Origin of the sequence: Cupriavidus sp. YR651 (assembly GCF_900101625.1) — a bacterium.
Taxonomy (GTDB): domain Bacteria; phylum Pseudomonadota; class Gammaproteobacteria; order Burkholderiales; family Burkholderiaceae; genus Cupriavidus.
In genome coordinates, this window is record NZ_FMYZ01000019.1 from 1 (window position 1) to 57,671 (window position 57,671).

48 protein-coding genes and 1 pseudogene (1 of these 49 running past the window's edge) are annotated in these 57,671 nt (G+C 66.5%); 21 read left to right on the forward strand and 28 right to left on the reverse strand.

From position 1 onward, the window contains the following. The first annotated feature begins 126 nt into the window (after window positions 1-126). Window positions 127-684 (forward strand): copper resistance protein CopQ, encoded by a 558-nt coding sequence (locus tag BLR29_RS28945; protein WP_092142602.1) that lies wholly within the window; start codon window positions 127-129, stop codon window positions 682-684. Window positions 685-896: 212 nt separating this feature from the next. Here the strand turns inward: BLR29_RS28945 and BLR29_RS28950 are convergent, their stop codons facing one another. Further along, the gene (locus BLR29_RS28950; protein ID WP_092142606.1) at window positions 897-5,885 is read right to left on the reverse strand and encodes a response regulator; all 4,989 of its coding nucleotides are present in this window, start codon (window positions 5,883-5,885) and stop codon (window positions 897-899) included. A 188-nt stretch (window positions 5,886-6,073) separates the two neighbouring features. On the opposite strand from BLR29_RS28950, the gene BLR29_RS28955 reads away from it, so the two are divergent. Then, the gene (locus BLR29_RS28955) at window positions 6,074-6,535 is read left to right on the forward strand and encodes an ion channel (protein ID WP_092142608.1); all 462 of its coding nucleotides are present in this window, start codon (window positions 6,074-6,076) and stop codon (window positions 6,533-6,535) included. A 418-nt stretch (window positions 6,536-6,953) separates the two neighbouring features. Further along, complete coding sequence (locus BLR29_RS28960) at window positions 6,954-7,817, forward strand: MipA/OmpV family protein (RefSeq protein ID WP_092142777.1); 864 nt, start codon at window positions 6,954-6,956, stop codon at window positions 7,815-7,817. Here the strand turns inward: BLR29_RS28960 and BLR29_RS28965 are convergent. Both BLR29_RS28965 and BLR29_RS28970 read right to left on the reverse strand, forming a co-directional pair. Beyond that, entirely contained in the window at window positions 7,814-8,488 is a 675-nt protein-coding gene (locus tag BLR29_RS28965; protein ID WP_092142779.1) for an alpha/beta hydrolase, read from the reverse strand. The two genes, BLR29_RS28960 and BLR29_RS28965, sit on opposite strands and share 4 nt — an antisense overlap. 103 nt (window positions 8,489-8,591) lie before the next feature. After that, window positions 8,592-8,903, reverse strand: a complete 312-nt coding sequence (locus BLR29_RS28970; RefSeq protein WP_092142611.1) for a hypothetical protein — start codon at window positions 8,901-8,903, stop codon at window positions 8,592-8,594. 199 nt (window positions 8,904-9,102) lie between these two features. Here BLR29_RS28970 and BLR29_RS28975 point away from each other — a divergent pair, with 199 nt between their 5' ends. The 4 genes from BLR29_RS28975 to BLR29_RS28990 all read left to right on the forward strand — a co-directional run bounded on the left by BLR29_RS28975 (window position 9,103) and on the right by BLR29_RS28990 (window position 14,018). After that, the gene (locus BLR29_RS28975; RefSeq protein WP_092142614.1) at window positions 9,103-9,324 is read left to right on the forward strand and encodes a DUF2188 domain-containing protein; all 222 of its coding nucleotides are present in this window, start codon (window positions 9,103-9,105) and stop codon (window positions 9,322-9,324) included. A gap of 328 nt (window positions 9,325-9,652) precedes the next feature. Beyond that, on the forward strand, window positions 9,653-11,809 hold the full coding sequence (locus BLR29_RS28980) for a phosphocholine-specific phospholipase C (RefSeq protein WP_092142617.1): 2,157 nt from the start codon (window positions 9,653-9,655) through the stop codon (window positions 11,807-11,809). 98 nt (window positions 11,810-11,907) lie between these two features. Continuing rightward, window positions 11,908-12,792: a DUF3626 domain-containing protein gene (locus BLR29_RS28985; protein WP_092142781.1), complete on the forward strand. Its 885-nt coding sequence runs from the start codon at window positions 11,908-11,910 to the stop codon at window positions 12,790-12,792. Window positions 12,793-12,845: 53 nt separating this feature from the next. Further along, window positions 12,846-14,018: a GGDEF domain-containing protein gene (locus BLR29_RS28990; RefSeq protein WP_255371496.1), complete on the forward strand. Its 1,173-nt coding sequence runs from the start codon at window positions 12,846-12,848 to the stop codon at window positions 14,016-14,018. A gap of 39 nt (window positions 14,019-14,057) precedes the next feature. Here BLR29_RS28990 and BLR29_RS28995 read toward each other — a convergent pair whose 3' ends face one another. The 6 genes from BLR29_RS28995 to nosZ all read right to left on the reverse strand — a co-directional run bounded on the left by BLR29_RS28995 (window position 14,058) and on the right by nosZ (window position 22,274). Beyond that, on the reverse strand, window positions 14,058-14,585 hold the full coding sequence (locus tag BLR29_RS28995; protein ID WP_092142620.1) for a nitrous oxide reductase accessory protein NosL: 528 nt from the start codon (window positions 14,583-14,585) through the stop codon (window positions 14,058-14,060). Next, window positions 14,579-15,406 carry an ABC transporter permease gene (locus BLR29_RS29000; protein WP_092142623.1) on the reverse strand — a complete coding sequence of 276 codons (828 nt, stop codon included), beginning with the start codon at window positions 15,404-15,406 and terminating at the stop codon, window positions 14,579-14,581. The genes BLR29_RS28995 and BLR29_RS29000 overlap by 7 nt, the downstream gene beginning before the upstream one ends. Beyond that, complete coding sequence (locus BLR29_RS29005) at window positions 15,403-16,332, reverse strand: ABC transporter ATP-binding protein (protein WP_092142626.1); 930 nt, start codon at window positions 16,330-16,332, stop codon at window positions 15,403-15,405. The genes BLR29_RS29000 and BLR29_RS29005 overlap by 4 nt, the downstream gene beginning before the upstream one ends. Then, a complete protein-coding gene (locus BLR29_RS29010; RefSeq protein ID WP_092142629.1) occupies window positions 16,307-17,668 on the reverse strand; it encodes a nitrous oxide reductase family maturation protein NosD in 1,362 nt (453 codons plus the stop codon). Before BLR29_RS29010 ends, BLR29_RS29005 begins: the two co-directional genes overlap by 26 nt. After that, window positions 17,665-20,226 (reverse strand): NosR/NirI family protein, encoded by a 2,562-nt coding sequence (locus BLR29_RS29015; protein WP_255371499.1) that lies wholly within the window; start codon window positions 20,224-20,226, stop codon window positions 17,665-17,667. Before BLR29_RS29015 ends, BLR29_RS29010 begins: the two co-directional genes overlap by 4 nt. A gap of 119 nt (window positions 20,227-20,345) precedes the next feature. After that, a complete protein-coding gene (nosZ, locus tag BLR29_RS29020; protein WP_092142635.1) occupies window positions 20,346-22,274 on the reverse strand; it encodes a TAT-dependent nitrous-oxide reductase in 1,929 nt (642 codons plus the stop codon). Window positions 22,275-22,571: 297 nt separating this feature from the next. On the opposite strand from nosZ, the gene BLR29_RS29025 reads away from it, so the two are divergent. Beyond that, a complete protein-coding gene (locus BLR29_RS29025) occupies window positions 22,572-23,603 on the forward strand; it encodes an FAD:protein FMN transferase (protein ID WP_092142638.1) in 1,032 nt (343 codons plus the stop codon). Window positions 23,604-23,656: 53 nt separating this feature from the next. On the opposite strand, the gene BLR29_RS29030 is transcribed toward BLR29_RS29025, so the two are convergent. Further along, window positions 23,657-23,860 (reverse strand): hypothetical protein, encoded by a 204-nt coding sequence (locus BLR29_RS29030; RefSeq protein ID WP_092142642.1) that lies wholly within the window; start codon window positions 23,858-23,860, stop codon window positions 23,657-23,659. Between the two features lie 442 nt (window positions 23,861-24,302). On the opposite strand from BLR29_RS29030, the gene BLR29_RS29035 reads away from it, so the two are divergent. Then, complete coding sequence (locus BLR29_RS29035; RefSeq protein ID WP_092142645.1) at window positions 24,303-25,751, forward strand: catalase; 1,449 nt, start codon at window positions 24,303-24,305, stop codon at window positions 25,749-25,751. A gap of 136 nt (window positions 25,752-25,887) precedes the next feature. Then, window positions 25,888-26,460, forward strand: coding sequence for an ankyrin repeat domain-containing protein (locus tag BLR29_RS29040; protein WP_092142648.1), 573 nt, complete (start codon window positions 25,888-25,890; stop codon window positions 26,458-26,460). 10 nt (window positions 26,461-26,470) lie between these two features. Here the strand turns inward: BLR29_RS29040 and BLR29_RS29045 are convergent, their stop codons facing one another. Both BLR29_RS29045 and BLR29_RS29050 read right to left on the reverse strand, forming a co-directional pair. Further along, window positions 26,471-27,229, reverse strand: a complete 759-nt coding sequence (locus BLR29_RS29045) for an SDR family oxidoreductase (protein WP_092142651.1) — start codon at window positions 27,227-27,229, stop codon at window positions 26,471-26,473. 17 nt (window positions 27,230-27,246) lie between these two features. Beyond that, a complete protein-coding gene (locus BLR29_RS29050; protein ID WP_092142654.1) occupies window positions 27,247-29,088 on the reverse strand; it encodes a DUF4153 domain-containing protein in 1,842 nt (613 codons plus the stop codon). A 219-nt stretch (window positions 29,089-29,307) separates the two neighbouring features. Here BLR29_RS29050 and BLR29_RS29055 point away from each other — a divergent pair, with 219 nt between their 5' ends. Both BLR29_RS29055 and BLR29_RS29060 read left to right on the forward strand, forming a co-directional pair. Next, window positions 29,308-30,774: an MFS transporter gene (locus BLR29_RS29055; RefSeq protein WP_092142657.1), complete on the forward strand. Its 1,467-nt coding sequence runs from the start codon at window positions 29,308-29,310 to the stop codon at window positions 30,772-30,774. Between the two features lie 154 nt (window positions 30,775-30,928). Further along, window positions 30,929-32,488 carry a methyl-accepting chemotaxis protein gene (locus BLR29_RS29060; RefSeq protein ID WP_092142660.1) on the forward strand — a complete coding sequence of 520 codons (1,560 nt, stop codon included), beginning with the start codon at window positions 30,929-30,931 and terminating at the stop codon, window positions 32,486-32,488. 27 nt (window positions 32,489-32,515) lie between these two features. Here BLR29_RS29060 and ilvA read toward each other — a convergent pair. Both ilvA and BLR29_RS29070 read right to left on the reverse strand, forming a co-directional pair. Then, window positions 32,516-33,628 (reverse strand): annotated as a pseudogene (gene ilvA / locus BLR29_RS29065) (threonine ammonia-lyase, biosynthetic); the annotation flags it as partial. A 94-nt stretch (window positions 33,629-33,722) separates the two neighbouring features. Further along, on the reverse strand, window positions 33,723-34,172 hold the full coding sequence (locus BLR29_RS29070) for a hypothetical protein (protein WP_092142666.1): 450 nt from the start codon (window positions 34,170-34,172) through the stop codon (window positions 33,723-33,725). Between BLR29_RS29070 and BLR29_RS29075 the strand changes: the two genes are divergently transcribed. Continuing rightward, on the forward strand, window positions 34,171-35,940 hold the full coding sequence (locus tag BLR29_RS29075) for a putative bifunctional diguanylate cyclase/phosphodiesterase (RefSeq protein WP_092142669.1): 1,770 nt from the start codon (window positions 34,171-34,173) through the stop codon (window positions 35,938-35,940). The two genes, BLR29_RS29070 and BLR29_RS29075, sit on opposite strands and share 2 nt — an antisense overlap. Beyond that, the gene (locus BLR29_RS29080; RefSeq protein WP_092142672.1) at window positions 35,940-37,370 is read left to right on the forward strand and encodes an HDOD domain-containing protein; all 1,431 of its coding nucleotides are present in this window, start codon (window positions 35,940-35,942) and stop codon (window positions 37,368-37,370) included. Before BLR29_RS29075 ends, BLR29_RS29080 begins: the two co-directional genes overlap by 1 nt. Window positions 37,371-37,431: 61 nt before the next feature. On the opposite strand, the gene BLR29_RS29085 is transcribed toward BLR29_RS29080, so the two are convergent. From BLR29_RS29085 to mdcA, 8 genes are all read right to left on the reverse strand, one after another. Then, a complete protein-coding gene (locus BLR29_RS29085; RefSeq protein WP_092142675.1) occupies window positions 37,432-38,133 on the reverse strand; it encodes a glutathione S-transferase C-terminal domain-containing protein in 702 nt (233 codons plus the stop codon). Window positions 38,134-38,235: 102 nt separating this feature from the next. Then, a complete protein-coding gene (gene mdcH, locus BLR29_RS29090) occupies window positions 38,236-39,165 on the reverse strand; it encodes a malonate decarboxylase subunit epsilon (RefSeq protein WP_092142678.1) in 930 nt (309 codons plus the stop codon). After that, a complete protein-coding gene (locus tag BLR29_RS29095) occupies window positions 39,162-39,815 on the reverse strand; it encodes a malonate decarboxylase holo-ACP synthase (protein WP_255371497.1) in 654 nt (217 codons plus the stop codon). Before BLR29_RS29095 ends, mdcH begins: the two co-directional genes overlap by 4 nt. 63 nt (window positions 39,816-39,878) lie before the next feature. Further along, on the reverse strand, window positions 39,879-40,697 hold the full coding sequence (gene mdcE / locus BLR29_RS29100) for a biotin-independent malonate decarboxylase subunit gamma (RefSeq protein WP_092142681.1): 819 nt from the start codon (window positions 40,695-40,697) through the stop codon (window positions 39,879-39,881). Then, window positions 40,694-41,554 carry a biotin-independent malonate decarboxylase subunit beta gene (locus BLR29_RS29105; RefSeq protein WP_092142684.1) on the reverse strand — a complete coding sequence of 287 codons (861 nt, stop codon included), beginning with the start codon at window positions 41,552-41,554 and terminating at the stop codon, window positions 40,694-40,696. Before BLR29_RS29105 ends, mdcE begins: the two co-directional genes overlap by 4 nt. Next, window positions 41,551-41,874, reverse strand: coding sequence for a malonate decarboxylase subunit delta (locus BLR29_RS29110; RefSeq protein WP_092142687.1), 324 nt, complete (start codon window positions 41,872-41,874; stop codon window positions 41,551-41,553). Before BLR29_RS29110 ends, BLR29_RS29105 begins: the two co-directional genes overlap by 4 nt. Further along, a complete protein-coding gene (locus BLR29_RS29115) occupies window positions 41,874-42,815 on the reverse strand; it encodes a triphosphoribosyl-dephospho-CoA synthase (RefSeq protein WP_176861091.1) in 942 nt (313 codons plus the stop codon). The genes BLR29_RS29110 and BLR29_RS29115 overlap by 1 nt, the downstream gene beginning before the upstream one ends. Beyond that, the gene (gene mdcA, locus BLR29_RS29120; RefSeq protein WP_092142693.1) at window positions 42,815-44,467 is read right to left on the reverse strand and encodes a malonate decarboxylase subunit alpha; all 1,653 of its coding nucleotides are present in this window, start codon (window positions 44,465-44,467) and stop codon (window positions 42,815-42,817) included. The genes BLR29_RS29115 and mdcA overlap by 1 nt, the downstream gene beginning before the upstream one ends. A 322-nt stretch (window positions 44,468-44,789) precedes the next feature. Here mdcA and madL point away from each other — a divergent pair, with 322 nt between their 5' ends. Further along, window positions 44,790-45,224, forward strand: a complete 435-nt coding sequence (gene madL, locus BLR29_RS29125; protein ID WP_092142696.1) for a malonate transporter subunit MadL — start codon at window positions 44,790-44,792, stop codon at window positions 45,222-45,224. A gap of 14 nt (window positions 45,225-45,238) precedes the next feature. Then, window positions 45,239-46,018, forward strand: coding sequence for a malonate transporter subunit MadM (madM, locus tag BLR29_RS29130; RefSeq protein WP_369804734.1), 780 nt, complete (start codon window positions 45,239-45,241; stop codon window positions 46,016-46,018). Here the strand turns inward: madM and BLR29_RS29135 are convergent. From BLR29_RS29135 to BLR29_RS29145, 3 genes are all read right to left on the reverse strand, one after another. Further along, on the reverse strand, window positions 46,011-46,937 hold the full coding sequence (locus tag BLR29_RS29135; protein ID WP_092142699.1) for a LysR family transcriptional regulator: 927 nt from the start codon (window positions 46,935-46,937) through the stop codon (window positions 46,011-46,013). The genes madM and BLR29_RS29135 overlap by 8 nt on opposite strands. 100 nt (window positions 46,938-47,037) lie before the next feature. Beyond that, entirely contained in the window at window positions 47,038-47,517 is a 480-nt protein-coding gene (locus BLR29_RS29140; RefSeq protein ID WP_092142702.1) for a hypothetical protein, read from the reverse strand. Between the two features lie 233 nt (window positions 47,518-47,750). Then, window positions 47,751-48,413, reverse strand: coding sequence for a carbonic anhydrase (locus tag BLR29_RS29145; protein WP_092142792.1), 663 nt, complete (start codon window positions 48,411-48,413; stop codon window positions 47,751-47,753). Between the two features lie 121 nt (window positions 48,414-48,534). Here BLR29_RS29145 and cynR point away from each other — a divergent pair, with 121 nt between their 5' ends. After that, window positions 48,535-49,497 (forward strand): transcriptional regulator CynR, encoded by a 963-nt coding sequence (cynR, locus tag BLR29_RS29150; RefSeq protein ID WP_092142705.1) that lies wholly within the window; start codon window positions 48,535-48,537, stop codon window positions 49,495-49,497. Window positions 49,498-49,566: 69 nt separating this feature from the next. On the opposite strand, the gene BLR29_RS29155 is transcribed toward cynR, so the two are convergent. After that, window positions 49,567-50,886, reverse strand: coding sequence for an MFS transporter (locus tag BLR29_RS29155; RefSeq protein WP_092142708.1), 1,320 nt, complete (start codon window positions 50,884-50,886; stop codon window positions 49,567-49,569). A 148-nt stretch (window positions 50,887-51,034) separates the two neighbouring features. On the opposite strand from BLR29_RS29155, the gene cyoA reads away from it, so the two are divergent. From cyoA to cyoD, 4 genes are all read left to right on the forward strand, one after another. Continuing rightward, a complete protein-coding gene (gene cyoA, locus BLR29_RS29160) occupies window positions 51,035-52,084 on the forward strand; it encodes a ubiquinol oxidase subunit II (protein ID WP_092142712.1) in 1,050 nt (349 codons plus the stop codon). Between the two features lie 69 nt (window positions 52,085-52,153). Next, window positions 52,154-54,157 (forward strand): cytochrome o ubiquinol oxidase subunit I, encoded by a 2,004-nt coding sequence (gene cyoB, locus BLR29_RS29165; protein WP_092142715.1) that lies wholly within the window; start codon window positions 52,154-52,156, stop codon window positions 54,155-54,157. After that, entirely contained in the window at window positions 54,150-54,806 is a 657-nt protein-coding gene (gene cyoC / locus BLR29_RS29170; RefSeq protein WP_092142719.1) for a cytochrome o ubiquinol oxidase subunit III, read from the forward strand. Before cyoB ends, cyoC begins: the two co-directional genes overlap by 8 nt. Further along, on the forward strand, window positions 54,803-55,234 hold the full coding sequence (cyoD, locus tag BLR29_RS29175; RefSeq protein WP_092142722.1) for a cytochrome o ubiquinol oxidase subunit IV: 432 nt from the start codon (window positions 54,803-54,805) through the stop codon (window positions 55,232-55,234). Before cyoC ends, cyoD begins: the two co-directional genes overlap by 4 nt. A gap of 30 nt (window positions 55,235-55,264) precedes the next feature. On the opposite strand, the gene BLR29_RS29180 is transcribed toward cyoD, so the two are convergent. Then, window positions 55,265-56,806, reverse strand: coding sequence for a methyl-accepting chemotaxis protein (locus tag BLR29_RS29180; RefSeq protein WP_092142725.1), 1,542 nt, complete (start codon window positions 56,804-56,806; stop codon window positions 55,265-55,267). Window positions 56,807-57,106: 300 nt separating this feature from the next. After that, window positions 57,107-57,671: the final stretch of an MFS transporter gene (locus tag BLR29_RS29185; protein WP_092142795.1), read on the reverse strand. 662 nt of this gene lie beyond the right edge of the window; the window shows 565 of its 1,227 coding nt (coding positions 663-1,227); its start codon lies beyond the right edge, outside the window; it ends in the stop codon at window positions 57,107-57,109.

The window sequence follows — 57,671 nt, forward strand, 5'->3', positions numbered from 1 at the left end:
GCTCTCTACCTAGCAGTAGATAGCAGCAGCGGAAGACGAAAACAAAGACCCCTGAAAACGCAGCAAACACCGGCCGTGCGATCCACACACAACGAGATCGCCCGACCCACCGCAAGGAGCACCATCATGAACGCCAAGACCATCCTGACCGCCGCCGCCCTCGCCGCCGCCTTCGTGACCGGCGCCGCACAAGCCGCAACCGGCGAAGCCTACGGCTACACCTACCGTGTGACCGATGCCCGCAGCACCTTCACCGATGGCGCCCGCGTGAACGACGCCCGCAGCACCTTCACCGACGGTGCCCGCGTGAACGACCAACGTAGCCCCTTCACCGACGGTGCCCGTGTCGGCAAGACCGACCCCTACACCGATGGTGCCCGCATCGTCGCCGGCCTGGATCGCACCGGTGTATCGGCCACCCCGGCCCGCACCGCTGACCCGTACCTGGATGGCGCCCGCCAAGGCAAGTTCGACCCGTTCACCGACGGTGCCCGCGTCGGCAAGACCGACCCGTACACCGATGGCGCCCGCACCGTTGCCGGCCTGGATCGCGTAGGCGTATCGGCCAGCCCGGCCCGCAAGGTCGATCCGTATCTGGACGGCGCCCGTGGTAATGCCCCGCGCAACCCGTTCTACGACGGCGCCCGCCAGTTCGATGTGTTCACGGACGGCGCAAACGTCTGAGTCCCGCCCGATGAAGGCGGTAGTGAAAGCAGGACAATCGGAGTTCTAGCCCAAGGCTGGACTCCGGTTTTGTCATCATGGAGTCCATCATGAACTTCCGTAACAGTGCTCTGATCCTTGGCGGATGGGTCGCCATCTGCGTGGCAAGCGGTTCCGCCGCAACGCTGGTTGTGCAGACCCTGCCGATCTGAGCTGGCGAATGCTCGCCCGGGCTACCTGCCCACCCCCTGCAGGACGTTGATGAAATCCGACAGGGCATAAGGTTTGCGCAGCGTCACCGCGTCCGGCAACGCGGTGCGCTGCGCTGGTGTCAGCGCCACATCGTGGCCGCTCACCAGAACCACCCTCAGCGCCGGCAGCAGCCTGCGCGCATCGACCGCCAGCTCCACGCCGGATGCCCCGGCAAGGCCCACGTCGGTCAGCAACATATCCACCGCGCCAGTGCGCAATATCGCCAGCGCCTCCACCTCGTTGCTGGCTTCCAGAATCTCCAGTCCGAACGTCCGCAGCAACTCCGCCGTGCTCGCGCGGACCAGATCGTCATCGTCGACGAACAGGATGCGCGTGTTGCCGAGCGTGTTGCCAAGCGGATTGCCGGAAGGGTGACCGTCAGCCCATCGGACGTTCCCGCCGCCAGGACGCGGCCCGGTTGCCTTCGTCGCCAGCGGATCGGGCGGCAGCGCGGCGCCACCGCTCATCAGCACATGACGCACCTTGCGCGCCAGCGCGTCTTGCGTGTACGGCTTGCTGAGCAGTTCGATGCCTTCATCCAGCCGGCCCGAGTGCACGATGGCGTTGTCGGTATAGCCCGATGTAAACAGCACCGCGATGCCCGGCAGGCGTTCGCGCACCTTGCGCGCCATTTCCGTGCTGCGCAGCGGTCCGGGCATGACCACGTCGCTGAACAGCAGGTCGAGGGGGACGCCGCTTTCGACGATGGCCAGCGCGCTCAGCGCATCGCGCGCCTTCAGCACCCGATAGCCCAGGCTCGCCAGCATCTCCACCACGGTGGCACGCACATCCTCGTCGTCTTCCACCACCAGTACGGTCTCCGTGCCACCGCCGGCCGGCCCCCCATCGACATCCGTCTCCAGGTCTTCCTCTTCGCGCACGCGCGGCAGATACAACCGCACCGTCGTGCCGTGCCCCGGCTCGCTGTAGATCTTCACGTGGCCGCCCGATTGCTTCACAAACCCGTACACCATGCTCAATCCCAGGCCGGTCCCCTGCCCTTCCGGCTTGGTCGTGAAGAACGGTTCGAAGACCTGTGCCTCGATCTCCGGCGACATGCCGGCTCCCGTATCGGTCACCGCCACCATCACGTATTGGCCCGGGGTCACCTCGGCGTTGCGGCGCGCGTAGTTCTCGTCCAGCGCCGCATTGCCCGCCTCGATGGTCAGCTTGCCATGCCCGTCCATCGCGTCGCGCGAATTGATCGCCAGGTTCAGCAACGCGTTCTCCACCTGGAAGGGATCGACCAGCGTGTTCCACAGGCCGCCCGCCACGACCGTCTCGATCTCGATGCCATCCCCCAACGCACGCCGCAGCATATCGTCCAGCGCACGGATCAGTCGCCCGAGATTCACCACCTTGGGCGCCAGCGGCTGCCGGCGTCCGAAGGCCAGCAATTGCGACGCCAGCTTGGCACCGCGCGCCACGCCGGCCAGCGCGTTGCGCACGTGCTGTTCGGGCCGATCCTCGCCCGCCACGTCGCGCGCCAGCAATTGCAGATTGCCGCCGATGACCTGCAGCAGGTTGTTGAAGTCGTGGGCCACGCCGCCCGTCAGCTTGCCGATGGCCTCCATCTTCTGCGCCATGCGCATGGCTTCGTCCGCGTGGCGCAGCGCCTCGGCGGCATCCTTGTCACTGCTCACATCGCGCCCCACGCCGTGGATGCGGCCACTCGCAGGGTCCAGCGACAGCGTCCAGGCCACCCAGCGCAGGCTGCCGTCGCTCCGCGCCATGCGGCATTCGTACCGCACCGCGACGCCTTCATGGCGCAGCGCGATCATCTGCTCCGTCACGGCCACCAGGTCATCGGGATGGACGAAGGCGAGGCAAGATCGCCCCAGCAGCACGGGTGCCGCATGGCCGAGCGTGCGCTGCCATGACGGGCTGACGCGTTCCAGCACGCCGTCGAAGCTCGCCACCATCAGCAGGTCTTCGCTGAGTTCCCACAGCCGGTCGCGGTCCGCCACGGTCTCTGCAACACGCCGCTCCAGCGAATCATTCAGCTCGCGCAGGTCTTCCTGCACCCGCGTACGCTTGGCGATTTCGGTTTGCGCGGCCTGGTAGAGGCGCGCGTTGTCGATGGCCACGGCCGCCTGTGCAGCGATGCCCACCAGCGTGTGCCCGGCGCGTTCGGTAAAGACGCCCGGTTGCGGATGCCCGAAGAACAAGCCACCGAGCACCTCACCCGTACGCGATATCACCGGTGCGGCCAGGTAGCTGCGCACGGCCGGGTGACCCTCCGGCATCCCGTGATACGGCGGGTTCCTGCCGAAGCGCGGATCCTTGCGGATATCGTCGGAACGCACAATGCCATCGCCACGGAATGTAGGCGCGAACACCGCCGTATTGCGCGGCATCGGAAAGCGCTCGAACGTCTCCCTCGACGCACCCGACAATGCGTGCAGCCGATAGGACCCGCCCGCGTCGTCCGGGACGTTGTAGAAGAACGCGCCGAACGCCGCGCCCGTCAGCTCCGTGGCCGCGTCGGTCACCACCTGCACCGCGCGTTCCAGGTCCAGTTCCGCCGAAACCGCCCTGCCCACCTGATTCAGGATCTCGAGCGTGCGCGATTCGTCGCGCAACCGTCGCTCCGTGGCGCGCCGCAACTGCGAGAGCTGCAGATTGCTGCTCACGCGCGCCAGCAGTTCGCGCGCGCTGAACGGCTTGGTCAGATAGTCGTCCGCACCGGATGACAAGCCGCTGACACGGGCCTCCTCGCCCGCACGCGCGGACAGCAACAGCACCGGCGTCTCGCGCAGGGCGGCATCGGCGCGTACCGCGCGCAACAGGTCGAAGCCGTCCAGCCGCGGCATCATCACGTCGGAGACGATCAGGTCCGGCGTCGCCACCCGCGCGGCGTCCAGCGCCTCCCGCCCATCGGCGGCCACCACCACTTCATGCCCGGCTGCACGCAGGATGCGGTCCATGTAGTCGCGCAGATCCGCATTGTCGTCGACGACCAACACACGAGCGGGGCCGCCAGCGGCATTGCCCGGCCACACCGCCGATGCGCCGCTATCGGGCGGCGTGGCTCCCGCAGGGACCACGTCCGCGTCATTCGCCGCGGCTGTCGCACCGCTTGTTGCCCCACATTTCGCCCCGCTTGTCCCCCCACCGGCCGCGACGTCCGCTGCCGGCATCCAGCGTATCGCGGCCTCGATATAGGCCTGCGCCTGCTTGCTGGTGAGCGCCGGAGCGGGGGCCGGCTCCGATGCCAGGCCCTGCGTCGCGTGCGGCAGCGTGATGATGAAGCGCGTGCCCTCGCCGGGCTGGCTCTCCACGCGAATCGAACCGCCATGCAGGCGCACCAGCTCCTGCACTAGCGCAAGCCCGATCCCGCTGCCTTCGATCGACCGGCCAACCGCGCCCGCGACCCGGTGAAAACGTTCGAATACCCGCGGGATTTCCGCCTCCGGAATGCCGATGCCGGAATCGCACACATGCAGTTCCACATCGCCGGCATCGTTCGCGCGCACCGATACGACGATCGCGCCCGCGTAGGTGAACTTGAACGCGTTGGAGAGCAGGTTCAGGACGATGGTCTCCCACATGTCGCGATCCACCGCCACGGCGCCGTCGAGCGGATCGCAATCGACGATCAGTTGCAGGCCGGCGGCCTCGATGGCGGATCGGAACAGCGATGCCAGTTCGGCGGTGAACGCCGGCAGGTCTGTGGGCTGCGGCTGCATCTGCACACGACCGGACTCGATGCGCGAAAAATCGAGCAGCGTATTGACCAGCTTCAGCAGCCGCAGCCCGTTGCGATGCGTGATCGCCAGCAGCTCGCGGTCGGCATCGCCTTCGCGCGACGGCCGGGCAAGCAGCTCCTCCAGCGGGCCAAGGATCAGCGTCAGCGGCGTGCGGAACTCGTGGCTGATGTTGGAGAAGAACGCGGTCTTGGCACGGTCGATCTCGGCCAGCGCCTCGGCGCGGCGCCGTTCTTCCTCATAGGCATGGGCGTAGCTGATGGCCTGCCCGATCTGTCCAGCCGCGAGATCCAGGAAAGCCCGATAGCGATCCCCGAACAACCGGCACGGATTCAGCCCCACCACCAGCACACCGCAACGCGAGGTCTCGCCCGACGTCAGGACCGGCAGCACGGCAGCCTGCCGTGGCGCAAACGTCCACGCCCCGCCCGGCAGCGGCGCGGCAAAGCGGGCCGCCAGATCATCGACCAGCACCGTCGCCCCCGTGCGCAGCGCTTCCTCGAATGGCCAGGGCGCATCCTGCGCGACGGACATGGCCGGTGGCGCGGCGGCGTGGTCCGGCGAGATGCCCCAGTTGCCAGCCAGAGTGAGCGTATTCGCGCCGCGCTCGGCCAGGTAGAGCAGCGCAAATGGAATGTCGTACGGGTCCGTCTGGAGCGCGCGCATGCCGAGGTCGCACGCTTCGCTCCATGTGCGGGCATTGGCGGTGGATGCGGCCAGTTCGCGCAGCAGGCTCAGTTGCCGCTCGGCCACCACGCGCTCGGTGTCGTCGCTGTTGGCGCAGATGATGCCGCCCGTGCCGCCCTGGTCGTCGGGGATGGGGCTGTAGGAGAACGTGTAGTAGGTCTCTTCCGGGTAGCCGTTGCGCTCCATGATCAGGAGCTTTTGCTCGTCGAACGTCCCCTCCACGCCAGTCATCGCGGTGGCCAGCAGCGGCTCGATTTCCGACCAGATCTCATGCCAGACCCGCGCGGTGGGCTGGCCCAGGGCAACGGGGTGCCGGCCGCCGACGATGGCCTTGTAGGGATCGTTGTAGAAGAAGCGCAGGTCGGCGCCCCAGCCAATCCAGATGGGCTGGCGCGACGTCAGCATGATGCGGATCGCGGTCTTGAGGCTCTGCGGCCAGCGCTCGGGCACATCGAGTGGCGTCTGCGACCAGTCATAGCCGCGAATCAGCGCCCCCATCTCGCCGCCGCCGGCAAGAAAACCTGGCCCGGTGCCGTCGACGCTGGCCGCCGGCATCACGCCGTCCGTGCTCTTCATCGCTGTCTCCCGATCCCGGTGCCGGTGCCGGTGCCGCCGGCCGGCGCTGGCGATGCTCCCATGACCTGCTCCGCGCCAGGCAACCCACCGGGGGCCGGGGTGCGCCGCATGACGCACCCCGCATTTACAGCCCGCGAACGGCCATATAGTCTGGCGACTTCCCTGTCACTCGCCGCGGAAGATCGAAGATGCCTGACACGGCCACGGATTATCTGATCGCCATCGCGCTGACTGCGAGCCTGACCATCCTCTGCGTCGGGCTCCACTATGAGGCCCTGCGCCTGATCTCCGCCTTCCACCCCAAGCGCCTGAGTGGCAAGGTCAATATCGGCGCCATGATCCTGCTGATCATCGTGGCCCACTGCCTGGAAGCCATGGTGTTCAGCATGGGCTACTGGCTCGGCTCGGATGTCTTCGGCATCGGCGAGCTGCAGGGCATGCGCGATCACGGTGTCATCGCCTATATCTATTTTTCGCTGGAAACATTCACCACGCAGAGCATCGGCGACATCTTCCCGGTCGGACAACTGCGGCTGCTGGCATCCGTGCAGCCGCTCGTGGGCCTGATGCTGATCGGCTGGTCCACCTCGTTCACGTTCCTGCTCATGCGGCGTGACTGGCGCGTCGACGAGAGGGACGATCGGTACTAGGCTGAGGAAACTGCCGGCGCGGCATGAACCGACGCCATGAACAGACCGTGAGCCCTGCCGTCGGCTGGCCGATCGCCCGAATGTCACGGGCGCACGTCACGGACGCACGTCACAGGCGCACTACAGCCCGCCACGCAGGAATCGCGTGGCGGACACCTGACTGGATAGTAGGCAGGACCCCGGAACGCCGAAATCGGCGTCCTTCCTACACGGATGTGGGATTTGAGGAAGTTGTGCGGGCGGCGCGCCAGTGAAAAGATAAGTGGCCGCCATCCCGATGGCGAAGTACGCTGACTTCTTCCCAGTCGATCCGTCCTCAGGGGCGAACAAGAACAACCGGAGGGCTCACGTGTCGTCGATGTCCGAATGCCAGGCCTGCGTGGCGCGCCGCCGGCGATTCCGTCTTCCCGTGTTCCGTATGCCCGTCTCATCACGGTCGGGTGCGTTCTGGCTGGTGCTTGCCTTGCTGGCCCTGATGTCCCTGATCGCCGCGCCGAGAGCGCACGCGCAAACGCCTGCGCCGCTGGCCGAATGGCAATACTCGGTCGGGATTCCGCTGCAAAAGATGTTCGAGGGCGAACCGCCGACATGGCAGATCCGGCTGGGCGCCGCGGGCAGCGTGCGCCCCCGCTATGACGGCGCCAACGACTACTACCTGCTGGCCGGTCCGACGATCGACATCCGCTATCGCGACCTCGCCTTTTTTTCCACAGGCGAGGGCCTTGGCTGGAACGCGATCTTCACCGACCACTGGCGCGCCGGGCTTGCGCTGACCTATGACCTGGGCCGACGCGAGAAGAAAGACCACGACCACCTGGCCGGCATGGGCAACATCGGCATGGCCGCGGAGACGAAAATATTTGCCGAGTATGTGGTGTCGAAGTCGTTCCCGATGGTGATCCGCGCCAACATCCGGCGGCAGTTTGGCGGCGCCAATGGCTGGGTGGGCGACGTGGGGGCCTACATGCCGCTGCCGGGCAGCTCCGAGAAGTTCTTCTGGTTTGTCGGGCCCGCGGTGACGTTTGCCGATTCCGCCTACATGAACCGATGGTTCGGCGTCACCGCCGAGCAGTCGGCGCGCTCGGGCTACCCGCAGCACCGCGCCGGCGCCGGCATCAAGTCCTATGGGGGCGGCATTTCAGCGATGTGGTTCTTCAACAAGCATTGGTTCGCCACCGCTGACTTTGGCGTGGCGGCGCTGGTCGGCGACGCGAGGAACAGCCCCGTGGTGCAGCGCACGACCAACCTGACCGGCGACGTTTCGGTCGTCTACCAGTTCTAGGCCAGCGGCCGCCGCAGGTAAGCATCAACGATAGTCCTCAGCGCCGGCAGCCTGCCGGTGAAGAAGTGCCCCGCGCCGGGCATCACGACGACCGGCAGTTCCTGCGGCCGCGCCCACTCGAACACATTGACGAGCGGCACCCGCTCGTCGCGCTCGCCATGCACCACCAGCGCATTGCCGGGGACTGCCGGAACGGCCGGCGTATCGTAGGCCAGCGTTTCGGACAACGCGCCTGCGGGCATCCCCGTCAGGATCAGATGGGCGATGGTCTCGCCCGCCCCGGTGAGACTGGCGGCCGCCCGCGCCTGCACGAAGGCGCCGAACGAGAAGCCGGCCAGCGCCAGCGGCAGGCCCGGATGCATCGACTGCAGGTGGCGCACCACGGCCAGCACGTCGTCCGTCTCGCCAATGCCGTCGTCGTATTCCCCTTCGCTCTGCCCGACGCCGCGATAGTTGGGACGCAGCGTGACAAAGCCGTGGGCCTGCAGCGTACGCGCCAGGATTTGCGGGATCTTGTGCTCGGCGGTGCCGCCCTGGCCCGGATGCGGGTGGGCAACCACGGCAATGCCGGTCGGCGCGCCGGCCGGGGTATCGAACAGGACTTCGAGCTGGCCGGCAGGACCGGCGACAAACTGGCGAACGGAGGCGGAGGGGGCGAAAGACGAAGACATGAAACGGCTACCGGCTGGGATGGCTGCGAATGTGCATCCGCAGCATACCCGGAGCCGGGCCGGCGCGGCAACGCTGTTGCCGCCCGCACCGCGCATTGACTATTCAGTGATGATGGTCCGCCTTGATGACGGACGCGATTTCCTGGCGCCGCACACTCACGACGTCGTCGAGCTCCAGCCCCTCGGCCACGACCAGCATTTCGGCACCCCGGTTGATGGCATAGATGACGCCGTACCAGAGATCCGGCCCCGCCACGGCGTTCAGGCGGACGCTGAATTCTGTCTCCAGGTCAATGCTGAGAACGGTCACCAGGTCGCCGACCTCGGGCATGGAGGCCTTCTCCGCCAGCAGATATTCCCGGGCCGCCACCGTCAGTGGCGTCTGCGCAATGCCGCGCGCAAACCTCGCTTGCATAGTCCACTCCTGCGCCAGTTTTCCTACAAGAATATAAGCGGCGTCCGAAAAGGCACGGTAAACCTTGGCACAAGCCAATTAGCCGTCGCTTCGCGGCCCGCCGATGTCTGGATCACGCCGCCCGTGTCAGACGGCGCCGGATTGCCGTTATCGCGGCACCCGCCAATAATGGAAGGAAGATTCCGGTCGGAGAGTTGCCATGCAATCCAATCTTCATGTTGTGCCGCACGCCGACGGTTGGGACGTAATACACGAAGGCGCACGCTACGCCGAGTCGCACCACGCCACGCAGGATGAGGCCATCGAAGCCGGCACCGGGCTGGCACAGCGCGAAAACGTGGAACTGCTGATCCACGGCCTTGACGGGCAGATCCGGTCGCGCAACCGCTACGGCCACGGCCCGCGCGACATCAAGGGGTGAGACGCGAGGGTGAAGAACGGGGTTGAAAAGCGGGGCTGAAAAGCAAGCCTCGACAGCACCCGAATCGAACCACGAAAGGGCGCCGCCATCAGGGTTGGAGTCAGGGTTGGATCGCCCTCTGCGCGGGACAAGCATTCGCGTCGATCGCACCGCCGTTGGCAACGGAAATCACCACGTAGTCCCCCGCGTTACCGTCCACGCCCACCACAATCTACCTCCTGCAATGGGCGGTGGCTGTCGGTGTCGCGCGACACAGGCGTAAGGGCAGCGCCGGTAGAATCACTCCATTCCGACCCGAACCGGCGCCGAGCGTCGGCCGCCCTCGCCCATGCCTGACCGACGACATTTCCTGCGCGCCGGCGTCGCCGCCGCCGGCCTGACCGCCCTGCCCCCCGCCATCCGGCGTGCGCTGGCCATTCCCGCCAGCCGACGCACCGGCACGCTGCGCGACGTGGAGCACGTGGTCATCCTGATGATGGAAAACCGCTCGTTCGATCACTACTTCGGGACCTTGCCTGGCGTGCGCGGCTTTGCCGACCGGTTCCCGATCCCCGTACCCGATGCGCCCGGACTGCGGGGCAAGACCGTCTGGTACCAGCGCAATGACGCCGACCCGGCGCGCGCGCGAACGCTGGCGCCGTTCCGGCTGGACACCACGACGCAATTTGCGCTGATGCGGGTCACTGGCACCCCGCATACGTGGTCCAACGCGCAGGACGCCTGGTCCGGCGGGCGCATGGACCGCTGGCCGACGTTCAAGCACGATCACAGCCTGGCGTACTACACCGAGGCGGACCTGCCTTTTCAGTTCGCGCTGGCGCGCGCGTTCACGGTGTGCGATGCCTACCACGCATCCTTCACGGGCGGCACCAACACCAACCGGCTCTTCCTCTGGGGCGGCACCAATGATCCCGACGGCCGCGGCAATGGTCCCGCGCTGGGCAATACGTACAACAAGCTGGAGGGCGGCGATCCGCGCGGCGGCTACACGTGGACCACGTATCCGGAACGGCTGCAGGCGGCAGGCGTCTCGTGGCAGATCTACCAGGACACCGCCGACAACTACTCGCTGAACCCGCTGGCCGGCTTCCGCAAATACCGCGACGCGATGCGTGCGCCGGCCGGCGACGACAATCCGCTGCGTGCCCGGGCGCTGACGACGCGTGGGCTGGATCTGCTGCGTGCGGACGTGATAGCGGGCCGGCTGCCGCAGGTGTCGTGGATCTGCCCGACACGACGCGGCTCCGAGCATCCCGGCCCATCCAGCCCCGCGCAGGGCGCCGACTACGTCGCGGCCGCGCTCGACGCGCTGACGGCCAATCCCGAGGTCTGGAGCCGCACCGCGCTGCTGGTCATGTTCGACGAGAACGATGGCTTCTTCGACCATTTGCCACCACCGGCGCCACCCGCGTACGAAACATGGCACGCCAATCCCGCGCGGGCGCGGCTGGCCGGCGAATCCACCGTCGACACGCGCGGCGAATATCACCGGCTGGTGACGCAGGTGGAAAAGGACGACACGCCGGCCTACCTGCACCACAGCTACGGGCTGGGCCCGCGTGTGCCGATGTACGTGATTTCGCCGTGGAGCAAGGGCGGCTGGGTCAATTCGGAGGTGTTCGACCACACCTCCGTGATCCGCTTCCTCGAGCAACGCTTCGGCGTGGAGGAACCCAACATCACGCCCTGGCGCCGCGCGGTCTGCGGCGACCTGACCAGCGCGTTCGACTTCGCTCATCCCGACACCTCGGACCACCTGCCGACGCTGCCCGCCACGGCAGCCCAGGCCGCTCGCGCACGGGCGCTGCCGGCCACCACCACACCGCCCGCGCCCGCGCTGCCGACGCTGCCGACGCAGGCGTCCGGCACGCGGCCCTCGCGCACGCTGCCCTACCACCTGCATGCCGATGCCCGCACCACTGCCGGGGGCGTGACGTTGCGTCTGGAGAATGCGGGCCGCGCGGGTGCCGTGATCCATGTCTACGATCGGCTCCACCTCGACCGGGGACCGCGCCGCTACACCATCGAGGCCGGCAAATCGCTGACTGGCCAGTGGGACTGCGACGCCGACGACGGCCGCTACGACCTGTGGCTGCTCGGTCCAAATGGCTGGCATCGCCACATCAGCGGTACCGCGCCGAGCCACACCGGGCAACCCGGCCCGGTTGCCACGCTGCGCCACGACCCCGCGCGGCAGGCACTGGCGCTCGCGATCGGCAACACCGGTGGCGTTCCTTGCCGCGTCCGCGTGCAGGCCAACGCGTACGGCGATGCGTCCAGATCGATCGACGTCGCCCCGGGGCAGGACACGACGGTGCCGTGGCCGCTCGGCCCGGGCGGCTGGTACGACGTCAGCGTGATCGTGCCGGAATCGTCTGGGTTCACGCGCCGCTTTGCCGGCCGCATGGAGACCGGCGCGCACGCTACGACGGACCCGGCGCAGGGCGGCCAGGCCATCGGCGACCAGTGGCCCGTGTCATGGTGAGCGGGCGCGCGCAGCCGCCCTCGGTTGTATCCGGTCAGATGCGCGACATTCGGTCCGGGGATGGGTCCGGGGATGGGTTCGACGATCGATCCGGCAATATGGCCGGCGACGCCAAGGGCGACGGGAGTGCCGGCACGCCGGCATCCCGCGCGCTGGCTCACGTGGCCGCCCAATGCGCGGGCGCGGCCGTCGACCCGGCGTGGCGCGTGACGCTGAACTTCCATCCGGACCGCCTGCATGACGGCGCGCCGTTGCTGGCGGCCATGGCGGCGGATGGGGTCTATCGCTCCCAGTTCGAGACCGGCACCAGCAATGGCGGCCTGACCGCCCATCCCGGCGGCGACCGCTGGCACTGGGAAAGCCGGATCTTCGGCCGCGCCTACGACGATGCACCGCCATCGGACCGGCCCAAGTACGGGGCGCTGAACTACCGGGACCTGCCGGTCGGCGCATCGCCACGATTCGGCTCCGCGCATTTGCGGCTGGCGGCGCCGGTGCTGGCGCGCACGACGTTCTGCTATCCGGACAGCGTGTTCGAGCCGATCCAATTCGGCGTCGCCGCCCGGCTGGATCTTGTCGCGCGAGTCGAGGCGGCGCAAGGCCAGGGCGACCCGCTCGATCACTACATCGAGGCGCACGTGCATGGTCCACTGGTCATCGCCCGGGATGTGGAAGCCATCGTGCTCGATCCCTGCTTTCGCGGCACCCAGATCGAGGCGCTGGCACGCGCGCTGCCCTGCGACGTGGAATGGCACGCAGGCTTCGCGGTCAGTGCGGAGGTGTTGCAGCAACATGCCGACTATCGCGGCGCGGCCATCGCCGCAATAGCGGTAGCCCTCGCGGCGGACGGCCAGCTGACCCCCGCAACAATCGGCGCGGCAGCGCGCGCGGGTCGGCACGATCCACAAGCGCTGAAGCGAGTGTGGCACTGCCTGGCTCGCTATGGCAGCCATGACCTCGGCAGCAGCGACCCGGGCACCTGACGACAATGCCCGCCCCCCTCGAAACCGGCGCCAGCTCTGGCAGAATGCGTAACATGAGCGAACGCGACGCCTCCTCCATGCTGCTGTCGGGCCACGCCTACAGTGCCCCGCGCTGGCGCTTCACGCGCTGGATCGCGGAGCCGGGGCGCGACACGCCCGCCGAAATCCGCAAGGCACTGGTCGGGAGTCTGTTCGGAACGCTGTCTATCTTCTTCGGCGGCGTGATCAATACGCTGATGGTGGCGCTGGTGATTACCCTCCATCTGAAGCGGCCCGAGTTCTATGCCTGGCTGGCGCTGGAGGCCGGCATCTGCGCGTCAAGGATCGTCGTGTTGTTCATGGCACGACGCGCCGCCCAAGCGGGGCGAGCCACCCCGACCGACCTGCATCTTGTGCTGTCGCTGGCCTGGGCCGGCAGCGTCGGGCTGGGCGCCTACCTGAGCGTCACCAGCGGCGACTGGCTGGCGGCCGCGTTGGCCTGCCTGTCTTGCGCGGCCATGTGCGGCGGCATCTGCTTCCGCAACTACGGTGCGCCGCGCATGACGGCGCTGATGATCCTGCTCAGTCTCGGCCCGATTTGCCTGGGCGCCATCGTCGCCGCCGAACCGTTGTTCCTGCTGACGCTGCTCCAGTTGCCGGTCTACATCCTGAGCATGACCAATGCATCCTTGCGGATGAACGCGATGGTGGTGGCGACGATGCGATCCGAGCGCGAAAACGCCCATCGCGCGCACCATGACTCCCTCACGGGTCTGCTCAACCGCGCCAGCCTGCTGGCGGAGATCCGCGATGCCAGCACGCGGCGGCTGGCCGCGGGGCGCTTCCTGACCCTGCTCTACCTGGACCTCGACGGCTTCAAGCTCATCAATGATTCTCACGGCCACGGCTGCGGCGACGAGCTGTTGATCCGTGTAGGGGAACGCCTGCGCGGGGCCGTACCGGGGCGCGGCCTGGTCTACCGGATCGGCGGCGACGAGTTCGTGATCCTGCTGCGCAACGAGACCGAACACAGTGTGCAGGCGCTGGCGCAGGAACTGCTGCGCGAGGTCGGCACGCCGTATCTGCTGCCTGACGGCCTGCAAGCGCAACTTGGCGTCAGCATCGGCATCGCGCACGTCCGCCCGGAGGCGCACACGGCCGACGCGATTCTCAGCATGGCCGACCGCGCCTTGTACCGCGCCAAGGCCCAGGGCAGGGGCCAGTATCGGTTTGCGGCGGCGGTATAGGTCGCATGGCAGCAACATGCGACGGCGACGCTACGGCGCCTACATGCGATGGTCGTGCGAAGCGCCCCCGCTCAGGTCAACCATCTCCGGCCTGACGTCGGCAAAACGAAGTACCTTGCCACCGTACGTGGCCGCGAATTTCCGCGCAGCCGCTTCATTGCGGAAGCTGGCAATGGTGGGCCCCATCGATCCGTGCCGCTTGCTACCCGACACGTAGAAGCCGGTCTTCGCATCAAACCAGTTGCCGCGAGGCGCTTCCCAGTCGGCCAGCTCCATGTCCTGCACGAAGACGGCCCGCACCGTGCGCACCTGCTCGGGCTTGAGGAGGGTGCTGAACACCTCCACCGTATCGCAATACCAGGTGGGTCGTGCCTCCCCCGCGAAATGGATCTGCCCCTTCGGGCCGGGATAGTCGGCCAGCAGCATGCCATCGAGATCACAGGTGGTGGCGGGATCGAAATCCGCGGGCATCGCCACTTGTTCGGTCTGGTTTCCGCAAGCGACAAGCGTTGCCTGCGACGCCACGGCAAGGGAAGCCAGCAATAGCTGGCGGCGGGTGATCAGCATTGACGGAATCTCCAGGAAGCCAGCGCCAGCGGAGCGGCGATCCAGGCCAGCATCGCAGCGCCCATCAGCCACGGATTGGCCAGGGACGTCGGCACGATGCTGACCACGCCATAGGTGCCGCGCAACTGGTCGAGCGAAAAGACATTGAGGATGCGGAAGACGTCCGCCGGATTGAGCAACAGCAGGTAGGCCAGCGTCTGGCCGCCCGCCTCGCCGCCGCTGGCGACCAGCAACCCCAGCAAGAGCAGATCGAACACCAGCACGAATCCAAACCACAGCGCGATGGCAAGCCCCGAGGCACGGGTGCGCTCACGCGTGGCAACGGAGATCAGCAATGCCAGGCTCAGGAAGGCCAGCCCGAGCAGTACCGCGCTGAACATGAAGACGAGATACTGGCGAAGTCCGGCCCAGCCGAACTGATGGAGCAACAACATGGCGACGAGCGCGAATCCGGCCAACGTGGACAGCGCGAGCGCCGCCGCCAGACCCAGATACTTGCCGAGCAGCAGTTCCAGCCGCGTCAGGGGCATCGCCAGCAGCAGATCCAGCGATCCGCGTTCCCGCTCGCCGACGATGGCATCGAACCCGAGCAGCAGCGCAATCAGCGGAATCAGATAGATCACCAGGCTGACCAGGCTGGCAATGACGAACTCGAGCGAACGCGGCCCGAACTGGCCTTGCTGCGCCCCGCCGAAATAGGTGATGACCAACGAGAACACCGCGAACAACAGCGCCACGGCCAGCACCCAGCGGTTGCGCATGCGGTCGCGGAACTCCTTCACCGCCAGCGTCGCAACCTGGCGCCATACGAAACCGCTCATGCTCCCCTCCCCAGCCCAAAAAACAGATCTTCCAGCGAGGGCTCGCGAATCTGCAGGTCCTGCACGCCATCGGTCAGCATCGCCAACACCGTCATCCTGGCTGCGCGCGGACAGGTCAGCACGACGTCCATGCCGCCATCACGCCAGGTGATATCTGGCACCGGTGCCAGGCGTTCGCGCAGCACGCGCTGCCGGATAGGATCGACGCGCATCGTCAGCGTCAGCGGCATATCCAGCCGCGCGCGCAACTCCGACACGCTGCCAACTGCCTGCATGCGGCCATTGGCCATGATGGCCAGGCGATCCACCCGCTCCTGCAATTCGGTCAGGATGTGCGAGCTGATGACAATCGTCGCGCCCTGCGCTTTCAGCTCGTGCAACACGGCATAGAAATCGCGGATGGCGGCGGGGTCCAGGCCGTTGCTGGGCTCATCGAGGAACAGCACGCGTGGCGTGCCCAGCAGGCACTGCGCAAATCCAAGGCGCTGGCGCATGCCTTTCGAGTACTCCCGCACTGGCTTCTTACCGGCCGCAGCCAGGCCAACACGCTCAAGCAGCACATCGCAACTCGCCCGATCCGCCTGCTTCAGCCGTGCGAAGAAGCGCAGCACCTCCGGCCCGCTGAGGTTGTCGTAGAGCGCCAGGTTCTCCGGCAGATATCCGATCTGCCGTCGGACGGCGCGGAAATCGCTGCTCCGCACCGACGCACCGGCTACCGTGATCTCGCCACGGGTTGCCGGAATCAGCCCGAGCATCAGCTTGAACAGCGTGCTCTTGCCGGCGCCGTTGTGGCCGATCAGGCCGAGTATCTCGCCGCGCCGCACCTGCAGATCGACGGCCTCGACGGCCTGTACGGCGCCATAGTGCCTGGCAACGTCTCGCAGAACGATCGCGCTTGCTTCATTGGTCACGGTAGTGCTTGTCACGCCATGCGCTCCAGTCGGGGTGTCCGGGAAACATGCGTGGCGCTGCGTCGACCACGCTGGGCACGCGCAGCACCGGGAACTGCTGGCTGACCATGCGCAAGGCCTGCACCGCCGGACTTGCCATCAGCAGCCTCACGCCCGGGTGCCGCCAGCTCAGGCGGGCCACCATGTCATTGGTCTCGAACGGCAGGTCGCCGACGCCATCGCCGTCGCGATCCCAGCCAAGGTAGTTGCTCCAGTGGTTGCCACCGGCGATACGCGATGCGCTGTCGGCTGACTTGCTCGATGACGGGTTCGATGACGTGCGCGAGGCAGCGCCCCAGGCTTCATCGCGCGCGCCCACATAGCGCACCTGCTCGCGATTGAGCATGAAGTCGTTGCCCTGCACCACGTTGCGCGTCGATCCTGCCGACAGGTGGACGCCCACGTCGTTGTCAACGACAAGGTTGCGACGCAGCGTCGCGTATTCGACGTCGTAGATGAAGAAGCCACGGTTGTTGCCGGCGACGACGTTGTCTTCGACCACCGCATCCTGCACGGTGCGCAGCATGATGCCGTGATCCGAGTTACCCCAGGCGCGATTGTTGCGCACGATCTGGTCGCGGACTTCCATCAACGCCAGGCCGCCACGGTTGTAGTAGCTCTCGTTGTCCTCCCACAGGTTGTAGTAGGAATTCATGTAGTGCGTGCCGTAACGACTGTGATGCAGCCGGTTGCCCCGGAAAACGGCATGATGCGAGACATCCACATAGAGCGCATCGCGCACGAAGCTGATGTGGTTGCCGACGATCTTCGCGCCCCGGGTGTTGTAGAGCTGGACGCCATTGCCGCGCTGCGGCGAGCTGTAGTCGCGCTTGCCGGTGATCACGTTGTCTTCGATCTGCACGTCGTTGGCCTTCTCGATCCAGAGGCCGAACAGGTTGTACGTCAGGTCGCACTGCCGCACCACCGCGCGGTGCGCGCCCGGGCGGATATAGATGCCGGCATTCTGGTCTTTTAGGCTGTCACCGGAATCGCGCACGATCAGACCTTCGATCCGCACGTCCGGCGCGTCAACACGCACGGTATCTCCCTGCAGGCCACCGCTGAGCGTAGGCTTGCCGAGACCTCGCAGCGTCATAGGTTTGTCGATGACAAAGTTTCCCACGTAGTAGCCACGCTCGATCTCGATCACATCGCCGGGCTTTGCGGCGTCAATCACGCGCTGGAGCGCGTCGCCCGGCCGTGCCTGCCATGTGGCCGCCTGCGCAATGCCAGACACCAGCACCACCAGCACCGCCAGCAGCCCGATCCATGCCCCAATCGATGTCCCGATCCACGCTCCGATCGTCTTCATAGAAGCAACAAACCCATGGCCTTCAGCAACAGGAATAACGCGGCGCCGGCAAGCAGGTTCTTGAATCCGACATAGCAGATCATGTCCATCCACCCCGCCCGTCTGTACCGATCCCGCCACCATGGGCCATCCTTGACATAGCGGCGGCCCGACATGCGGATTGGAACCTCACAGACGCTCCAGCCAACCCACGCGCCAATCATGGCCACGGGGCCCACCTGGCCACGAGCAGCCAGCATCCAGGCGACGCTCACCGCCGTCGCCAAGCCCAGGCTGCCAACGTGCAGCGCCCGATGCGAGCGCCAGCCCTCGACACTCCAGGGCCAGAAGTGATCGCGCATCTCCAGCCATAGCCATTTCAGGCCGCGCGAACCCGCCTTGTGTGCAGGCGTGACGGGGTCAGTCGGCATGCGCGGATCGGGACCATCCAGCTTATCGGGGCCGGCCGGGTGCATCGGAAGAATCGGGATGAAATAGCCGTCGCGGCCGATCGGCGTCATGGCCGGGCCGTCGCGCTCGCGCCGCTTGCGCTCCCTTGCCAGAGGCGGGCAAGCCGTGACATCGGTGTACAGCACCATGCAGTCGAGGCAATGCAGGCATTCGCGATGGTCAATACGCCCATGCACATCGATGGCCTGCGCGCCACAGCCCACCGCGCAGGCCTTGCATCGGTTGCAGTCCGGCTTGCGACGCAGGCCGAACCAGCGGAACGTACTCGGCATGGCCAGTGCGGCACCAAGCGGGCAAATGTATTTGCAGTAAGGGCGCTCGATGAAAAGGGACAGGCCCAGCAGCGTGCAGACGAACAGACCATACGGCCACGCGCGATGCGTGATGCCGACCAGGAAGGTAGTCTTGAAGGGTTCCACCTCCGCCAGCTTCTCGGCCAGGCCCATCGAGACCATCGACACCGCGAGTAGTCCGAAGAAGATCCCGTATTTGAGCCATTTGAGCCGGTCATGCCAGGCTTGCGGCAAATGCCGTTGCCACCGTTTCAGGCCGACCTTCCGGCCAAGCTTGTGGATCGCTTCGGACAGGGAGCCGAACGGACAGAGCCAGCCGCAGAACAGACCGCGCCCGAACAGGAACACGGTCAGGATGATGAAGATCCAGAACAGGAAGATGAATGGGTCCGAGAGAAACAGCGACCACTTCCACTGGAAGAGCAAGGCATGGAACCACGTCAGCACCTGCGTGATGGACGGTTGCGCCATGACGCCGAAGCCAACGAAGGCGATGCTCGACGCCCACGCGCAGTACTTGAAGACATTTACGGGCCATTTGTTCTTGTGGGTTGCGCGCCGTGTCAGCGCCTCACGGAACGCGTAGACGACGGTGACCGCGACCAGCAGCATCACGAAACAGGCAATCGCGACGGCGCGCGACTTCCATACCCGTACCCATGGCGCGCTGGTCTCCTCGATCTCCGGGCGGCCGCCTTCCAGCAGCGTTGCGGGGAGCCAGTAGTCGGCATCGAAACGAGTGAAGCTGCGCGCGCCGGTGGCGCGATCCACACGATTGCCAAGCAGCGAGAGTTTCCACGGATAGGCCGGGGAGAACGCCTGCGAACGGATCACGAAGATCGCCGACTCGTCGAACGCCGGCGCACCGTGGGCAACCAGACCATAGAGGTTCATATAGTCCAGGTCGCGGAACGTGAACGCGTCCGCGCCTTGCTTCACCTGAACGCGGTCATAGAGGCCGCCGCGCACGAAGCCAGATCCCTTGAACGATTCCGCACCGGCCGTGCGGATGATGAAGATGGCATGGTCGCCCGCGCGCAAACGGTCATGTAGATTGCGGTAGCCCAGCTCGCCCAGCAGGCTGCTGCCGACGTCAGGATGATTCAGGTCGCCAAACCATAGTTCGATGAAGGGCTCGGACGACCGCGCCAGCCCGAGCTGTTCGGGCATCACCCGCAGGCGTCGAACCACACCTTGGGAGACCAGATCCGCCCAGCTTGCCCTGGGGTTGCCCGGCGCGAAGCGGGCCGGCTCCCGGTGGGTCGGCGCCAGGATGCCGACCTGACGCGCAACCGCCGCGCCGGCCGTCATCATGACCTGGTTCTGCGCGATCACGGTGACCGTCGCACCGGAGATCGCATCCACGCCCAATATGCCCTCGTCCCGCCGCGCAGCGCCGATCTCGATCTTGTCCGCCACCGACTTTCCCAGGTACTGCTGATTGAACTTCAGCAGTGCCGATTCGGGAATACCAAGCAACAGGATCGGCTCGGAATGCTTCAGCACCTTGACCCCGACGAACCGGCCGTTCGTGTCCATGCCGATCAGCGTGACAACCGGCTTGCCCGAATAGGCCGGCGTATCCGTGATGTCGGTGGACAACATCACATAGCCCAGCGTCCTTTCCTTGCCGTCCGCCCCCGCGTCGCCATAGGCCTCGACGTAAGGTGGCTGGCCCATGCGTTCCGAGAAGCGCTTCGCGCCGGGAAATACATCGGCGCACGGCACCCGCGCGCACAAGTCACGTGCCGTGGCGAGATCCGGCGGCAGCGTCGCTTCATAGGCGCCGGACGCTCGTGCCAGGCTAGCCGCCATCACCAGAATGAGAGCGACCAGGATGGCGACTGCATGGGGTAGGTTGAAAGGGCGCATGTTGTTCTCATGCCCCCGCGCGGCGACACGCCATGCGGGGGTGGGGGGGTGCTGGCTCAGACTCAGGCTTCCACGATCATGCGAATGCGCATCTCCAGGTGCAGCGCGTGGCAGAAGTGAGTGCAGTAGCACCAGAACACGCCGGGCTTGTCGGCCACGAAGCTGACCGAAGCCGTCTCCTGTGGATTGACGATGAAGTTCACGTTGTACCGGGAGATCGCAAAGCCGTGCGTCAGGTCCTCGATCTTGTCCAGGTTGGTGAGGATCAGCGTGACCTCGTCGCCTTTCTTCAGGCGGATCTCGTTGAGGCTGAAGGCGGGCGCCTGTGAGGTCATCTTGACGGTGACCTTCTTGCCGTTGCGGAACACGCCGGATTCGGCCGGGTCCTTGACCGCCAGCGGGAAGTCATCCAGCGCGTAGACCTGCTTCGGACGCACCAGCTCGCGCTTGAAGATGATGAAGTCATGCGGCTCGCCACGCACCGGGTGGTCCGCCAGCAGCACCATCTTGTCGCCAGAAATGTCGATTAGCTGCTCGTTTTCCGGATGCAGCGGGCCTACCGGGAGGAATCGATCCTTGGAGAACTTGCAGCCCACCGCGAGAATCTTGCCGTCGGGCGCAATCGTCTCCGAGTGGGAGGCGTTCAGATGGCCCGGCTGATAATGCACGTCCAGCCTGTCGACCACATACTTGGCATTCTTGTCGCCGTGGTGGAACTTGATCGCGGCGGCAACATTCCACTTCACCACCTGGCTGTCCAGGAACAGCGTGGTGTAGGCATTGCCCCGATCATCGAAGGCGGTATGGAGGGGTCCGAGGCCCAGCTCGACTTCGGCCACGATGGCGTCGTCGATCTTTTCGAGCTTGCCATCGAACCAATCCAGCACCTTCGAGAGTTCGATCACCGTGGCCGTCGGCGAGAGCTTGCCGGCACAGATGAAGTACTTCTGGTCGGGCGTGGCATTGACCCCGTGCGGGTTCTTGGGCACCGAGACATAGGCCGTCAGCGCTGACTTCGGATCCTGGTTGGCGGAATGGGTGCCATCCACCACCGGCACTTTCGAATTGGCGTACGTCTTGAACTTTCCTGCCTTGACTGCGGCCTCGATGCGGGCAATGTTGAAGAACAGGCAGGCATCGCGCTCGGCGGCCATCATTTCCGCATAGTGCGTCGCGTTCTCGGTGTTGTACTGGTTGGTGGCCGCCAGCTTGCCGTCATAGGAGGTTGCGATCAGGTCGCAGTTCCCATCGACGACCACCTGCCAGCGTACTTCCATCGATTCGGCGTCGACACACGTGAACAGGCTGCGATCCTTGCTGGCGCCCCCGGAAATGCCATCAGGCAATGGAACACCAAATTCACCGCCACAGAACACGCGGGTCGTGTAGTTGATCTTCTCGTCGACGGGATCGCGCTTGTCCGGGAAGATTCCGTGGAAGCCCTGCACGTTGGGCAGGTCGGCGATCTTGTCGCAGGTGAAGTAGTCGAGGCGGATGCGCGCGAGGCGGGAATTGAGCTTGTCGTTGATCCAGGCGTAGCGGCCGTCGTAGTTCCCATCCTTGTACGACGCATGGGTATGGTGGCTATCGCCAACGTTGTACCGCAGGCTGCCGTCGGGCCGCGTACCCATGATCTTCTTCGATTCGTTGGTGACGCCCCAGCCCACCAGTGCATCCGGCACGAAGCATGGGATACGGAGGATCTCGCGGCCGGAAGGCAAGCCGAGCACGCGTACGTCCCCCGTATGGCCGCCGCTCCAGAGCCCGTAGTACGTATCGAGTTCACCTGGCTTCAGGTGGGTGACCACGCCATGTGTCCCCTGACCGGGGTTGGTGATGGCGCCGCCGGCTGGCGTAACGGCAGCCGGCGGCGTGGAGCCCTTGTCCGTGCAGGCCACCACGCCGGCGAGACTGGCCATGGCGGCTGTGCCGAGAAACTGGCGGCGACCTACACCACCAGCAGCGTGACCCGATGTTTTGTTGTTGCTCATTGAAAAACCCCCGAGAAGATGGTCGGGATTGGCGACCGGAAGTAAGTGCCTGAGGACAGGCGAATCTTCAAAGGTCGGCGGGTGCGCAGACTTGATAACCATCAACCGCCTGTTGAATAGGTATCGGCGCCGCATGTTTTCATCGGGCCAGGACGTCCGCTGGAAGCGTCTGCTTCTTAGAATGGAGCGGTCCAAAAAATGGAGCGTTGCATGAGCGAGACAAAGCCGAAGGTATTGGGTCCACGCATGACGCCGGCGCGCGGCGCGCGCACGACGCCATTGCACTGATATATCGCCATGCACCCTTCTCCTCCAGTCACCTTGCGCCCGGGCCGCCGTCGCCTGCTCGGCGCGCTGCCCATGCTGTGTACGGCCATGTGGATGCGGCCGGCTCTGGCTGACCCGCGCGTGGGCCGGTCGTCGCGCGTGCTGATGGGAACCCGCGTCGATATCACGGTGGAGGGGCGCCACGCTGACGCCGCGGAACCGGCAATGGCGGCGGCGTGGACCGAGATGCAGCGCCTCGTCGATATGATGAGCCGCTACCGCACAGATAGCCTGGTGCATGCGCTGCAGCGCGCCGCGGGCAGGCAGGCGGTAGCGGTGCCGCCCGAGATGCTGAGGGTCCTGCAAATGGCCCGCGACGTCTCGGCGCGCAGTCTCGGCGCGTTCGACATCACCGTGGGGGCGTTCTCCGGCTGGGATTTCGACCCCGCCCACCCCATGATCCCCAATGCCGCGGAAATCGCGCGCGAAATCCCACTGGTCAACTACCGTGACCTGCTGATCGACCCAGGACGTGGCACAGCCTTCCTGCAGCGGCGTGGCATGCGCATCGATCTTGGCGGGATCGCCAAGCTGCCTGTCCTCCAGGCGGGCATGGCGGCATTACTGCGGCATCACGACCTGGCTGGCGCGATGATCAATGGCGGCGGCGACGTGCTGGTCAGTGGGCAGTTGCAGGGCCGCGACTGGCGCATCGGTGTGCGCGATCCGCTTGCCCCCGGCCGGTTGATCGGCGCGCTCGCACTCAGCGATGGCGTCGTGGCTTCATCGGGGGACTACGAGCGCGCTTTCGTCATGGCGGGACGACGCTATCACCATATCCTCGATCCCCGCACCGGGCAGCCTGCGGCAGGGCCGCATGGCGTGACGCTGGTGGCGCGCGGCGTCGAGGAGATCAACGGCCTTGGCGCCGCGATCATGGTGGCTGGCTCGCGTGCCGGCCGCCGCTTGCTGGCCCCGCTGCGCGGCGTCGACGCATTGATCGTGGCGGGCGACGGCCAGACGTGGATGTCCGATGGAATGGCCACGCGGCTGCGTGCCTGACGATATTTCCCGCCTCGTCAGCACAACGAAAGACGTGTGATGCCGATGATTCATCAGCGCGACGCAATGTCTGGACAACTCGTCTCAACGCTGGGGCTTGCCTCGGATGGCGCGCCCTGCCGGGACCCGGCACGGGCCTCCCGACGGGCCAGCGCGGTGGCTAGCCGGTACTGGAAGAAGAACAGGGCAACAATGGCAAACATCGCGATGGCCGCGATGCCGAACCGATAGGCGATCCACATGATGGCAGCTTTCATTGACCTGTTGCCAGCGTAGAAAAATCCCGATTCAAACGGTGCAAAAAGCGAACGACACTGCGTAAAGATCGCGTCAACATCGGATCAGTCGACATCGCATCCGCACATCCATCGACGCCCTCCCCCACCGCCCACACGTCAGCGATTTGTCAGAGACCGGTCGGTCTAGTCGCCGCGCCAACCTACCCCCGGGTCGTGGGGCGCCGCGCTTCGCGCCCCGGCATCTCAAAACGCTTAACTCGGATTCGAAAAGTCTGTGCGCTATCGTCTCCATTGATCAATACGATATGACTTGTCGCATTCCATCTGCGATAGTCCAGTTCAACTCCTGTCGGCGAGTCAGTTCCCCGGCGCCTTCCGTGCAGCCTTGCCCGCGCTGCGATTGACCCACAAACGTCCAGGCACGACACACCGGTGTCTGCCACCGCATCAAGGAACCGCTATGAAGAAATTAACGACCGCTTTCGGCGCGCCTGTCGTCGACAACCAGAATATTCAGACCGCCGGCCCGCGCGGCCCGGCTCTGCTGCAGGATGTCTGGTTCCTGGAGAAACTGGCTCACTTCGATCGCGAGGTGATTCCCGAGCGCCGCATGCATGCCAAGGGTTCCGGCGCCTACGGCACCTTCACCGTCACCAACGACATCAGCAAGTACACCCGCGCCAAGCTGTTCTCCGCCGTGGGCAAGCAGACCGAACTGTTCCTGCGTTTCTCCTCCGTGGCCGGCGAGCGCGGCGCGGCGGATGCCGAGCGCGACATCCGCGGCTTTGCCATCAAGTTCTATACCGAGGAAGGCAACTGGGACATGGTCGGCAACAATACGCCGGTCTTCTTCCTGCGTGACCCACTGAAGTTCCCCGACCTGAACCACGCCGTCAAGCGCGACCCGCGCACCGGCCTGCGTAGCGCCGAGAACAACTGGGACTTCTGGACCGGCCTGCCCGAAGCGCTGCACCAGGTGACCATCGTGATGAGCGATCGCGGCATCCCGCGCACCTGGCGCCATATGCACGGCTTCGGCAGCCACACCTACAGCTTCATCAATGCGAATTACGAGCGTTACTGGGTCAAGTTCCACTTCGTCACCCAGCAAGGCATCCAGAACCTGACCGACGCCGAGGCCGCGGAAATCACCGGCCGCGACCGCGAATTCCATCAGCGCGACCTGTATGAATCGATCGAGCGTGGCGATTTCCCGCGCTGGAAGCTCTGCGTGCAGATCATGCCGGAGGCGGAAGCGGGCAAGTATCGCTACAACCCGTTTGACCTGACCAAGGTCTGGCCGCACAAGGACTACCCGCTGATCGAAGTGGGCATCATGGAACTGAACCGGAATCCGGAGAACCATTTTGCCGAGGTGGAGCAGGCCGCTTTCGCGCCGTCGACCATCGTGCCGGGCATCGGCTTCTCGCCCGACAAGATGCTTCAGGGCCGCCTGTTCTCATACGGCGACACGCAGCGCTATCGCCTGGGCGTCAACCACGCGATGATCCCTGTGAACTCGCCGAAGGCCGCCACGCACGTGAACAGCTACCACCGCGACGGCACGATGCGCATCGACGGCAACCGGGGCGGCACCACGTCCTACGAGCCCAACACGCGCGGCGAATGGGTGGAGCAGCCCGACTTCCGCGAGCCGCCGCTGACGCTGGAAGGCACCGCCGACCACTGGAACCACCGCGTCGACGACGACTACTTCTCGCAGGTCGGCGCCCTGTTCCGGCTGATGACGCCGGCTCAGCAGCAGGTGCTGTTCGAGAACACGGCCCGCTCCATCAACGGCGTGTCGCGTCCTATCCAGAAACGCCACATCGAACACTGCACGGCGGCCGACCCCGCCTACGGTGCCGGCGTGGCCGCGGCGATCGAAAAGATCGAGAGCCAGAAGTAAGCAAGGCGCGCGCTTGCCCGGGCCGGCGTGGCCGGGCAAGCGCGGCAACATGGCGACGATAGCTTCAGGAGGTGCCATCAAAACGAACCGGCAACGATGCCAGGGTCTTTTCGAGGCGCCCTCATAAAGGAATGACATGGACAAGGCGAAGACCGATACACGAGACAAGCCGCAAGACACCGACCGCCCCGACACCCTGACAGCGGAGGACGAAGCGCGGATCGTCGCGGCGCTGGGGCAAGTCTTCGAACTCGCGCGCAACGGTGATGGCGCCACGCTGGCGGGGCTGATGGCCAGGGGCATGTCGCCGGACCTGCGCAACGAGAAAGGCGACGGCCTGCTGATGCTGGCGGCCTACCACGGTCACGCGGAAGCGGTCCGCATCCTGCTGGAACACGGCGCCTCGCCCGATCTCCGCAATGCAGCCGGCCAGACGCCGATTGCGGGCGCGGCCTACAAGGGCTATGTGGACATCATCGGACTATTGCTGAGCCACGGCGCGGACGTCGAAGGTGCCTCGCCGGACGGCCGGACGGCGCTGATGACCGCCGCCATGTTCGACCGGACCGAGATCGTCGAACTGCTGATTGCGCACGGTGCAAATCCTGAAGCCCGCGATCAGCGCGGCATGACGGCCGCGGACGCCGCCGCCGCGATGGGAGCGGGCAAGGCCGCGGCGCATCTGGGCAAACCCCAGACGCGCCACTGAGCCAGTCCGCTCAGCCGCGTCCCACGAACGGCATCTTGGTGGCCATCACCGTCATGAACTGCACATTGGCATCCAGCGGCAGGTTGGCCATGTGCAGCACCGAACTGGCGATGTGGGCCACGTCGATCAGCGGCTCCGGCCGAATCTCGCCGTTGGCTTGCGGAACGCCACGCGCCATGCGGTTGGCCATGTCCGTCCCGGCATTGCCGATGTCGATCTGCCCGCAGGCGATATCCCATGCGCGGCCGTCGAGCGACAGGCTCTTGGTCAACCCCGTGATGGCGTGCTTGGTGGCGGTATAGGGCACGGTGTTCGGGCGCGGCGCGTGCGCGGAAATCGAACCGTTATTGATAATCCGCCCGCCACGCGGGTCCTGCGATTTCATCATCGCAAACGCACCTCGCGCGCACAGGAAGGCACCGGTCAGGTTGGTATCGACCACGGCCTTCCACTGCTCGACCGACAGCTCGTCGATCGGGACGGCCGGTGCGTTGATGCCGGCGTTATTGAAGAGCACATCCAGGCGGCCAAAACGCTCGCGGATGCGGGCAAAGAGCTGGTCCACCGACGCCGGATCGCCGACATCGCACTGCACCGCCAGCGCGGTCTGCCCGGCGGCGTTGGCCTGGGCGGCCAGCGCCTCCAGCGTCTCCGCCGTCCGGCCCGCCAGGACCACGCGATAGCCATCGGCCAGCATCGCCTGGGCCACGGCCTTGCCAATCCCGCGGGCAGCGCCCGTCACCAATGCGACTTTTGTTTCTTGAGTCATGCTGTTGTCTCCGTTTGTCAGGGTGTGCAGGGTGTCTCCGCCCGGTCGGTCGGCTGGAGGCGCAGGCGTCGTCCGTTGATGGCGAGGTCCGGCATGGCCGGCGCCGTCGCCCGGTAGCTGCCCTGTGCCAGGGCCTCGCCCATCATGGCCTCGCAGCCTCGTGGCATGTAGAAATTGGCCGTGACGCGCCAGAGGCCCGCTTCATCGGCCTCCAGCAACACGCCGAAGCGCGTCGATGCCTTCATCAACATCACGGCGGGTCCGCGCTCCGGAGCCAGATCCACGATATACGCGTCGCACCGTTCGCCGGCCGATCTCAGGCAATCCGGCAGCCCACCCTGCGCATTGCCGCTTCGCCAGTCGTTGGAAACAAAGGTAGCGGGCAACGCGCGCCCCGTGGTGCGAACCGTCAGATTCTTGCCGATGGCGGCGGCGTCCAGTGGCGCGGCGGGCGGCACGATCTTGCCGGCGGCTCGCTTCTGCGTGACCGCTTCAATGCGCTCACGAATCGCTGCCGCGTTGGGCCCGGACGTATCGGCCCGCAGGCTCGCCAGTGCTTCCCGGCCGTAACGCGCCGCACGGAGCTGCAGGTACTGGAAATCGAACTGTTCGGGCGATACCTTGCCGGCCTTGAGCCGTGCCACCTGGTTCCACACGGACAGCCGCGCCGGGTCCGCCACCGGCGTGAAAACAGCCACCAGCACCGCCAGCGTCACCCATGCCGTCAGCACATTGGTTGGCGCGATGCGCCGCAGCGAGCCATGACGCTCCAGCGCCGCCCATGCATAGCCCACCGCATAGCAGCCCGCCACGATCAGCGCGGCCGCCACCAGCACCCGGCGATCCGACAGCCCGTACTGGCCGATCCGCAGCGCCAGTGCGTAGCCCGCGATGGCGACCAGCGGCGCCAGCGTCAGGCAGCCGACGTATGTGGCCCGGCGCAACACGCGGGGCAGCGGGCCCTCGCCCAGGCCACTCTTGTAGACCGCGTTGATCAGTACGATCTGCACCGCCGCCACGCCCAGCAGCAGCGAGGCCGCCCAGCGCGTGGCCCAGAGCGGCGCCAGCCCCTTGACCAGCAGCGAGAGCAGGAAACCCGTCACGATCAGCACCAGCAACGGCAATATCCACGACAACAGCGTCAGCACCAGCGTACGCAGGCCACGGATAAAGTCATCGCGCACATCGGTGATATGGAGTCCGACTGCAAAGGCAATCGTCAGCACGGGAATGTTGAACCACGCTTCCCGGAGCAACTCGCCCAGGAATTTGAGTTGCAGCAACAGGAACAATCCCGCGCCCAGCCAAAGGACCAGATAAAGGACGACGGCAAACAGCGCCGCCAGATGGATTTGCAGACCCAGTTTCCAGCCCGTGCGGAAGTACGCCGGATATGGCGCAAACCATGTGCCGGCCGACTCGCCGGCGACGATCAGCGCGTAACTGATAAAGACGAAGACGCTGGCATAAAACCATGCCGTCGCGCCGGGAAACACCAACGCCCATGCGCTTGCGATATCGACGGGCGGGCCCGCGTCCTGCCCCGGACCGGCCAGCCGCCATGCGCTATGCCAGGCCAGCCAGGCCACCACCGCGCCGAGCGCGACGCACCAGACGGCCAGCCGGGAGGCCCGGAGTTGCGCAAACCCGAGGGTGACCACCGGCGGAATCAGCAGCGATACCAGCACGAGGGGACCAAAAAACGGGCTCTGCGCCAGCAAGGTGCGCGCGGCCAGCTCCCGGAATAGCCAGTAAAGGAGAATGCCTTGCCCGGCACCCACCAGAATGCGCCCGAGTAATAGCGAGGTATTGCCCTGCCCGGCTTCCCTGCCGCCGCCACCTGCCGAAATTGCGTGCATCGGTGCCCCTTTTTAATGTTTGGATTTGGCAATGCAGCGTCATGATAATCAGGTTGCGGCAGAAATGGCGCTCACTGCACCCCGCCATCTGATCTAAAGATATAACAACAAAGCATTTGGCCGTGCAGTGGCCTTCGCTTACGATCGGGCGGTCTTTTTCTCGCAGGACGGGCCGATCACGCCTGTCCGCCGCGCCTTCTTCAGCCGCCCCCAATCATCATGTCAGCCGATCTCGCCCTGTCGCCTGCCTCCGCCACGCAGGCCGCCTCCCCGGCGGCCGCCACGGCCAAGGCAACCATCCGCTCCGCCGCCGATGTGGCCAAACTCGTCAACCAGGGCGGCGCGGCCGTCAGCAATGCACGCATCGTCGTGGCGATTGCGCTGGGCGGCATTTTCCTGGACGCCTACGACCTCGGCGCGCTGGCCTTCGGCCTGAAGGACGTGGCGCGCGAGTTCAACCTGTCCCCGGCGGGCACCGGCATGGTGGCGTCGGCCATCACGTTCGGCGCCATCGTCGGCGCGTTCCTGGGCGGGTACTTCACCGACCGCATTGGCCGCTACCGCGTGTTCATGGCGGACATGGTCTTCTTCGTCGTGGCCGCCATCGCCTGCGCGTTCGCCCCCAACGAGTACGTGCTTGCTGGCGCCCGCTTCGTGATGGGGCTGGGGGTCGGCATTGACCTACCCGTGGCCATGGCATTCCTGGCCGAATTCTCGAAACTGCAAGGCAAGGGCAACAAGGCCGCCCGGGTGGCGATGTGGTGCCCAACCTGGTACGCCGCCATCTGCGTCTCCTACCTGCTGGTGCTGCTTTGCTATTCGGTGCTGCCGCAATCGCACAGCGGCCTGCTCTGGCGCATCATCCTCGGCTTCGGCGCGGTGCCCGCACTGGTCATCATCGCCGTGCGCAGCCGTTATATGAGCGAATCGCCGGTCTGGGCCGCCAACCAGGGCGACCTGCAAGGCGCCGCGAAGATCCTGCGGCAGTCCTACGGGATCGACGCCGTCGTCGCGCCCGATGCCGTGGTGGAGCCGCCCAAGCGGCCGGCGTCGTGGCGCAACTACGGCCTGCTGCTGAAGGGTGTGTATGCGCGCCGCACCGTGCTGGCCACGGTGATGTCGATCGCATCGTCGTTCGCCTACAACGCCGTGGCGTTCGGCCTGCCGGTCATCATCGCCAGCTTCCTGGCGCAATCGATGCTGACCACGATCCTGGTGTCGCTGGCGCTGAACCTGCTGTTCGCGTTTGTCGGCGGCCTGATCGGCGTGCACCTGGTGCCGAAGACCGGCGCCTGGAAGCTGACCGTGACGGGCTACGCCTTCCAGCTGGCCGCGCTGATCGGCCTGGCGCTGGTCGGCAAACCCGCCGGTGCCCCGCAGGTGGTGGCCGCCATCGGCTTCCTGGCACTGTTCCTGTTCGGCCAGGGCTTTGGCCCGGGCGCGCACACCATGACCTATGCGTCGCTGAGCTATCCGACCTCGCTGCGCGGCGTGGGCGTGGGCTTCAACCAGACGCTGATGCGCGCCAGCTCCACGGTGTCGCTGTTCCTGTTCCCGGTGCTGGCTGCCGCACTCAGCACCAAGGTGTTCTGGGTCATCGCGCTGGCCCCGCTGGCCGGGCTGATTGCGCTGCTGGCCATCCGCTGGGAACCGGCCAACTACGACGTCGACGCGGAAGATTTCTGACGCGCGAACGCAAGACTTCGCGCGACATCGCACTACGGCCCTTCGGGGCCGTTTTTCGTTTGTGGTGTGCACATTTGTGGACATTGCAATCGGGGCTACAGCGCATGTGGGGGGCCGCCGTTAAAGGCGTCATCGCGGCCACCTCTCCCCTGCCATGTTCAACAAGCTCTCCATCCGTCTCCGCCTCAATGCCGCGCTCACGTTGCTCGCCGCGCTGCTGACCGCTATCGGCATCATCGGCGTCGTCGGCATGCGCGCGTCCGACGCCGACATCCGCGAAATCCATACCAACCAGCTGGCCTCCACCGCATTCGTAGCGAAATCCCAGCTCAATGCCGCCGTCATCCGCACCACGCTGGATCGCGCGGTCTTCCACGCCGATGCCGCCGACGTGCCGGCCACGATCGACAAGGCCATCGCCTATCGCGCCAAGTCGGAAGCAGCCTGGCAGGCTTACCAGGCCTTGCCGAAGGCGGAGGCCGAAAAGCCGCTCTCGGCCGCCGTGGAGGCCAGGCGGGCCACGTTCTTCCGCGACGGGGTGGAGCCGCTGATCGCGGCGCTGCGCGCTGGCGATGCCGCCGCCAGCGACCGCGCCGTGATGGTGACCATTCCGCCGCTGTTCGTCGCGCTCACGGCCGCCGTGGACGCGCTCGAGAGCAATCAGGGCGAGCAGGCCAAGGCCATGTACGAGCACGCCACCGCGCGTTCGGAGCGGTTCCTGTGGCTGGTCACTTCCGCTATCGGCATCGGTCTCGTCGCGGCGCTCGGCTGCGCCATCGGCCTGCAACGCGCCATCTCCGCGCCACTCTCGCGCATGCTCGGCAGCTTCGGCGAGATCTCGCGCGGCAACCTGACCGAGACCATCCGCGTCACCGGCCAGGACGAAATGGGCGCGCTGACGCGTGGCTTGCAAGACATGCAGCGCGGCCTGATCGATGCCATCCAGACGATGCGCGGCGGCAGCGAAGCCATTGCCGGCGCCACGCAGCAGATCGCCGCAGGCAACCTCGACCTCTCGCAACGCACGGAGGAGCAGGCCAGCGCGCTGGAGCAAACCGCGTCCAGCATGGAGGAACTGACTTCGATCGTGAAGCAGAACGCCGACAACGCCCGGCAAGCCAACGCGCTGGCCGCGCAGGCATCGGAGACGGCATCGCGTGGTGGCGACGATGTGCGCCGCGTAGTCAACACGATGGGCGAGATCCAGTTGGCATCGCGCAAGATCGGCGACATCACTGGCGTGATCGAAGGCATCGCGTTCCAGACCAATATCCTCGCCCTCAACGCCGCCGTGGAAGCGGCGCGCGCGGGCGAACAGGGCCGCGGTTTCGCGGTGGTTGCGGGAGAAGTCCGCGCGCTGGCGCAGCGCTCCGCATCGGCCGCCAAGGAAATCGTGCAACTCATCAACGATACGGTGAGCCGCGTGGATGCCGGCACGCGCCAGGTGGATCAGGCGGGCTCGACGATGCACGACGTGGTGCAGGCTGTTCGCCGCGTGACGGACATCATGGGCGAGATCAGCGCGGCGTCCACCGAACAGAGTGCCGGTATCGAGCAGGTCAGCCTGGCCGTCAACCAGATGGACCAGGTCACCCAGCAGAATGCCGCGCTGGTGGAGGAAGCCGCCTCCGCCGCGCAGGCACTCGAAGAGCAGGCCGGCGTGCTGCGGGCATCGGTGGCGTCGTTCCGGCTGCCGGCGGCCGTGGTCCGCTGAATCGCTGAATCGTGCTCAGCGGGCGGCGGCTTCCACCACTTCCGCCCGCTCCGCCACGATCCGCAGGCGATCGAAGTTCATGTTGGCGCCGGAGGTGATGGCAACCAGCGTTTGCGGCGCGCCGCCAGCCTGTTCGGCAAATCGCTTCAGTCCGGCCACGGCCAGCGCGCCGGCCGGCTCCACCAGGCTGCGCGTGTCCTGGAACACATCCTTGATGGCCGCACACAACGCGTCGGTATCCACCGTCAGCACATCGTCCAGATGGGCCCGGCAGAGCCGGAAGGTCTCCTCGCCGACGCGCTTGACGGCGGTTCCGTCGGAAAACAGCCCCACCTCGCCGAGCGTGATGCGCTCGCCGGCCGCGATCGACCGCGCCATGGCGCAGGAATCCTCGGTCTGCACGCCGATGACGCGGATCTCCGGGCGCACGGCCTTGACGTAGGCCGCCACGCCCGCGGCCAGGCTGCCACCGCCGATCGGCACGAAGATGGCATCGAGCGGCCCGCGATGCTGCCGCAGGATTTCCATGCCGACCGTTCCCTGCCCGGCGATCACATCGGGATCATCGAAAGCGGGGATGAAGGTCATGCCGTGCTCGCGCTGCAGCATCAGCGCGTGGTCACAGGCTTCGCTATACGATTCGCCGGCCTGGACGACCTCCACCATCGCCCCGCCATGGGTCCGCACCGCATCGATCTTGACCTGCGGCGCCGTCAGCGGCACCACGATGATCGCCCGCACGCCGAGCCGGGCCGCCGACAGCGCCACGCCCTGCGCATGATTGCCCGCGGAGGCGGTGATGACGCCGCGCGCCAGCGCTTCCGCCGGCAGGTTGACCATCTTGTTGTACGCGCCGCGCACCTTGAACGAGAACACGGGCTGCTGATCCTCGCGCTTGAACAGGACCCGATGGCCCAGCCGGGCGGACAACCCGGGGGCGGAATCCATCGCGGTCTCCCGGGCCACGTCGTAGACGCGCGCGGTCAGGATGCGCTTGAGGTAGCCATCGGCATCCCGGGCACCGAGGTCCGGCGAACGGCCAGCGGATGGCGATGCGGACGCCGACGTGGCGGATAGCACGGAGGGCGGCGTGGTGCGCGCGGCGGATGGCGGGGGGGTTCGGGCGGCGGTTAACGGCATGGGGCGCTCCTTCCTGAAGGGGAAAATACCCGGGAGGCGGCCACAAAAAACCCGCCTCGGTGGGCGGGTTGTGTTGTCTACCTGTCGACGCGCGCTAACCCACCATTCGAGGAATGGTGCGAATAATCGCGGCAATGCGGGCGGCACTACGGACGTCGAAATGGATGTCGCCATGGATGTCCATGCGGGAGCCGATGCGGTAGCCGGTGCGGTAGCCGGTGCGGATGTCGAGGTAGCACATGAAGGCGAGTGTCCGCATTTCGCGTAACGGTGTCAATCCCAAAATCGCCGCGGCCGGTCCATGCACGGGGCGTCGTGTTGTAGCCGCGCCGACGACAGGGCGCGCATCCCCACCGCGGACGTCAGCGTGGCGCAAGGTCGTATTAGAATCGTCGCTGTCGATCCGTTCGGCACTGACGAAGCCAGTGGTCATGTTCCGGGTGCGGAATTGCCCCGGACTGGCTTTGCCCGGGTGTCGCAACGTTTTCCCCATTTTTACCGTTATCAGGCCAGCGACCATTGGATCCCGGGCCGAGGAAAACATGACCGCGTTTTCATACGATGTTCCCCTGGCGCCAGACTCCGCGGACCGCGGACGTACCGGCGCCCGCCCGGCCACGGGCGAGGCCGGGGCGTTGCTGGAAGCTTCCGGCGCGCTGGCCATGCGGGTCGACATCCAGGGTCGCATCCTCGAAGCCACGGAAGCCACGGCCAATCTGCTGGTTTACCCCCACGAATACCTGCTACGCACCTCCGTGCTGGACATCATCGCGCTGGAATCGCGCGACCGCGTCGCCCGGTTGCTGCACGCCACGGCGCAGGATGGCGCCCCGCGCCGGGAGCGCGTGCGCATCTTCGGCGGGATCGGCGCGAGCGGCTGGCTCGACCTGCGCATCGTCCATCACCCCGCCGGGACCGGCGAACCCAGCCTGCTGCTGTTCGGCTACGACATCACCGAGTGGGTGGAGAGCGAACGCGAGCTTACCGAGCGCGCGTTCCTGGACCCGCTGACCGGCGTCGGCAACCGGGCCTTTATCCGCAAGCGGATCGAGGAATATGCATCCGGCCCCGACGCGGGCCAGCCGTTCGCGGTCGCCCTGATGGACCTGGACGGCTTCAAGAACATCAACGATTCCCTCGGCCACGAATTTGGCGACGCCCTGCTGAAGGAAGTCGGCGCGCGGCTGGAGGACATCGTGCGCGGTCGCCAGAGCGTGGCGCGCCTGGGCGGCGACGAATTCGTGCTGATGCTGGACGGCCTGGAGGCCGAGGCCGATGCCATCCGCATCCTGGAGCGCGTCATCCATGTCTGCCGCCAGCCGTTCCTGCTGGGCGGCTGCCAGGTGCGCATCACCACCAGCATCGGGCTGGCGTTCGCTTCCGGCGCGATGCAATCGGAGTCGCAGTGGCTGCGCCGCGCCGACCTGGCCATGTACGAGGCCAAGGCGCTCGGCAAGAACCGCTACTGCGTCTATTCCCCGGAACTGGACCGCCGCCTGGACGAGCAGTTCCAGATCGAGCAAAGCATGTTCGAAGCCGTGCAGAACGGCGAGTTCCTGCTGCACTACCAGCCGATCGTCTGGCCGGGCTCGGCCCAGGTCTGCGCGGTGGAGGCGCTGATGCGCTGGGAACACGCGGGCAAGGAGATCCGGCCCGACGTGTTCATCCCCGTGGCCGAGAAGAACGGGCTGATCAAGCATCTCGGCGCCTGGGCGCTGCGTTGCGCGTGCGCGCAGCTCGCGGCCTGGGACGCGCAGGGCATCCACGTGGGCCACATGTCGGTCAATGTCTCGGCGGTGCAGTTCCTGCATCCGGGCTTCTTCGAAAGCGTGCGCAACGCGATCCACGACGCGCGCATCGGCGCGGACCGCCTGGTGCTGGAAATCACGGAAAGCGCGCTGATGACGGACCCCAAGGCGGCGGAAGACCTGCTGATGTCGCTGCGTGCGCTGGGCATCCGCTTTGCCGTGGACGACTTCGGCACCGGCTACTCCAGCCTGTCCTACCTGCGCCGCTTCCCGCTGTCGGCGCTGAAGGTGGACCGCAGCTTCGTGGCGGACATGGTGGACTCCCCGCATGCGCGCACGATCGTCTCCGCCGTGCTGTCGCTGGCGCGCGAGCTTGGGCTCGTGGCCATCGCCGAAGGCGTGGAAACCGACGCGCAGGGCGACCTGCTGGCCGCGCAGGGTTGCGACCTCGTGCAGGGCTGGCGCTACGCCCGCGCACTGAGCCCCGTGGACTTCGAACTGGCCGTGACCGATGGCAGCCTGGTCATGGGCCAGGGCGAAGTGTTCCTGCAGCGGGTGGCCTGATGTCCAAGACGGAGTTCTTCGAGACGTTGTGGGCGCGCATGGCGCAGCAGGGAGACTTCCCGACGCTGCAATACTGCGTCGACAACATCTTCAAGACACTGAACGCCGACCTGACCGTCGGCGAGATGGCCACGAGCGTGCTGTCCGATTTCAGCCTGTCCCAGAAGGTGATCCGGCTGGCCAACTCGGCCATGTACCGGTCCTTCGGCGGCGAAGTCACCACGGTCTCGCGCGCGATCCTGGTGCTGGGCGTGGAGGCCGTCAGCCACCTCACGCTCGGCATCCAGCTGCTCGACTATTTCCACGGCGTGGCGCCACAGCGCCCGCAGGCCGCCAAGGCGCTCCAGCGTGCGCTGGTCGCCGGCGAGATCACGCGCGCGCTGAGCCAGGCGCACGGCATCAACGAGGGCGAGGAAGCGGTCGTCTGCACGTTGATGCACCACATGAGCCGCCTGCTGCCGGTGTTCTATTTCCCGGACGAATGGGAGCGCGTGGAGGCGATGTGCGCCACGCATCCGATGACCGAGAACGAAGCCTGCCAGGAAGTCCTCGGCGTCTCGATGGAAGAGATCGCCGAGGGTGCCGCGCGCAAATGGCGCCTGCCCGGCCTGATCGCCCATGCGATGAAGCCCAGGACGCTGTCCCCGGACACAGTGCTGGAAACCCATGCCGACTGGCTGGCCGCCATCGCCCAGGTCTCCGCGCAGGCTGCCGCCACCATGGTGCGCGATGGCACGACTGACGCGGTCGAATCGCTGCTGATGTCGCACGCCAAGGTGCTCGGCCTGCATGGCAGCGACGTGGGCAGCGCGGTGCGCCAGGCGGACGTGCTCAATACGTCCATCGCAAAGGCCGAAGCGCCGGCGCACGACAACGCGCCCGCCACGCACCCCGGCAAGCCCGACGACACCCTCGAACGGCTGCGGCAGGGCCTGGCCGAGGTCCGGCGTGAAGGCGCCGGCCTGTCGGTGTCGCAACTGGCGCCGATGGTGCTGGAATCGACCATGCGTGCGCTGAATTGCTCGCGCTGTTTCCTCATGATGCTGAACCCCGCGACCAAGCGCTTTCACGCACGGCTGGGTTTTGGCGATGGCATGCGCGAGAAGCTGGCCGCCCTGTCCTTCGAGGAAGGCTTCGTGCCGGACATCTTCCACTTTGCCGGCTTGTCCGCCAGGCCCATGCTGGTCGAGGATTCGCTCGACCCGGAAATCGCGCCCCGCATCCCGCGCTGGTATCGCGACGCGATTCCCGATGCGAGATCGATCCTGTTGGCGCCCGTGAAGATGCGCAACCGCTGCATTGCCCTGATCTATGGCGACTGGGGCGCCACGCTCCTCAATGGCGGACTGGGCGATCCGGAACTCGACATGGTGGACCAGCTGATGCAGGAGATCGCCGCCGGAGTGCTGCGCGCCGCGCCGCAGCGCTAGCGTCTTCCGGGGCCGCGCCTGCGGCCGCTGCGTCTCAGCGGCATCTCGGCGGCATCTCAGCTCATAGCGGCGCCTGTCCGATTGCCGACCGAACGCCATTGACGTGCCGGACCAAATTTGGCCGGGACGATACATGCTGCTTCAGCGGCGTATCGATGTCGTAGCCGTAAATATTGGCGACGAACCCATAGATCGCCGCATCGACGCTGGTCGGCACGGCCCCGAACAGGAAGGGCTGCTCCCCGAGCAGGTTGGCGACCACCGTCAGGTCCGCGATGCCGCGTGCGTACACCGCTTCCGGCTCGTACCGCCCGATCCCCTGGTAGTAATAGCGCTCGGCGTTGTACGCCTTGGCCGCTTGCAAGTCGGTCTCCTTCAGGTCCGGGTGAGTCTGCAGCAAGGCATCCCTGAAGCGCGGCCAGTAGCGCTCGTCGCGCCAGCGCGAATACGACATCACCCAGTACAGGTCGTCCAGCGTGCGGCGCACCATGTGGTCCGTGTCGCGCTGCGCATCCGTCAGGGTGTCGTCGATGGTGAGGCGGTGGCGCGTCTGCAGATGGCGGATGATCGCGTCGCTGTCGCCGATCGTCTCGCCATCATCGTCCACATACGGCAGCTGGCCGCGTGGCGCCGCCCGGGTGTCCAGGATATGGCGGTGCGTGAACGGCAACCGGCACAGGTGAAGGAACGCGAACACCTTGAGGCCGTAGGGATTGTTGTCCTCCAGGCCAAACAAGTCCGGGTACGAGTACAGGGTAATCATGCGGCGCTCCCCTCACGCCTTGAGTGGCCGATCTTAGATTAGTCCATCGCCCCGCTGCCTGCAGCGTGCAGCAACCCGCGCAACCGCCCCAAGCCTCCCCCATCACGCCGCGCCGCGAGACTCCCGCTGCATCAGCACCAGCACGCTATCCATGCGCATGTCCGCGCAGGCCACGGCCTCTGGCAGTACCAGCTTGCCGAGGCGGGTCAGCACGTTGCCCGGTGGCATCTCCACCGCCAGCCGCATCTCGCACGCGCGCGCCAGCAGCGTCGTCTCGTGCCAGCGCACGGGCATGGCCATGTTGTGGGCGAGGTCCGCCGCGATGCGCGCCGGGTCGCGCAGCTCCCGCGCCGCGCTGGCACTGAACACCCGCAGCCGGGGCCGATGCAGCTCGATGCCGTCGAACGCGCGCGCCAGTTTGGCGGCCGCATCGTCCAGCAACGGGCAATGCGACGGCACGGCAATCGCCACCGGCTTGGCCGCGTGCGCGCCCGCGGCCAGCGCCAGCGCGGACACGCGAGCCATGGCCTCGTGTGCGCCGGCGATGACCAGCTGCGTCGGCGCATTCAGGTTGGCAAGGTACACCGGCGATGCCTCGCCATGCACCTGCGCCAGGATTGCCTCCAGCGGCCCGCGTTCCAGCCCGAGGATCGCCGTCATGCCATAGCCCTGCGGGTAGGCCTCCTCCATCAGGCGGCCGCGCAGCGCCACCAGTCGGACCGCGTCGTCGTATGCGATCACCCCGGCGATCACCGCCGCCGCAAACGCGCCGATCGACAACCCCGCGACGGCATCGGGCCGCCCGCCTTCGGCTAGCAGGGCACGTGCCGTCGCCACGCCGGCCGCCAGCAGGCAAAGCTGCACGGAGACGGTCGACGCCAGGCTGGCCGCATCGTCCATCGACAGGACGTCGCGCCCCAGCGCCTCGCTGGTTTGCGTCAGGGTCTCAATGACGGACGGATGGTCCGGCAGCGCATGGAGCATGCCGGGCCGTTGCGCGCCCTGTCCCGGAAAGGTCAGCAGCGTGCTCATGCCGGCTGCCACGGGTCCGCGCAGAGGACCGGGCCGGTGGCGGTCTTCAGCAAGACGCGGCCGCCAGTGCGCATGCGCTCGCGCAGCGCGAACGCGCCGAATGGCGTGGCCACCTGGATGTCGAGCCGCGCCTCGTACGCGCCGTCGATCAGCGCGCCGAGCCATTGCGTCTCGTCATCCGACAGCGCTGTCGGGCAGGAAATGAGCAAGTCCACGTCGCTACCCCGATGCAGCACGTCGATGTCTGACGCGAGCGCGAATCCAACCGCGCCCGTCACGCCCCACTCCAGTTGGCGATCATCGAGCCGTGGCGCCACGCGCGACAGTTCGCGCAACGCTGGTATCTCCGCGAGGCGCGGATGATCGCGCCAGCGCGCCTGCCGGGCGATGGCATCGGGCGACATGACGCGCGCGCACTGCGCCGCCGTCAGCCACGCGGCATGGCGCTGCGCGCGCGAGCGCCCCCGCAGGCCGACCGGAATCCGGCCGTCCGATGCCTGATCGCGCCGGACCACCACTGGCGCCCGCGCCAGCCATGCCGCATCGGCCCAGTCCGGCAGCGGCTCGCCGGCAACGAAGGCCTCCGGGTCATCGATCCAGATCAGGTCGTGGGGCTGCGGGGTGCGCATCCGCGTTGTCGCCATGTTCATGTCGTCGCCATGCCGTCCTTATGTCGTCCTTATGCCGTCCCTATGCCGCCCTCACCTCCGGCTTCACTCCCGCCACTGCCGGGCCAGCAATTCCCGCGTATGCGCCGATGCCTGGCGGTTCTCGCCACCCAGCCGGCCGCGCAGGTCGCGATGCGGATCGGCGTCGATATCGGCGAGCGCGGCCTGCAAGGCATCGCGCACGGCAACCACGTCCTCGCCACGCGGCGCTGCCGCGTCGGCCACCTTCACACGCTGCCACAGCAAACCCAGCGTCGCGTAGTTGTCGATGTCATAGGCCATCGGCGGCACGGTCGCGGCAAACGCTTCCAGATCGTCAACGCTGCGCATGGTGATGCGCGCGGCCGCCTCCTTGCCCATCGCGTGGACCTGCACGCCCGGATCGGCCAGCGCCAGGATCCGGTTGGCCTGATAGCCGTGCGCGAGAAACGCGCCGGACATCGCCTTGCCCACCAGCAGCGCAATCACCGGATGGCCCTGCAACCGCGCCGTCGCGTAGGCATCCGCCGCGCTGGCCAGCGACTGATGGATGCCGAACGCCTCCTCGCGGCGGCCATAGGCCTGGCTGGGTGTGTCGACGATCGCGATGATGGCGCGCTTGACCGGCGCGTCGCGGTCCGCCGCCACCACCTCATGCACGGCACGGGCCAGCGACCAGCCTTCAAGCAGGCCCACTTCGCCCTGGCGCGCACGCGGATAGGGACTGTCCGCATCGGGCACGACGGCGATCAGCCGCGCCATTCGGCCAGCGATTTCGGCGTCCGCCACCTGGATCGACGGCGGATAGCCGGGCAGGCGCGATGCGTTGCCACTCAGCGCGGCGAGCCACGCCTCGCCCCGGGACGTCTTGATATCGGTGCTCATTGCGAATCTCCGGCAACCAGGGGCGCATAAAGCGTACGGACCGTCTCCGGCGTGGCCTGCACCGCAGGGTTGTACCCCGCCAGACGTGCCAGATAAGCGTCCTGCCGCGCGCTGCGCGGCATGGACGGCGCCGGCGATGACACCAGCTCCGCCACCACTTGCCGGATGGCCGCGCTGTCATCGTCGACATAGCGATCCGCCAGACTCGTGGCAATGCGTTGTTCGCCGCCCGTGAAGCTCCAGATAAACGGTCGGTCGCGCGAATCGTATTCGGCGATGCCCGCTTCCTGCTCGATCACCGCCGGGCCGTTCAGGCCCAGCCGGGCTTCACGCGTCACCACCAGCGCGCTGCACAGCCCCGCTGCAATCGACATGCCGCCAAAACACCCCACCTGGCCGGCGATAACGCCGATCACGGGCTGGTAGCGCCGCAGGTCGACAATGCCGGCATGGATCTCGGCAATGGCGGCCAGGCCCAGGTTGGCTTCCTGCAACCGCACGCCACCGGTCTCGAACAGGATCACGGCGCGCATGGGGATGCCCCGCCGGTTATCCTCGGCCGCCAGCTCCAGCGCGCCGGCGATCTTGGCGCCGCCGACTTCGCCAAGGCTGCCGCCCTGGAAGGCGCCTTCGATGGCCAGCACGACGGCCGGGTGCCCGTCGATCGTGCCCTTGGCAACGATGACGCCATCGTCGCCCTGCGGCACCACGCCCTGGCGCTCCAGCCACGGCGACCTCAGGCCATCGAACGGACCGGCCAGTTCACGGAACGATCCGGCATCCAGCAAGGCGCGCGCCCGCGCACGCGCACCGAGTTCGACAAAACTCTCGCGGGCCAGCAATGCGTCGCGGTTCATGCGTCCCCCTTGCCGGCATTGCCAGACGAGTCGAGCGCTTCGAAGGCTTCGGCCAGCCGCATGCCGACCACACCCGGCGTGGCCCCGAAATCATGGATGCGGATGCGCATGGCCGCACGCGGCTCCGCGCTGAATACGCGCGTGAGCTGCGCATCCCACACGCGCGCATAGCCGTCGACCGAGGTCGTCACGTGGATCGATGTCTTGCCGGCATCGCCGGGTTCGATCATCACTTCGAGGTCGCCGGAGCCCACCACCCCTACCAGCACGCGCTGACGGGCCGGTGCGCCGGCGGGATATTCGAACTGGAGCTGTTCCATCATTGGTCTCCGCGTTGGTTGCCGCGTTGGTTGCCGCGTTCGTTGCCGCGTGCGTTGCCACATTGGCTGGCGAATTGAGCGGCCTGCAGCCGGTCGAGGAAGAGTGTGGCGGCGAGCAAGTCCGCCGCGCCGCCAGGCGATGCGTTGCGGGCCAGCATGCCCGCTTCCAGCGCGCGCAGGCCACGGCGCCCGGCCAGCGTGCCGATGCCGCCCGCATCGAGGATGGCGGCGGCGCCCGCCTGCATATGCGCCAGCCCTTCGCGCCCGGCGCGCGCCAGCACGCAGGTATCGTCCAGCGACGCCATGATCGCCAGCAGCGCGTTGACGCGCGCGCTGGGCTCCGCGTCGCCGCGTGCGCGGCTGGCGTGCAGCGTCGGCAGGCCGTGGCGCAGGACCTGCGGGAATCCCGCCTCGGCCTGCGCCCGCGCGCCGCCCACGTTGTACGCGCTGCACGCGAGCTCGCCCTTGTTACCGGTGTGCGACGGGCGATGCCGATCGGTCAGCCGCGCGATGGCGCCCGCCGTGTCGGCGATCGCATGGACGCCGGCGCCAGCACGCAGCCAGCCCGCGGCGCCAGCCAGCAGCCCCAGGCACCAGATCGCGCCGCGATGCGTGTTGACGCCACCGGTTGCGGCCAGCATGGTCGCCTCCGCCTCGCGGCCCAGCGCGCCGAGCCGCTCGCGCAGTCCGCCATCGAGACCGATGGCATGCCGCCCCGCTTCGGCCATCGCCACGAACGCCTCGCGCAGACTGTGCGCGGAGGTGATCATCAGCGAGAGCGTGAGATCGCGGTGTGCGCCGCTGCCGCGTGCATCGACGAGCCCCGGCTTCGGCGTCAGCGTGGCCTCGTCGACCAGCACGCCAACCGCCAGATCGCCGATGGCCTCCGCCGCCGGATCGGCCGCGATCTTCGCCAGCCGTTGCAACCCTTGCCGTGCCATCACCAGCTCCTGAAGCGTGCCGGCGGCGCGTACAGGCCGCCGGACCATTCGACGAGGTCGGCCATGCTCTTGGCCGCCAGCAGAGACCGCGTGGCATCCGCGCGATGCACGCCCAGGTCCTCCGGCAGCGCGATCAGGCCATCGCTGCGCATCTTGCGCGTGGTGGCCGGGTCATGACGCATGCCGATCGGCGTCACGCCAGCCACGGCGGCGATCATCGCGCGACGCTCTTCCAGCGAGCGCGCCTTGTAGAGATAGGCGATGCCTTCCTCGGTCAGCACGTGCGTCACGTCGTCGCCATAGATCATCACGGGGGCGAGCGGCATGCCGCTATCCTTGGCCACCTGCACCGCATCCATCGATTCGACGAACGTCGGCTTGCCGCCGGCCTGGAACGTCTCCACCATCTGCACCACCAGCTTGCGGCCGCGCGCGAGCGGGTCGTCGGTTTCGATCAGGTCCAGCCATGCCGGCGTGGCATGGCGCCGCCCGCCGGGGTTGTGGCCCATGTTCGGCGCACCGCCAAAGCCGGATAGCCGGCCGCGCGTGACGGTGGACGAATGCCCGTCGCCATCGATCTGCAACGTGGAGCCGATAAACAGGTCCACCGCGTACTGACCCGCCAGCTGGCAGAACGCGCGATTGGAGCGCATCGCGCCATCCGCGCCGGTGAAGAAGACGTCGGGCCGCGCGGCCACGTAGTCTTCCATGCCCAGTTCGCTGCCGAAGCTGTGCACGCTTTCCACCCAGCCCGATTCGATGGCCGGAATCAGCGTCGGGTGCGGGTTCAGCGTCCAGTGCTTGCAGATCTTGCCCTTGAGCCCGAGCGATTCGCCGTAGGTCGGCAGGATCAGCTCGATGGCCGCGGTGTTGAAGCCGATGCCGTGGTTGAGCGATTGCACCTGATGGCGCTCGTAGATGCCACGGATGGCCATCATCGCCATCAGCACGTGCACCGGCTTGATCAGGCGCGGGTCGCGCGTGAACAGCGGCTCGCAGAAGAACGGCTTGTCCGCCTGCACCACGTAGTCGATCCAGGAGCCGGGAATATCGACGCGCGGCAGGTCGGCCGGATCGTCGACGATCTCGTTGACCTGCGCGATCACGATGCCGTCGCGGAACGCGGCGGCTTCCACGAGCGCGGGCGTGTCCTCCGTGCTGGCGCCGGTATAGAGGTTGCCGTCACGGTCGGCCTTGTAGCCGGCGATCAGCACGATCTGTGGCGTCAGGTCGACATAGAGCCGCGCATACAGCTCGATATAGGTGTGGATGGCACCGACCTCGAGCTGCCCGTCCTCCAGGAACTGGGAGATCCGCACGCTCTGCGTGCCGGCAAAGGCGAAGTCCAGCTTGCGGGCGATGCCGCGCTCGAACAGGTCCAGGTGTTCCACGCGGCTCACGCTGGGAATGATCATGTGCAGGTCGTGCACCTTCGCGGCGTCGACCTCGGCCAGCGAGCGGGAGAGGAAGTCGGCCTGTTTCTGGTTGTTGCCCTCCAGGACCACGCGGTCGCCGGGCATCGTGATCGCTTCGAGGAACGGGACCATGTCCTCGGTGGGCACCACCTTGCCGCTGGCCAGGCGTGCGCCCAGGCCCTGGCGGCGACGTTTCTCCGCGCGGCGGGTGTCCCATTGTCGGGTTGGATCTGGCATCGCGTCGTCTCCGTGGCTTCGCCGTGTGTCTGTCGATGCTGGACACGATACGTCCGGTCCGCAAGGCAAACAATCACGCCCGGCGACGGATCGTTACGCTGGGTGTAATGGCGCGCACCCGCGGGATTAACCAGAGCGTAACGATCCACGCGCCGGGTTGATTGATGCGACCGGGCCGGCTCCCTAGCATCCAGCCGTGCCCCCTGCGCCCTTCCCCCGCGCTTCCCCTCCCCTCGCTGGCGGGCACGACCGAAAACATCAGGCTGCGAGCCCCGGCCCCCTCACACCACGCCGATGCCGACAGCCACACAGGAGACACAACATGATCATCTATGGGACTGCGCTGCTGGCGCTCTGCCACCTCGCCGGCCTGTTCCTGGGCGACCTGCTTGGCATTGCCATCGGCGTCAAGGCCAATGTGGGCGGCGTGGGCATCGCCATGCTGCTGCTGATTACCATCCGCCTCTACCTGCACAACCGCGGGCTGCTGCCGAAGGAGACCGAGGCCGGCGTCGGCTTCTGGGGCGCGATGTATATCCCGGTGGTGGTGGCCATGGCGGCGCAGCAAAACGTGGTGGCCGCGCTGCGCGGCGGGCCCGTCGCACTGCTGGCCGCCGTGCTGGCCGTGCTGGCCGCCGCATGCTGCATCGCGGTACTGAGCCGCACCGGCGACCACGAGCCGCTGCCGCCCCTGCCGGACGATGGGGCCACGCCCCCGCCCGCGCCGGTATCGACGCAAATGGCAGCCCATCGCTGATCCGGGAGACGAACATGGCCTCGATTTCGCTGATTCACATGCTTCAGGATGTATTGCTGCACAACGGGCTGGTGACCGCCTTCGCCACGGTGGGCATCGTGATGTGGGTGTCGTCGCAGGTGTCGCGACGCCTCACCGCCGGCCGCATCCATGCGTCCGCCATCGCCATCCTGATCGGGCTCGGCCTCGCGTACTACGGCGGGCTGATGACGGGCAAGGAAAAGGGCCTTGCCGACTTCACGCTGTTCTCCGGCATCGGCCTGATGGGCGGCGCGATGTTGCGGGACTTCGCCATCGTCGCGACGGCGTTCGAAGTGCAGGTCACGGAGGCGCGCAAGGCGGGCCTGGTGGGCGCGGTATCGCTGCTGCTGGGCACCGTGATCCCGTTCGCGGTCGGGGCGACGGTCGCGCACGCGTTCGGCTACAGCGATGCGGTGAGCATGACCACGATCGGCGCGGGCGCGGTGACCTACATCGTGGGTCCGGTGACCGGTGCCGCGCTGGGCGCCAGCTCGGACGTCATCGCACTGTCCATCGCCACCGGCCTGGTCAAGGCGATCATCGTGATGGTGGGCACGCCGTTCGCGGCGGGCTTCCTGGGCCTGAACAATCCGCGTGCGGCGATGGTATTCGGCGGTCTGGCCGGCACGGTCAGCGGCGTCTCCGCAGGCCTGGCCGCGACCGATCGCCGGCTGGTGCCCTACGGCGCGCTGGTGGCCACGTTCCACACCGGGCTCGGCTGCCTGATGGGGCCCTCGGTGCTGTTCCTGGCGACGAAGGCGCTGGTCAACTGATGCGCGCGGCGTCCGATTGAGTCAGCATGCGGCAGACGGCGGCGAGCGCGAGCAGGTTTGGATCGCGCTCGCGCCGTCGCAGGAAGCTCAGCCCGATCGTCTGCTTCAGGCCGTACTCCGGCGTCAGCGGCACAAAGGCGACGTTCTTCGCAAACACGTCGCGCACGCGGCCCGGCAACAGCGTGTAGCCGATGCCGCCGCCCACGAGGTTCATCAGCGAGAAGATATCGCCGACCTTCATCACCACGTTGGGCATGAAGTCGGCGATGCGGAACGCTTCGGCAAATCCGCTCGACGTCACGAAGCCCTCGCCCAGCGAGACGAACGGCTCGTCGCGGCAGGCGCGCAGGTCGATGGCGGCAAGCTGCGCGTAGTGGGAATCCGCGGGCGTGGCAAAGAAGATATCGTCCTCGAACATCGGGATCGACTCGATCTCCGCGTCCGGCTCCGGCAGTGCCATCAGCGTGGCGTCGATGGTGCCCTGCCTGAGCTTGTACAGCAGGTCCGCGTTGGAGCCGAGCACCAGTTCCGTCTGCAGCGCCGAGCGGCGCATCTTGATGCCGATCACCACCTGCGGCACCGTCCTGATGGTCAGCGAATAGAGCGAGCCGATCTTGAGCTGATCGGCCGAATAGCCCGCCGCCTCGCGCGTGATGCGGATGCCGTCCGACATCGTCTTCAGCACGTCGCGCGCCACATCGGCCAGCACGTGCGCGGCTTCGGTCGGCAACAGGTTGCGCCCCTCGTGGCGGAACAGCGCGCAGCGCATGCCTTCCTCGAGCGAATGCAGGGCACGATGCACGCTGACCGCGCTGACGTCCAGCGCTTCGGCGGCCTTGGCCAGGTTGCCGGTCTCCATGAAGGCCAGCAGGGCCTCAAGCTTGCGGAAGGTGATTTCTTCGCTGATGCGCGGGGGCATGGGGGGCGATGGCGGCGAGGTAAAGACACCGCCATGATACGCCCGCCCGGCAGCGTCTTAGCCGGGCGCTGCCAGCAAATTCACGGCATCGCTTGGGCGGCTACTTGATGAAGAAGATCGTCTCCACCGCATCGTCGTCCGACATCACGATGTTGGTCGTCGTCTCATCGTCAAAGTAATACGTGTAGCGGGTGCGCCCGGCAAAGTTGTTGACCTTGACGGGCTCGCCCAGCAGCTTCCTGAGCTTGCTGATGTCGTCGCCGATTTTCACGCCGCCCACGGTGCCACGGAACGGTGCGTCGATGCGATACGTCACCACGCGGTCTTTCTCGAAGAAGACCCAGATGCCCCGGGTCTTCAGGCGGAGCTGGAACTTCTTCGGCCGGCCCGGCATATTTGGCACCGCACTCTCCATCGGCTCCGGTTCCAACGTCGTGCCTAGTGCGCGCTTGACGTCTTCCACCGAGTCGCCAAGCTTGACCGGCAGGTCCGTGATCGTCGGCGCGGCCGCCAGGGCGCCATGAGAGACACTGCACGCAACGGCTACGGCAACGGCTGCAACAAGACCCCTGAATCGCATGTACGCCTCCGACTATGTTGTGGGATGAGGACTGCACCCGGCAGCGTATCAGGCGCACGCTGCCGCGCAATTTGGATTGAAGGGGGGTATGTTGGCTGCCTGCAACGCGGCTGGATGTCTTCCATTCAGGACATCCAGCCATGCCGCACCGCAAGATCGCGGGGGGCGTTGACTCGCGTTTTCGTGGGATTGGCGCGAGGTCAGGCGGTGATCATGCCGCAATCAGGCCGTGATCAGGCCGTCCTGGCTTGCGCGCTCGCGGGCGTCGCGCAGACCTCCGGATGGTCCGCCAGCGGCACGAACCTGCCGGTCCTGGCGTCGAGAGCGAGGATGCCGCCGGTCTCGATGTCGTAGATCCATCCGTGCAGGTCCACGCGGCCCTCGGCCAGCGCCTGCGCCACGGAAGGATGGGTCTGGATATGGGCGAGCTGCTCGATCACGTTCTCGCGCACCATGTCATCCACACGATCGCGGTCCGAGGCGTGCGGCCGGGCCAGGCTGATGCGCCTGGCGCCATCGGCGTGGCGCAGCCACTGGGCCACCGCAGGCATATGGTCGAGACACTGGCACGTGGCCACCGCCGTCATCGCGCCGCAGTCGGAATGGCCACAGATCACGATATCGCGAACCTTCAGCCCCGCCACGGCGTACTCCACGCTGGCCGACACGCCACCGGGCTGCAGCCCATGCGCCGGCACGATATTGCCCGCATTGCGGATCACGAACAGCTCGCCGGGCTCGGATTGCGTCAGCAGCTCGGGCACCACGCGGCTGTCCGAGCAGGCGATGAACAGCACGCCGGGATGTTGCTGCGTCGCCAGCTGCCTGAACAGCTGCGAGCGCTTGGGATATTCCTCGCGCTGGAACTTCAGGATTCCTTCGATCAGGTCTTTCACCGGATGCTCCCTCTGGCTGATTCGGCTGGGATCACGTCGGATGCAAGCATGGCGGCAATCGGCCATTGGGTCAAAGACCGGTTTATTATCCTCGCCATTGGCAATACCAATACCTCTACCCATGCTGCTACGTCACGTTCGCTACTTCCTGGCCGTTGCCGAGGCCGGCAACTTCACACGTGCGGCGGAGGCGTTGCACGTCTCGCAGCCCACGCTGTCGCAGCAGATTCGCCAGCTGGAGGAAACGCTTGGCGCGCCGCTGTTCGACCGCTCCGGCCGCACGGTACGGCTGACCGATGCCGGCGAGGCCTACCTTGTCCATGCGCGCCGCGCGCTGCAGGACCTGGAAGCCGGACGGCGGGCCATTCACGATGTGGGCGAGCTGACGCGCGGGAACCTGCGGCTGGCGATGACGCCCACGTTCACGCCTTACCTCGTCGCGCCACTGATCGTCGCCTTCAACGCGAAATATCCGAACATCACGCTGAGCGTGCGGGAAATGCCGCAGGAACGCGTGGAGCCGTTGCTCGCCGACGACCAGATCGACATCGGCATCGCCTTCGACGATATCCATCTGCCCGATCTGGAAGCCACGCCGCTGATGGAAGAAGCGCTGGCCTATATCGTCGGCGCCACGCACGCGCTGGCGCGGCGCCGCACGCCGCTGGACGCGACGGCGCTGGCGGACGAATCGATGGCGATGCTGACGCGGGAGTTTGCGACGCGCGGCTATATCGCCCGCTACTTTGGCTCACTGGGGATCACGCCGCGCATCACCATCGAGGCCAACTCGGTGAGCGCGGTGCTTGACGCCGTGCGCAGCGGGCGCCATGCCACGGTGCTGCCCGCCGCCATCGCGACGGATCATGCCGACCTGCGGATACTGCCGCTCCACACGCCGCTGCCGCCGCGACGCGCGGCGCTGCTCCAGCGAAAGGGGGCCTACCGGACCGCCGCGGCGCGAGCCTTCGTCGATTTCGCGCTGAACAGCGACCTCGCGCCGAAGCCACGCAAGGCCGCCCGGACCGGGGCGGCGAAGGTGGCGATGCAGCCGACAGGCTTGGGAAAGAAACCGGGCCGATGAAGGCGGAGATGAAGAGGGATGAGAAGGGACCGATGATCGTATCGACAACCGCGTCGACCATCCGCCCCGTCATTCCTCCGGTGTGCCCAGCACGCGGTTGATGCGCAGTGCCACCAGGGTGCCGACGACGCCGGACAGCAAATACACGCTGACCGCGCCGAGCCCGAACTGGGAAGACAGGCCGAGGGCCACCAGCGGCGCAAAGGCGGCGCCGAACAGCCAGCCGAAGTCCGTCGTCAACGCGGCCCCCGTGTAACGGTAGCGCCGTTCGAAGTTGGATGTGACCACCCCTGCCGACTGGCCGTACGACAAGCCAAGCAAGGCGAAGCCGACCAGGATGAACAGGTCCTGTCCCGCCGCGCCGCCATCGAGCAGCCACGGCGCGAACAGGCTGAAGATGCCGATCAGCACCGCCATCACCGCCAGCGTGGTATGCCGGCCGATGCGGTCCGCGATCCAGCCCGAGATCAGGGTGCCGATGAACGCAATCCCCGCGCCGACGATCTGGACGGCCAGCACATCGCTGATGTCCTGCGTCCGATGCAGGCTGACCCACGACAGCGGAAACACGGTCACGAGGTGAAACAGCGCATAGCTCGCCAGTGCGGCAAACGCGCCCAGGAAGATGTTGAAGCCCTGGGCATTCACCATCTGCAGCGTGCTGATCGGCTCCAGTTCGCCTTCATCCAGCAGTTGCGTGTATTCGTGCGTCACCACCAGCCGCAGCCGCGCGAACAGCGCCACCACGTTGATCGCGAATGCCACGAAGAATGGATAGCGCCAGCCCCACTCGATGAATTCCTTCGGGTCCAGGCTGGCGTGGAGAAACAGGAACAGCGATCCCGCCACGATGAAGCCCGTGGGCGCGCCGAGCTGGCCCACCATCGCGTACCAGCCCCGCTTGTGCGCCGGCGCATTGAGCGCCAGCAGCGACGGCAAGCCATCCCACGATCCGCCGAACGCGATGCCCTGCAGGAAGCGGAACAACGCCAGCAGATAGATCGATGCGCTGCCCAGCGACGCGTACGAGGGCAGGAAGGCGATGCCCACCGTGGCCGTGCCCAGCAGGAACAGCGATGCCGTCAGCTTGATGCCGCGCCCCCACCGGCGCTGGATCCGCATGAACAGGCCCGTGCCGAACGGCCGGCCGATGAAGGCGAAGGAAAAGATCGTGAAGCTGTAGAGCAGCCCGGCCAGTTCTCCCGCAAACGGAAAGTAGACCGAAGGAAACACCAGCACCGAGGCAATGCCGTAGACGAAGAAGTCGAAGTATTCGGACGCGCGGCCGATGACAACCCCGGTGGCAATTTCGGCGGGCGCCACCTGATGATGGCCAGGCGCCGGAGGTGCAGTCGGCGATGCGCGATGCTGGTGAGTCACGCTGGGCATCGTGGGGTCTCCTTTGGCACGCGAGAGGGATTTCGTACTGCACTCAAAGTCCGTCACTGACAAGAATAGCGCCTAAACTGCCATAGGAAATCGAAAGATAGTTGCGTCGAGCGGCGCTCGACGTTCCTCAAACGCCACTTCCGCGACCATGCGACGCTTCGATTCTGCGGCACAACCGCAACGTGCGACGGGAAGACTGCTTTTGCGATGTGCTGCGCTCGGCCTGACCGCGGGGCTCGCCGGCTGCAATGCAGTGCTGCTTTCGCCATCCGGCGACATGGCCGTGCGCCAGCGCGACCTCATCCTCATCGCCACCTGCCTGATGCTGCTGATCATCGTTCCGGTGATCGTGCTGACGTTGCTGTTTGCGTGGCGCTATCGGGAAAATGCCAGGAACGCCCCATACAGCCCCGAGTGGGACCACTCCACCGTGCTGGAACTGGCGATCTGGGCCGCGCCGCTGCTCATCATCATCGCGCTTGGCGCCGTGACCTGGGTGAGCACCCACCAGCTCGATCCGTATCGCCCGCTGAAGCACCTCGACGCAAATCGTACGGTTCCCCCGGACACCAGGCCGCTCACCGTCGAGGTGGTGGCGATGGACTGGAAGTGGCTGTTCCTGTATCCCGAACAAGGCATCGCCACCGTGAACGAACTGGCCGCGCCGGTGGATCGCCCGATCGCATTCCGGATCACGGCCACGTCGGTGATGAATGCCTTCTTCGTGCCCGCGATGGCCGGCATGGTCTACGCGATGCCCGGCATGGAAACCAAGTTGCACGCCGTCATCAACAAACCCGGCGTCTATGACGGACTCTCGGCCAACTACAGCGGTGCGGGCTTCTCGCACATGCGCTTCAAGTTCCACGGCCTGTCCAATGAAGAATTCGACCGGTGGATCCAGCAGGTCAAGGCCGCCGGCACGCCGCTGTCGAAAGAGACCTACCTCAAGCTGGCCGAGCCCAGCGAGAGCGTGCCCGTGCAGCGCTTTGCGAGCGTGGCGCCGGATCTCTACAACACGATCCTGAATCGCTGCGTGGACGGCGGCTCATGCCGCTCGGACACGATGGCGCTGGACACCAGTCGCGGCAAGTTCGATCCCTCGGCATACATCTGCACGGCCAGCAACACGGCCATCGATGCGCCGGATTTCGCGGCCGGCCCCGTGTCGAACGACGGCAAGCGGCTGCTGCGATAGCCGCCACCGGCGTCCACGACCCGAAACGCTTTCGCCAATTTTCATCGGCCACCGGCCCAGGTAACGACCATGCCCGAGCGCTCCGATCTCGCCACGACGATGTTTGGCCGCCTCTCCTGGGAGGCCATCCCGCTGCATGAACCCATCCTGCTAGCCACCTTCGCCGCCGTGGTGCTCGGCGGGCTGGCGCTGGTGGGGGCGCTGACCTACTTCCGCGCCTGGGGCTACCTGTGGCGCGAGTGGTTCACCAGCATCGACCACAAGAAGATCGGCGTGATGTACATCGTGCTGGGGGTGGTGATGCTGCTGCGCGGCTTTGCCGACGCGGTCATGATGCGGCTGCAGCAGGCCGTGGCGTTCGGCGACAACCTCGGCTACCTGCCACCGCACCACTACGACCAGATCTTCACCGCGCACGGCGTGATCATGATCTTCTTCGTGGCCATGCCGCTGGTGACGGGGCTGATGAACTTTGTGGTGCCGCTGCAGATCGGCGCGCGCGACGTGGCATTTCCCTTCCTCAACAACTTCAGCTTCTGGATGACCACGGGTGGCGCCATCCTGGTGATGATGTCGCTGTTCATCGGCGAGTTCGCGCGCACCGGGTGGCTGGCCTATCCGCCACTGTCCGGCATCCTCCACAGTCCGGACGTCGGCGTCGATTACTACATATGGTCCTTGCAGGTGGCGGGGATCGGCACATTGTTATCGGGGATCAACCTGCTGGTGACCATCGTCAAGATGCGCGCGCCGGGCATGACGCTGATGCGCATGCCGATCTTCACGTGGACGTCGCTGTGCACCAATGTGCTGATCATCGCCGCCTTTCCGGTGCTCACCGCCGCGCTGGCGCTGCTGGCGCTGGACCGCTACGCCGGCACCAACTTCTTCACGGCGGACCAGGGCGGCAGCGCCATGATGTATGTGAACCTGATCTGGATCTGGGGCCACCCCGAGGTCTACATCCTGGTGCTGCCGGTGTTCGGCGTGTTCTCCGAGGTGGTGGCCACGTTCTGCCGCAAGCGCCTGTTCGGCTACGCGTCGATGGTGTACGCCACCGTGGTGATCACCGTGCTGTCGTACCTGGTGTGGCTGCACCACTTCTTCACGATGGGGTCCGGCGCCAGCGTCAACTCGTTCTTCGGCATCACGACGATGATCATCTCGATCCCGACCGGGGCCAAGATCTTCAACTGGCTGTTCACGATGTACCACGGCCGCATCCGCTTCGAGGTGCCGATGCTGTGGACCGTCGGCTTCATGATCACGTTCGTGATCGGCGGCATGACAGGCGTGCTGCTGGCGGTGCCGCCCGCGGACTTCTCGCTGCACAACAGCCTGTTCCTGATTGCCCACTTCCATAACGTGATCATCGGTGGCGTGCTGTTCGGCCTGATGGCCGGCATCACCTACTGGTTTCCCAAGGCCTTCGGCTTCCGGCTGGTGTCGTTCTGGGGCAAGTGCTCGTTCTGGTTCTGGTTTGTCGGCTTCTACTTCGCGTTCATGCCGCTGTACTGGCTGGGCCTGCTGGGCGTGACGCGCCGCATGAACCATTTCGAGGACACCTCGCTGCAGATCTGGTTCCAGCTGGCCGCGTTCGGGGCGTTCCTGATCGCGCTGGGCATCGGGTGCTTCCTGATCCAGCTCTTCGTCAGCTTCCGCCGCCGCGACGCCTTGCGCGACACCACCGGCGATCCATGGGATGGCCGCACGCTGGAATGGTCCACCTCTTCGCCGCCGCCGCAGTACAACTTCGCGTTCACGCCGCTGGTCCACGATGCCGACGCCTGGTGGCAGATGAAGCAGTACGGCTACCGGCGGCCAGAGCAAGGGTTCATCCCCATCCACATGCCGAAGAACACCGCCGCCGGCATCATCCTGGCGGGCCTCAGCACCCTCTGCGGCTTTGCGCTGATCTGGCATATCTGGTGGCTGGTGGTGGGGTCCTTCGCGGCCACGCTGATCGCGGCCATCATCCATACCTTCAACTACAAGCGCGACTACTACATTCCGGCCGAGGACGTGGTCCGGACGGAAGCCTCGCGCACCACCCTGATGGCCGGCCATGGTTGACACGACCCTCCCCCTCTCCACGGGCGGCGCCGGGGCGCCCGGCAGCGCACAGCCCGCCGAATACCAGTTCTACCTGACGGAGGAACATCATCCGCAGAACGGCACGCTGCTCGGGTTCTGGCTGTACCTGATGAGCGATTGCCTGGTCTTTGCCTGCCTGTTTGCCGCCTACGGCGTGCTGGGGCGCGAATACGCCGGCGGGCCCAGCGGGGCCGAGCTGTTCGATCTGCCACTGGTGGCGCTGAACACCACGTTCCTGCTGCTGTCGTCGATCACGTATGGCTTTGCGATGCTGCAGATGCAGCAGAACCGGGTGGCCCCGACGCAGATCTGGCTGGTCATTACCGGCGTACTGGGCGCGGCGTTCCTGTTCGTGGAGCTGTACGAATTCGCGCACCTGATCCACGAAGGCGCCGGGCCGCAGCGCAGCGCGTTCCTGACGTCGTTCTTCGCGCTGGTCAGCACGCACGGGCTGCACGTGACGTTCGGGATCGTGTGGCTGATCACGCTGATGATCCAGGTCGGCAAGCATGGCCTGATCGCGGCCAACAAGCGTCGGCTGATGTGCCTGTCGATGTTCTGGCACTTCCTGGACGTCGTGTGGATCGGCGTCTTTACCTTCGTCTACCTGATGGGATCGCTGCCATGAGCGCGCATGAGGACACGCTGGGGGGCCACGCCGGCGGGCACGGCCACGACCATCATGAAGAGATCGGGCCGCACGCCACGCTGGGCGGCTACCTGACGGGATTCGTGCTGTCGGTGTTCCTGACGGCGATCCCGTTCTGGCTGGTGATGGCCAAGGTGTTCGACAAGACGTCGACCACGGCCATCGTCATCCTGCTGCTGGGCGCGGTGCAGATCGTGGTGCACATGATCTATTTCCTGCACATGAATGCGCACTCGGAAGGCGGCTGGAACATGCTGTCGCTGATGTTCACGCTGGTGCTGGTGGTCATCACGCTGACGGGATCGCTGTGGGTGATGTTCCACCTGAACAGCAACATGATGCCGTCCATGCAGCATGCGGACCAGCTACCGGCCCGGGGCGCCATGGTCCCGCCAAAGGCCCCGTAGCCGGCAACGACCGCGACGTGGCGGCAGCGGTCAGGCCGCCAGCCGGAACGTCGACACCGCTTCCTTCAGACGCTGGGCCTGCTCTTCGAGCGAGCCCGCCGCCGCAGCGGCCTGCTCCACCAGCGCCGCGTTCTGCTGCGTCACCGTATCCATCTGCGTGACGGCCAGGTTGACCTGCTCGATGCCGGCGCTCTGCTCGGCGGATGCCGCGCTGATCTCGCCCATGATGTCGGTCACGCGCTTCACGGCGCTGACGATCTGCTCCATGGTCAGGCCAGCCTGCGACACCAGCTGGGACCCCTTCTCCACGCGCTCGGCCGAATCCCCGATCAGCGACTTGATCTCCTTGGCGGCCGTGGCGCTGCGCTGCGCCAGGCTGCGCACTTCGCCGGCCACCACCGCGAAGCCGCGGCCCTGCTCGCCGGCACGCGCCGCTTCCACGGCGGCATTCAGTGCCAGGATGTTGGTCTGGAAGGCGATGCCTTCGATCACGGCGATGATGTCCACCACCTTGCGCGACGACACATTGATCTCTTCCATCGTGTGGACCACCTGGCCCACCACCTCGCCGCCCTGCGTTGCCACTTCGGACGCATTCACGGCCAGCGAGCTGGCCTGCCTGGCGCTGTCCGCATTCTGGCGCACGATGCTGGTCAGCTCTTCCATGCTCGATGCGGTTTCCTGCAGCGACGATGCCTGTTCTTCCGTGCGCTGCGACAGGTCCGTATTGCCGGCGGCGATCTGGCTGGTGCCGGTGGCGATGGACTCGGTCCCGTTACGCACTTCGCGCACGATGCCCAGGATGTTGTCGTTCATCTCGCGCAGCGCGTCCAGCAGCTGGCCGGTCTCGTCCGTGCTGTCCGAATCGATGCGGCTGGTCAGGTCGCCGGCGGCCACGGTGCGGGCAAAGCCCACGGCGCGGTGCAGCGGGCGCGTGATGCCGATCGTCAGCCACCAGGCAAAGGCCACGCCGATCGCCAGCGCCACGATGCCCAGCGCGATCAGCCCGTTGCGGGCGGTCTGGTAGATGCGGTTGATCTCTTCGGCGGTGCTGTCGATCGACTCGCGCTGGATATCGAGCAGCTTCTGGATCTCGCCCAGGTAGGCGTCGCCGGCCGGCACGAACTCGGCCTCCAGGACCTTGTTGGCGTCGTCGGTCAGGCCATCCTGCTTGAGCTTGGTGATCTTGTCGCGCGAGTCGTTGTACGGGTTGCGCACGGTCAGGATCTTCTGGAATGCGGCCTTCTCCGCATCGGACGTCAGCATCGGCTGGATCTTGTCGCGCAGCGTCGCGATCGTATCGGCGGACGTCTTGGTTTCGGCGGCGAAGAACTTGCCGAGCGTGGGATCGCTGCTACGCGCCACGGCCGTGGTCCGGCGCACGCTGGCATACATCAGCCGATACCAGTCGCTGACCAGGCGCTCCTTCGCCAGCGGCTGCTGCATCATCTCGTGCGTACGTCCGGCCACTTCCTGCAGGCGCAGCACGCCCAGCACCGTCATGAGCGTGCACAACAGCAAGACCACGCCAAAGCCGATGCCAAGGCGTACACCAATACCGAGATTCTTCATGTCTTCTACCTGATTCACGGGTGAGTGGCATGCCGTGGCGCCAGAAGGCACCCGGCCGCTCCTTTGTCCGCACTGCGCCTGAATGTCAGCACATACGGACGTTGGATACCCTAACGGCAGCAGCAAGAAGAACTTAAGGGAAAACCCGAAGGGACTGGGAGACTAAGGAGGGAACCAAGTGGGCCGGGAGGCGCTATCAGAATGAAGCGATAGCGGTTCTGGCTAGGCGCGCGGCCGCAGACAGTACAAGTGGTACGGCAAGGCCGCGCAACGACGCCAGAATCATTCTGATAGTGCCTCTTATCGGTGCGCCTTTGGCGGCAATCCGGTGGGGCTAAAGATATAAGGCACCAGCGACAGCGCCACCAGCACCACGGCCGAGAGGAAGATCGCCGCATAGGTACCGGGCACCGTCCATCCGCCCAAATGCCCGGCGTTGGCGATCAGGCCGAAGCCCCAGGACGTCAGCGCCGAGCCCAGGAACACGAACGTGTTCAGCAGGCCCAGGCCGCGGCCCCGGAGCGGTGCGGGAATCAGCGCACGGCCCTGCGCCATCACCAGCGGATGCAGCATGCCGATGGTGGACAGCAGCGCCATCAGCGCGACGGCGGCGGCGACGCCGGTGTCCGGCCAGATCGCCAGCAGGATGCCACCCGACATCGCCAGGCAGGCCCAGCCGCCGATCGTCGCCTTGAGCGAGCTGCCGCGCACCAGCACCGGCAGGAGGAATGCGGTGGCAAAGCCGGCAAGGCTCAGCAACGTCAGCGCCACGCCGCGCGTGCCGGCATTCAGACCATAGACATTGGCGAGATACGGTCCGCTCCACGCATTGCGGAATGCCGTGCCGGCGGCCATCGCCACGCAT

Bases quoted from the DNA above. Each gene is read 5' to 3' on its own strand.
- BLR29_RS28945 (WP_092142602.1), top strand. From the start codon at position 127: ATGAACGCCAAGACCATCCTGACCGCCGCCGCCCTCGCCGCCGCCTTC.
- BLR29_RS28950 (WP_092142606.1), bottom strand. From the start codon at position 5,885: ATGAAGAGCACGGACGGCGTGATGCCGGCGGCCAGCGTCGACGGCACC.
- BLR29_RS28955 (WP_092142608.1), top strand. From the start codon at position 6,074: ATGCCTGACACGGCCACGGATTATCTGATCGCCATCGCGCTGACTGCG.
- BLR29_RS28960 (WP_092142777.1), top strand. From the start codon at position 6,954: ATGCCCGTCTCATCACGGTCGGGTGCGTTCTGGCTGGTGCTTGCCTTG.
- BLR29_RS28965 (WP_092142779.1), bottom strand. From the start codon at position 8,488: ATGTCTTCGTCTTTCGCCCCCTCCGCCTCCGTTCGCCAGTTTGTCGCC.
- BLR29_RS28970 (WP_092142611.1), bottom strand. From the start codon at position 8,903: ATGCAAGCGAGGTTTGCGCGCGGCATTGCGCAGACGCCACTGACGGTG.
- BLR29_RS28975 (WP_092142614.1), top strand. From the start codon at position 9,103: ATGCAATCCAATCTTCATGTTGTGCCGCACGCCGACGGTTGGGACGTA.
- BLR29_RS28980 (WP_092142617.1), top strand. From the start codon at position 9,653: ATGCCTGACCGACGACATTTCCTGCGCGCCGGCGTCGCCGCCGCCGGC.
- BLR29_RS28985 (WP_092142781.1), top strand. From the start codon at position 11,908: ATGGCCGGCGACGCCAAGGGCGACGGGAGTGCCGGCACGCCGGCATCC.
- BLR29_RS28990 (WP_255371496.1), top strand. From the start codon at position 12,846: ATGAGCGAACGCGACGCCTCCTCCATGCTGCTGTCGGGCCACGCCTAC.
- BLR29_RS28995 (WP_092142620.1), bottom strand. From the start codon at position 14,585: ATGCTGATCACCCGCCGCCAGCTATTGCTGGCTTCCCTTGCCGTGGCG.
- BLR29_RS29000 (WP_092142623.1), bottom strand. From the start codon at position 15,406: ATGAGCGGTTTCGTATGGCGCCAGGTTGCGACGCTGGCGGTGAAGGAG.
- BLR29_RS29010 (WP_092142629.1), bottom strand. From the start codon at position 17,668: ATGAAGACGATCGGAGCGTGGATCGGGACATCGATTGGGGCATGGATC.
- BLR29_RS29015 (WP_255371499.1), bottom strand. From the start codon at position 20,226: ATGGCGGCTAGCCTGGCACGAGCGTCCGGCGCCTATGAAGCGACGCTG.
- nosZ (WP_092142635.1), bottom strand. From the start codon at position 22,274: ATGAGCAACAACAAAACATCGGGTCACGCTGCTGGTGGTGTAGGTCGC.
- BLR29_RS29025 (WP_092142638.1), top strand. From the start codon at position 22,572: ATGCACCCTTCTCCTCCAGTCACCTTGCGCCCGGGCCGCCGTCGCCTG.
- BLR29_RS29030 (WP_092142642.1), bottom strand. From the start codon at position 23,860: ATGAAAGCTGCCATCATGTGGATCGCCTATCGGTTCGGCATCGCGGCC.
- BLR29_RS29035 (WP_092142645.1), top strand. From the start codon at position 24,303: ATGAAGAAATTAACGACCGCTTTCGGCGCGCCTGTCGTCGACAACCAG.
- BLR29_RS29040 (WP_092142648.1), top strand. From the start codon at position 25,888: ATGGACAAGGCGAAGACCGATACACGAGACAAGCCGCAAGACACCGAC.
- BLR29_RS29045 (WP_092142651.1), bottom strand. From the start codon at position 27,229: ATGACTCAAGAAACAAAAGTCGCATTGGTGACGGGCGCTGCCCGCGGG.
- BLR29_RS29050 (WP_092142654.1), bottom strand. From the start codon at position 29,088: ATGCACGCAATTTCGGCAGGTGGCGGCGGCAGGGAAGCCGGGCAGGGC.
- BLR29_RS29055 (WP_092142657.1), top strand. From the start codon at position 29,308: ATGTCAGCCGATCTCGCCCTGTCGCCTGCCTCCGCCACGCAGGCCGCC.
- BLR29_RS29060 (WP_092142660.1), top strand. From the start codon at position 30,929: ATGTTCAACAAGCTCTCCATCCGTCTCCGCCTCAATGCCGCGCTCACG.
- BLR29_RS29075 (WP_092142669.1), top strand. From the start codon at position 34,171: ATGACCGCGTTTTCATACGATGTTCCCCTGGCGCCAGACTCCGCGGAC.
- BLR29_RS29070 (WP_092142666.1), bottom strand. From the start codon at position 34,172: ATGTTTTCCTCGGCCCGGGATCCAATGGTCGCTGGCCTGATAACGGTA.
- BLR29_RS29080 (WP_092142672.1), top strand. From the start codon at position 35,940: ATGTCCAAGACGGAGTTCTTCGAGACGTTGTGGGCGCGCATGGCGCAG.
- BLR29_RS29085 (WP_092142675.1), bottom strand. From the start codon at position 38,133: ATGATTACCCTGTACTCGTACCCGGACTTGTTTGGCCTGGAGGACAAC.
- mdcH (WP_092142678.1), bottom strand. From the start codon at position 39,165: ATGAGCACGCTGCTGACCTTTCCGGGACAGGGCGCGCAACGGCCCGGC.
- BLR29_RS29095 (WP_255371497.1), bottom strand. From the start codon at position 39,815: ATGAACATGGCGACAACGCGGATGCGCACCCCGCAGCCCCACGACCTG.
- mdcE (WP_092142681.1), bottom strand. From the start codon at position 40,697: ATGAGCACCGATATCAAGACGTCCCGGGGCGAGGCGTGGCTCGCCGCG.
- BLR29_RS29105 (WP_092142684.1), bottom strand. From the start codon at position 41,554: ATGAACCGCGACGCATTGCTGGCCCGCGAGAGTTTTGTCGAACTCGGT.
- BLR29_RS29110 (WP_092142687.1), bottom strand. From the start codon at position 41,874: ATGGAACAGCTCCAGTTCGAATATCCCGCCGGCGCACCGGCCCGTCAG.
- BLR29_RS29115 (WP_176861091.1), bottom strand. From the start codon at position 42,815: ATGGCACGGCAAGGGTTGCAACGGCTGGCGAAGATCGCGGCCGATCCG.
- mdcA (WP_092142693.1), bottom strand. From the start codon at position 44,467: ATGCCAGATCCAACCCGACAATGGGACACCCGCCGCGCGGAGAAACGT.
- madL (WP_092142696.1), top strand. From the start codon at position 44,790: ATGATCATCTATGGGACTGCGCTGCTGGCGCTCTGCCACCTCGCCGGC.
- madM (WP_369804734.1), top strand. From the start codon at position 45,239: ATGGCCTCGATTTCGCTGATTCACATGCTTCAGGATGTATTGCTGCAC.
- BLR29_RS29135 (WP_092142699.1), bottom strand. From the start codon at position 46,937: ATGCCCCCGCGCATCAGCGAAGAAATCACCTTCCGCAAGCTTGAGGCC.
- BLR29_RS29140 (WP_092142702.1), bottom strand. From the start codon at position 47,517: ATGCGATTCAGGGGTCTTGTTGCAGCCGTTGCCGTAGCCGTTGCGTGC.
- cynR (WP_092142705.1), top strand. From the start codon at position 48,535: ATGCTGCTACGTCACGTTCGCTACTTCCTGGCCGTTGCCGAGGCCGGC.
- BLR29_RS29155 (WP_092142708.1), bottom strand. From the start codon at position 50,886: ATGCCCAGCGTGACTCACCAGCATCGCGCATCGCCGACTGCACCTCCG.
- cyoA (WP_092142712.1), top strand. From the start codon at position 51,035: ATGCGACGCTTCGATTCTGCGGCACAACCGCAACGTGCGACGGGAAGA.
- cyoB (WP_092142715.1), top strand. From the start codon at position 52,154: ATGCCCGAGCGCTCCGATCTCGCCACGACGATGTTTGGCCGCCTCTCC.
- cyoC (WP_092142719.1), top strand. From the start codon at position 54,150: ATGGTTGACACGACCCTCCCCCTCTCCACGGGCGGCGCCGGGGCGCCC.
- cyoD (WP_092142722.1), top strand. From the start codon at position 54,803: ATGAGCGCGCATGAGGACACGCTGGGGGGCCACGCCGGCGGGCACGGC.
- BLR29_RS29180 (WP_092142725.1), bottom strand. From the start codon at position 56,806: ATGAAGAATCTCGGTATTGGTGTACGCCTTGGCATCGGCTTTGGCGTG.